Raw genomic sequence first — 57671 nt, 5'->3', positions numbered from 1 at the left:
ATTGACCCAACACTAGCACCAACAAAGTGGGAGGCTATCTTAAAAAATGCCAAAACGATCGTATTTTGGGGCACGAACCCGGTCGTTTCAAACAAGATCGCCATTGGCGTGCCGCTTCACAACTCATATAAATACTACGATGAGATCAGAAAAAAAGGCGAGAGCGGCGAGATGAAAATTTATAGCGTCGATGTTTATCACAACGAAAGCGCAAGATATTTTGGCGCAAAATACCTTGAAGTCGTGCCTTGCACCGATACGGCGATGATGATAGGTATGTGCAACTACCTTTTTGAAAAGGTGCTTTACAGCAAAGAATTTATAGAAAAATACACCGTTGGCTTTGATAAATTTAAAGAGTATATGCTTGGCACAAAAGACGGGGTCAATAAAAACCTAGCTTGGGCAAGCAAAATTTGTGGCGTGAGCGAGCAAGAGCTAGCGAAATTTAGCGAGGATCTAGCTAAAAACGACTCAGTCATAGTTAGTGGCTACGCGATTCAGCGGCAAGATCACGGCGAGATGGCGTACTGGGCGCTTGTGACGCTAAATGCGATGCTTGGACACATCGGCAAAGAGGGTTGCGGCTTTGTCACAAATGACGGCATGCACAAAAACGCCGACGAAAGCTTCATAGCGCCTAAACTAGCGGCTTTTGAGACGAAGGTGCCACAAAAATTCATTGATAGCGGCCTTGTGCCAAAGACTAAGGGCTATGAGCTGCCAAACTCAAGGCTCATAGACGCGCTTTTAAGCCCTGGTAAAGAGATAACTAGAAATGGCAAAAGCTACAAGCTACCAAAGATCAGAGTGATGTTTAACGCCAACGGCTCGACATTTACAAGACATCCAGAGACCAACAGGGCGATAAAAGCTATGCAAAAAGTTAGCGCGATCATCACTTGCGAGCCATTTTGGACGAGCACGGCCAAATTTAGCGACATCGTCCTGCCAGCTGCGCTTGAGTGTGAGCGAACAGACATCGAGATGGCAAACTCAACAAACGAGTATCTCTTTGCTATTAAGCCGCTTGTTGCGCCATTTGGCGAGAGCAAAAGCGACTTTGAGATCGCAAGACTCATTGCAAAAGAGTGGGGCAGGGAAGAGGCATTTAGCGAGGGTAAAAGCGAGCTAGAGTGGGTCAAGGAAATTTACGAAGATGCCGTTAAAAAGGCTGCTGGGCTTGGGTATGAGAGCATGCCAAGCTTTGATGAGTTTTGGCAGAAGGGTTATTTTAGATTTGACAAGGTAGATGAGAAAAAACGCTACTTTACAAACTACAAGAAATTCCGTGACGACCCAGAGGCAAATCCGCTAAAAACGCCATCTGGCAAGATAGAAATTTACTCTGAAACGGTCGCTGGTTTTGGCTACGACGACTGCCCACCGCATGCGACTTGGCTTGAGCCGTTTGAGTGGCTGGGTGTAAAAAATAAAAAATACCCTATCGCCATCAGCGGCGCACACTCTAAATTTAGACTTCACTCGCAGCTAAATAACTCCGTGCTTCGCCATTTTAACGAGATCGCAGAGCGCGAGCCAGTGCTCATAAACCCAAAAACAGCCGAAGCTAGAGGGATAAAAATGGGCGACGTGGTGAAAATTTACAACGACAGGGGCGAAATTTTGTGCGGTGCCTTTGTGACCGAGGACGTGCCACAAAACGTCGTCATCGTGAGCGAGGGCGCTTGGTACGACCCAGATGTGCCAGGCGAGAAGAGCCTTTGCTTGCACGGAAATTTAAACGTGCTCACAAAAGACGTGCCATCAAGCAAGATGAGCCAGAGCAACACCGCCCACACGAGCCTTGTCGAGGTCGAGAAATTTAAGGGCACGCCAAAGCGTGTCAGGGCGTTTGACGCACCAAAGATCGGCGCAAGAAAGGCCTAAAAGTAACACTTTGAAAATTTAAAGTGCCAAAAGCTATCCTTTTTTAAATAATTAGAGTTAAAATCTAAGAAAAAAGAAAGGATAGCTCATGAAAATCACTGAAATAGACACCCCAGCGCTACTCATAGATAGGGAGATAGTGCTAAAAAACTTAGAAAAAATGCAAAAATATGCTGATAAATTTAACGTAAGCTTAAGACCACATACCAAAACGCACAAGATGCCATACTTTGCGAAAATGCAAGTGGCTCACGGTGCAAAGGGCGTAACAGTGGCAAAGGTGGGCGAGGCTGAAGTGATGGCAAAAGAGGGGTTAAGCGACATTTTCATCGCAAATGAGATCGTCACAAGGCAGAAATTTGCTCGTATCATAGCCCTACAAAAAGCTGGCACTAAAGTGAGCTTTGGCGTCGATAGCGTGGGCGTTTTAAAGCTCATTGACGAGGTGTTTGGCAAGACTGGCGAGATAGCTAGGCTACTTGTGGAGATAGAGGTCGGCGAAAACCGCTCAGGCGTCATAGAAGATGGTGATTTTAGAGCTTTGATGAGTACTTTTAAAGAGTGCAAAAACGTGGAATTTTGCGGTGTTTTCTCGCATGATGGTCACTCGTACAAGGCAAAAGATAAGCGCGAGTGCGAGCAAATTTTTAGGGTGGCAACCGATAGGACGCTAAAATTTGCTGATATCGCGCGTGAGTTTGGATATGAAAATTTTACCGTTAGTATCGGCTCTACGCCCTCACTGATAAACGACTTTGAGATACCAAAAGGCGTTACCGAGCTTCGCCCTGGCACATATATATTTATGGATGCGTCGCAGGCAAATGCTTATGGCAGCTTTGATATGAACGCTGCTAGCGTGCTTAGCGTCGTGATCTCAAAGCCGACTGCGACCCGCACGATCCTTGATGCTGGGGCAAAGTCGCTAACCAAAGAGAGGCGCAGCGAGGGCTTTTGTACGACGCCTGGCATGGGACTCATCGCAGAGCATGAAGTGTGGATAGATAGCCTATTTGACGAGCATGCGATCATTTTAAACGAGAAATTTGCAAAAAGCGTGCGTGTGGGCGATCTTGTGCGCATCTATCCAAATCACATCTGCCCGGTGGTAAATTTATACGACTACGCCTATCTTGTAAGCGGCGATGAGATCTGCGAAAAAGTGCCAGTTTTAGCAAGAGGCAGGGTGGAGTAGGGATATGGCAGATAAAATCTGCACTAAATAAATTTAAACCACTGCATGGATCATAGTAAATTTATGTTTTTTGGTAAATTTTAAAATCTCATTCACTTGCAAGAATTGGCTACTAAAATTTGGCTTCGCTTACAGCTTAGCTCAAATTTTAGAGCTGAAATTACTCGTTCATGAAATTTTAAAATTCGAGTGACACCTTATCTGATTTGACAAAACAAATTTGCAAATTTAAAATCTTACTCACTCGCCTTAGCAGACTACTAAAATTAGGTCTCGTAGCCACTCGCCACTAAATTTAGAGCCGTGATATGCCAGCTCTAATTTTAAAATTTGCTATAAATTCTCTCACATAAACGCATGCAGTGTGCCAGCACCATTGTATGTCACTTCTAACGTGCAAGGAGTTTTTACTCGGGCTTCGTCTCGTAACTGCTGCGAGCAGACAGGGGATTAAAAAAAGTGGGATAAGGGGACGGACTTCGTGTCTGCCATGCAGTTGCGAGCTCGCGAAGCAAAGTTCAAGTCCCCTTGTCCCCTTTTGATAAATTTACATCTCAAAGCAAATTTTAAAATCTCACTCACTTACAAGAATTGACTACTAAAATTTGTCTTCACTTGCAGCTTAGCTCAAATTTTAGAGCCGAAATTACTCGTTCATGAAATTTTAAAATTTAATAGACAGTCACTTAGCGCGGTTAATTTAATATCACCGAACTCTCTTGCAGTTTTTCTAGCTTTAAAATTTGTTCTTTTGGTTTTGCTTTTAGGCGTTCAAGCATCGCTATTTTTTGGGTGTAAATTTCATTAAATTCAGCCTTTATGTCAAGCAAAGTTTTATTTAAAAAAGAGTTATTTGAGCACATAAGATCGTCAAATTCGTATAAACTAAAGGCATTTAGCATGCGATCAAAAACCTCTTTTGCGCTCGGGATGTAAAGTGGTGTGCCCATTTGCAGGTGCGAATTTAGCGAGTTTTCTATCTTTTGCTTTAGAAAATAAACCGCAAGCTTAAGCGCATTTTCGTAGTTTGATGCGACCTTTACGTCAAGCTTTTCAAAAAAGAGCGATATCTTTTGCGTCGCCTTAAATTTGGCATTTTCATACTCTCTTAAGAAGTTCTCATAAGTTCTGCCGGCGTAGGTGTTTATAGATTTTGTCTCATAGTTTGAGGCAAACTCATCAAATGGATTAAAACTCTCGTAGCGAGATTTGTAAATAAAAAGCTCATCTTCTAAGCTTTTATAAAGCTCATCAAAAGCCGATATGATCTCGTTTTCAAGCTCTTTTAGATCTCTTTTGTAGCGTTTAAAAAATTTAGAAAAGACGATATCTTCATAGATGAGCTTTGAAAAGACTTCGTCTGTGTCAAGGCTTATCATCTCAAAATTTTCGCACTTATAAATTTCTTTGTTTAAAAGCGTCTTTGATGGGTTAAATTTTGTCCTAGAAAATGGCTTAAGTAGCTTAAAAACTTCATCGCTTGCAAGCTTTATAGCCTCGCTCATATCGCTATATCGCAGGGCGATTTTAGGCTTAAACTCCTCTTTTATCGCTTCTAGTTTTTCTTCAAGTGTGCCGTTAAATTTATCTAAAATTTCACCAGCTGCGTTATAAACTTTGAGGCGATTTTCTTGCTCAGCTATTAAAAAATTTACTATCTTTTTCGCCCTTGCTTTTATAAAATTTTCTTTAAAGTTCGCGTTTAAAAACGCCTCTTTTACCGCACTTAGCGCTTTAGCAAAATTTGAGCTTTCTAGCTCGCTCTTGTTTTCATTTGCGATGCCAAGAAGCGCCTGCTTTGATGAGATGGCGATGATATCTTCAAAAAGCTCACCATAAGTTTGCCTAGCATGCTTTAGCAAGCTTTCAAGCTCGTCCTTGCTTAGCTTATCCTTTTGGTTGATGAAACAAAGCGCTTTTAGGTCGTTTGTCCTTAAAATTTCTTCTACACTTTCAAGTTCGCTAGCCTTTGCTGCGTTATTTGCAAGGCTTAGCCAGATCGCGCCGCAGACCTTTTTTAGCGTGTTTTTGGTCTCTTTTGTGTCGGCATCTCTTAGCGAGTTTAGCCCTGGCGTGTCGATGAAATTTACCTCTTTTAAAATTTCATTTGGTGCATAAAGTGTCATGCTTTTTATCTGCTCGCTCATGGCGTTTAGCTGGGCAAGCTCGCTGCTGGCTAGCAAGCTCTCGCTGCCGTTTGCAAATTTCACGCTAAGAAGTGGCATCTTTGCAAATTTTAGCCGCACAGCTTTTGCCGTGACAGGTGTTAGACCTGATGGCAAGATGTTTTGTCCAAGCAAAGCGTTTAAAAATGTTGATTTGCCACTTGAAAACTGCCCTATAACAGCGATAAGAGGCGGCTCATTTAGAGTGTCGATTAGTAAATTTAGGCTCTCTTTTATCTCATCGCTTGCGTGCAGGCTTGGATCATTTAGCTCATTTACTAGCCTTGCTAGCTCGCCTTTAAAGTCGCTTGTAAAAACCTTAAAATATCTCGCCTTATAGGCATTTATAAACTCGTTAAACATTTTCTAGCTCCCCTAAAAGCGAGCAAATTTCATCTTGCAGGGCATTTTGCTCTTTTAGTTTTAAAAGTGAGTTTTGATTTTGCGAGCTAAGCTTTTCTAGCTCACGATCTAGCTCTTTTAGCCTCTTATCAAGCGTGGCTTTTTGAGCGGTTTCATAGGTTTTTATGAGATTTAAAAGGCGATTTTTTTCATGATCAGTTAAAATTTCACAAAATTGAGAGATATTTTTATCTTTAAGTAAGCCCTCTTTTAAGCCTAAAAGTGCTTCACTTGCATCATTTGAAATTTTAGCTCTAAATGCAGCTAAAAGCTCCTTAAATTCAAGCTTTACGCCCATTTGCTCTAAAAAGTCATTGATGTTAAAAACCTCGTCTTCACTCATCACATAATCATCAAAATTTAAAGCGATGTTTTGCTCGCAAGCCTTTGTTTGCACCAAAGTTTCGTTTCTAGCCTCTCTCATAAGTGCCATCACACCATCACGAAGCGTCGTTTTTGCTATTTGCTCTAGTCGCTCTAAATTTAAGCTTTGCTTTTTACTTTTGCAGTAAGCTATCTCACTTTTTACCTTGTCATTTAGATTTTGCAAAAGCTTCTCAAGCCCCATTTTATAGATATTTTTGGTGTTGCTACTTTCAAGCTTTGCAAGCTCATTTTGAGTTAGGCTCTCAAGTTTAGAGAAATTTTCACTAAGTGCGTTTTTAACGTTTGCCTGCTCATTTTGAAGCTTTTTAAGCTCCACTTCATAAGCTTTGAGCGACAAAATTTCAGCCTTAGTGGCTTCAAGCTTGCTATTTAGGATATTTTTTAGCTCCTTTTGATACGAGCTTAAGATAAGGGCTGATTTTTTAGAATTTTTGCCAAAAAGCACCTCGTAAAGATAGTCTTTAAACTCCTCTACGCCGCTATTTGCAGCACCTTCTAAGTAGCTTTTTGCACTAAGTGCAAAATAATCAATCTCCACACCATTTATCTGCTCGCCGATCGCTTTTTTAGTGTAGTTTAGCGTCTCGTTTAGCTCTTTGGCACTTAGCTCATCAGCGTGAGTTAGCACCACGGCAAGCCTTACGATATGCGAGTTTTCAAGGCATTTTTTCAAAAAGAGCGCGTCTTTTTGCGTGGCACTTTGTGAGGCGTTCATGAGGTGAGCTAAGAGGTCGCACTTTTTCATAAAATTTGTAGTGATCTGCTCTCTTAAAACCACCGCATCATCAATGCCTGGTGTGTCTATGATGCAGACGTTGTCCTTTAAAAGCTCCAAGTCGTCATAAAGTTCGACACTTTTTACAAGATTTGCTGTTTTTGAGCTTGAAGATGTGTAGTTTTTTATCTCGTCTATGCCGATATCTACGCTTTTGCTTGGTAAATTTTTGCTTGGTACGCCAAGTGCTAAAAGCTCATCAATGCTGTAAAAATTTACCCTCGCAAAGCTATCTTTGGAGTATTTTAAAATGGTTAAATTTATCGTTTCTGGCACGTTTGAAGCGCCAAGGACGGATTTGTTTAAAAGGGCGTTTAAAAGGGTTGATTTGCCAGAGTTTATGACGCCACTTGCAGCTATGTTAAAAAGCGTTTCGTTTGATCTTTTTTTGGCTGCCACAAGCGCCTCTAAAAATGTTTTTTCATTATCAAGTAAGCTTGCTTTTTCGTTTATCTCGTTTAAAAAGTCTAGGTTTTTATGGAAGTGATCTTTTGGCTTGGCATGAGAAATTTTAGCCTCATTAGTCCCTTTGTTTTTGCTTATAATCTTTTCTAAAAAGCCAAATTTCTCTTCATCTATGATCTTTTCGTCGCGCAATATTTCTAGATATTTTACTATCTCATCGCTTGAAATTTTAGCCTCGTTTAGCGCTTTAAGAGTCGCAAGCTGCGCACTTTGTATGCTAAAAATATCAAGGCCGATGTGAAGCTTTTTTAAGATATGTCTAAACTCATCAAGTGCCATAAACTGATCTAAATTTTTCTCGTCGCATACTAAAAGAAGAGCTAGCAGATCTGGGTAAAATGGCACGCTAGCAGCAGCATTTGTATAAATTTTATTTGCACGCCAAGCCTGTTTTAAAAACTCATCCATAAAGACTCTTTTTATTGATATTTTAGGATTTTATTAAATTTTTACTTATGAAGGTATCAAAAAATGAGGATGGCGCTCAAGCAAAAAGATATAAAAAAACTTCGCACAGATACAAAAAATAGTATCAAAAAAGCACCGAGTTTTGATTACAAGTAAAATACAGCTATAGCTTGCAAAATAGCGAATTTGCTCTTATTTGAATGAACTAGAGCATGCTTTTAAAATGTAATACTTTTAAACTTAAAGATATTTGTTTTAGTAGCAAAATTTATCTTGCGTAAAACATCGCAACCAAACCGCGGTTTATATCTTTCGTATCGCCATCATCTATCTTTGTGACCTTTGAGATGCTCACACTTTTATCGCTATTTATCGTGAAAGTAAGCTCAATAACTCTCTCATTTACCTTCTTAGCATTTTCACCAAAATAGATCACTTCTGGCTCTTTTTGCGAGTAGTAGGCGGCATATTTGCTTTGGGCTACGACGTTGTCAAAGACCCATTTTTGTTTGATATCTAAATTTTGAGCAAGCTCGTTTTTAAACTCAAGGTCGCAGCTAACAGAGGCTAGGTAGCCAGCGCTTTCTTTTGCTGGATCAAATTTACAGTGCTTGTTTGCGGTGGATAAAATAGTCTCTTTATCTATGCTTTTACCACTTTTTAATATGCTATTTGCGCTATCAAGTGCTAGCTCAAGGCTGTTATCAACTCTTTTTTGCTGAGCAGCCTTGGCATTATTTAGAGCTTTTATGTAGCCGCTATTTTTTCTTTCAAACTCATCTTCAAGTACATTTTTCCCTACCACGCAGCTTACTTTAACCACTTTTTTATCGTCGCTGCTAATGTCTTGCCACTGGGTGCTTGTACAGCCCTTAAAGCTATCTATCGCTGAGCCTATTGTTATTGATTTGTTATCTTTTAAAATATAGTTTTTAACAATGCCTATATTGCTTTCCTTGCAGCCCACTAATAATAAAAGTGCGCTAAATCCTAGAAATAGAGCCTTTTTCATCATTTTACCTTTTTGTAAATTTTACAAAATAGTACCAAACTAAAGTTTAAATTATTATGATTTTATTAAAAGAAATTACATAAATATAATTTATTAAAATAGTTTTAGCGGTCAATTCTTACTAATAGTGAAAGTTTTAAAATTTGCAAACACAGCTTGATTGAATTTGAAAATTTGTTTTATCATAATTCAAAACAAATTTTGCAAAAACAGCTTAGATTTAGAAATTTAGATCAATTATTTTTTGTAAATTTTTGATGTTTTCTTTGATGTTACCATCTTTGTAGATCGCTGAGATGACGGCGATGAGATCAGGTTTTACGTGAGAGAGCGAGCCGATATTTATCTCATTTATGCCACCTATCACGCAAACTGGCAGGTTTAAAATTTGCTTTGCTTCTCTAACCACTTCAAGGCCACATTTTGGGGCATTTGGCTTTGTAAGGCTTGCGAAAACTGAGCCAAAAGCAATGTAGCTAGCCCCATTTTTAGCGGCATTTATGGCTAAGCTTATATCGCCATAGCAACTAACGCCAACATATGCGTCTTTGCCCAAAATCTCAAACGCCTCTTTTATACCCTCGTCCTCTTTGCCTAGATGAACGGCCTTTGCACCTATCTTTTTAGCAAATTTGACATCGTCATTTACGATAAATTTCGCTCTAAATTTCTCACATAAATTTAAAATTTCGCTTGCGAGCCTTTCATTTTTGACCACTTTTTTTGACCTAAACTGAAAAAATTTAACCCCGCACTCCAAAATTTCTCTCGTGTACTCCAAAGCCAAATTTTCAGGCATTAGCAAGTCATCGCTAATAGCGTAAATTTCAGCCATTAAGCCCTGCTTTATGATCTATAAGTCTTGCACCAAATTTACTTTTATGAGCATTTTTTATCCCATTTGCCACAAATTTTTTAGCCATTTTTATGGCGCTTATTAGATCGCTTTGCTGCGCTAAAATGGCCGCTAGCGAGCTTGAGAAGCTACATCCTGCGCCGTGCATCACCTTTGGTTCAAAAAGCTCCTCGCTAAATTTCATGACGCCCCCATTTTTTAGATAGAGTGTATCCTCGCAAATTTCATCGACCTTCGTTCGCTTTAGCACCATATCGCAAGGCAAATTTGTAAAATTAATACCCAAAATCCTAGCCTCATCTACATTTGGCGTGGCGACGCTTGCGAGCTTTAAAAGCTCTTTTAGCGCTTCGATCGCTGCGTCTTCAAGCAGTTTTGCCCCTGACTTTGCCACACAAACAGGATCAATCACAACTGGCACATTTTTAGCTCTTAACCCCTTTAAAAACGCGCTTACAACGGCTATTATCTCCTCGTTAAAGAGCATGCCAACCTTCACAGCGTCTATATCAAGCTCGGCTAGCACCATCTCAAACTGCGCTTTCACCATACTTGCTGGCATCGCAAGCACGCTGCTAACGCCATTTGTATTTTGCGCGGTCACGGCCGTGATGACGCTTGCGCTAAAGCAGCCAAATGCCTCGCAACTTTTTATATCCGCCTGAACGCCTGCACCGCCGATGCTGTCGCTTCCCGCAACTATCAAAACATTTTTTTTATTCACCCACACACCCACTTATCTCTTTTACGTCAAAAGGGTCTTTGACCTGCCATGAAAGTGCGTATTTCTCGATACTTTTCTTGATCGCACTCACCAAATAATCAATATCTTCAAAGGTATGCGTATAGTGCAGGCTAACCCTCACCCAGCCTGGCTTATGCGTGAAATTTGGATCCTCTTTTAGCCCCAAAAGGTCGTGTCCGTATGAGCCTGCGCACGAACAGCCAGCACGTGTTTGTATGCCATACTCTTTGCTTAAAATTTTTGAAAGCTCGTATGGAGCTACGTTTTTTACATTAAATGAAAAAATGGCAAGGCGCTTTAAATTTGCCGGGCAGTAGCTAACTAGCTCTGGGATTTCCCTTAGTCTTTGACAAAAGTATTCACTAAGCTCGCTCTCGTTTTCGTAAATGGTAGCAAGTCCTACCTCTTCTCTTAGCTTGTAAGCCAAATTTGCCCGTATAAGCCCCAAAATAGGCGGTGTGCCAGCCTCTTCAAGTGCCTCTTGATCCTTTAAAAATATATGGTAGTTTTTGCTCACATAGCTTACCGTGCCACCGCCTGCAAAGCTTGGCACATCGTCATTTGCTAGCACTTTTTTGATTGCCAGTAGCCCACAACTGCCAACTCCGCCAAGAAGCTTGTGCGGCGAGATAAAGAGCGCGTCAAAGTAGTCGCAGTCTAAATTTGCATAAGCACTAAGGCTCGCCACGTCAAATGCCACGATGCCGCCAAATTTCTTCACCATCGTATAAATTTGCTTGTAGTCGCTTATGACGCCTGTGACGTTTGAGGCTGCGCTAAAGCTAGCGATGATCTCGCGCCCTGCGTTTATCTTTAAAATTTGCTCCAAGTGAGATAGGTCGATGCTGCCGTCTTTTGCAAGCCTGATGCGCTCAACCTCGCAAAGTGTCTCTTTAAAGCTGATCTCGTTTGAGTGGTGCTCGTATGGTCCAAGAATGACTAGCGGCGAGTCGTTGTTTGGCTTTAGATCAAACCTTCTTTTAGCAGCTGGAGGCACATAAAGCCCCAAAAGCTCTTGAAATTTCTTGATCGCACCAGTGGCGCCGTATCCTGTGGCTATGAGATAAAAGCTATCATCAAGCCCTAAAAATCGCTTTAGCTCGCTTCTAGCGCTATCATACAAAAGCTGCGTTTTATAGGCGTTTGAGGATGTTAGCGAGTGGGTGTTGGCGTAGGTTTTTAAGATATCAGCGACCTCGTCCTCGATGGGTTTATACGCAAGTCCTGAGGCGGTGTAGTCGAAGTAATGTATCCCTTTTTTTAAAATAATATCTCTTCTAATGTGCTCTAAATTTACCAACTTTAGCCTTTTAGTTTTTGTGTGATTATAATTAAAATTTTCTAAAAATATGCTACAATCCGCCACACAAAGGATACGAAATTTTAGCCATAAAATCGACATTTGAGCGGATGAAGCACCTTGGTATTGCTGAAGTTATAAAATTTCATCTTGTTTTTGATGACTTTTTATTAAAGGGCTCATACTACGATGTTTTTGAGGCGATCAGGGCTGAAATTTTAGATGATTATAAAAATTTGATGGCTAGGTTTTACTTTGACGAGGATAGCGACGAGGCCATCAAAATGGCTCTCATTAAGCTTGCTAGAAGCGACAGAAAGAAATTTAGCGTAAATAAAATTTTGCCCCAAAGCATGACAAATAGGGTCTATGCAAAGCTTTTTAGCAAGGATTTTTTAGTGCTTGAAAAGAGCCAAGAAAAGCCGCGAGTAAAAAACAAGCGTCAAATTTTAAAAAAGAGTGAGCGAGCTTATAAGATAGAGGATAAAATTCATTTTAATAGCCATTTTTCAAGGTTTTGGTTTAGATTTATCGAGCCAAATTTAAGCCTTTTAAAAGAGGGCAGGAGTGAGGAAATTTTAGAGCTTATAAGAAGAGAATTTGACGAGTATGCGAGCCTTGGATTTGAGCTTTTAAGCGGCGAGCTAATGGCTAAAAAGCTCGGGCTTGATGGCATTTTGTTAAGCTCATTTTGGAGCAAAAATATAGAGTTAGACATGCTTTTTAGCATAAATGGCAAGATAATAGTCGGCGAAGCAAAATACAAAGAGCGAAAAATTTGCAAAAATGTCTTAAATTTAGTGCTTCACAAGTGCGAAAGGCTAGGCATAAAGCCCGATATCGTGGCGCTTTTTTCAAAAAGTGGCTTTAGCAACGAGCTTTTGGGCTTAAAAGATGAGCGGCTTAGGCTTTACGAGATAAAAGATTATGAGGAGTTGCTGTGAGTGATATCGATATACAAAATGGCCTAAAAAGCCTGATAGAGCAGACCTATCTGATAGAGCGTGAGTATAAAAATTTGACCGCTTCTTATATGAGCTTGCAAGGTTTTATAAAAGATATCGTGGAAATTTTGCCAAATGCCATTTGGGTACTTGATGAAAATGATGAAATTTTCTTGCAAAACTCCGAGGCACAAAAGCTTGGCAAAGCGCTAAATTTCGTCCCAAAAGATGAGGGCGAGCTAAACTTTGGCTCACAAATTTATCTAGTCAAAAAGGTGATCAAAGATGACAAAAAGATCATCTCAGCTACCGACATAACGCAGGAAAAACGCACCGAGCGCCTAGCCTCGATGGGTCAAGTAGCAGCGCACCTGGCTCACGAGATAAGAAACCCCATAGGCTCTATCTCGCTTTTAAATTCCACCCTTTTAAAAAGGGCTGAGCCAAAAATTTTGCCTATCGTCGAGCAGATACAAAAGGGAATTTGGCGAGTTGAGCGCATCATCAAAGCCACACTTCTTTTTACAAAAGGGCTTAGCATCACGCCAAAGGAATTTAACTTTTTAGATATCAAAAGCGAGTGCGAGGAGGCGCTTAAATTTTATGAGTATTCAAAAGATATAACTTTTGAGCTAAATTTCCCTGACGCCTTTTATTGTGGCGACTTTGACCTCATCGCGATGGTCTTTCAAAACATTTTATTTAACGCCATAGACGCCATCGAAGAGGACGAAAACGACGAAGGTATGGTGAGACTAAGCTACGAAAAGACGCCAAATGAACATAAATTTATAGTCTATGACAGCGGTGTCTCTATAAAAAATGAAAACATAGTCTTTGAGCCGTTTAAGACGAGCAAACTAAAGGGCAATGGCCTGGGACTGCACCTTTGTCTGCAGATAATAGAAGCGCACAAGGGCAGCATAGAGATAACCCTTGAGCCAAAGACATTTTGTATAAATTTACCTATAAAGGAGAAGTGATGAGTGAAATTTTAGATGAGCTAAATGCGTGGCAAAATGGCCTAAAAGCGCTTAAATTTAGTGAAATTTTTAAAAATGGCAGCGAAAAAGTGGCATTTATAAGCGTTGATATGATAAATGGCTTTTGTTGTGAAGGCGCACTAGCTAGCAAGCGTGTGGGTGAGCTCTCAAAGGGCATAGCAGAGACTTTTAAGCTAGCAAGGGATAAATTTGGCCTTAAAAACTACATCCTCATCCAGGATGCCCATGAGCCAAATTCAGCTGAGTTTGCGAGCTTCCCAGCTCATGCTTTAAAAGGGCAAAATGAGGCAGAGGCAGTTGATGAGCTAAGAAATTTAGACTTTTTTAGTGAGATGAAAATTTTTTATAAAAACTCACTTAGCATCGCTTATTCGCAGGAGTTTAATAAATTTATAAGTAAATTTGACAGCTTTGTCATCATGGGCGACTGCACCGATATGTGCGTCTATCAGCTTGTCTCTCACCTAAGACTTAGCGCAAATGAGCAAAATTTAAAAAGAGAAATCATCGTGCCTGCAAATTTGGTGCAAACCTACGACGCACCAGGGCATAGTGGAGATTTTTATCAAAATGTATTTTTACACCACATGCAAATGGCACTAAACGCACGCGTGGTAAAAGAGCTAGAAATTTAGCCATATATTTATATTAAAAACAATTATCAAGTTATAAAATTTAGCGCTTATCTATCGTATTTATATAATTAATAATGCAGATTTGCGCTAATTTTCAGATCTGTTCTCTTTAAATTTCTTTTCTTATAAAATATTTTTAGATTACATTTTTACAATATATTTGACATTAACTATCAATATAGTTATAATCACGCTCAAATTTTAAAAACAAGAGGTATTATGGAACTTTTAAAACACAACATTGACTATATAATCATCGGTATTTTGGGCGTTATGAGCTTTTTTGTGCTTTGGTATACGATCGAGCGTATCATTTTTTACTCACGCGTCGATATAAATAGCTACAAAAATATCGAAGAGCTCGATGAGGCGCTAACAAAAAATTTAACCACACTTTATATCATCTACTCAAATGCCCCATATATCGGGCTTCTTGGCACGGTTGCTGGCATAATGATCACATTTTATGACATGGGTATGGCTGGCGGCATTGATACAAAAAGTATCATGATTGGCCTATCTTTAGCGCTAAAAGCGACCGCGTTTGGCCTACTTGTGGCGATCCCAACACTTATGATCTACAACGGCTTTGTTAGAAAAGTCGATGTCATGATAAACAGATACAAGGCCAAAAATGCGTCTAAATAAAAAAGATGGGCTAAATATCGTCCCATTTATCGATATCATGCTCGTTTTGCTAGCCATCGTGCTAAGCATCTCGACCTTCATCGCTCAGGGCAAGATCGCAGTCGATCTACCAAGTGCTAACAGCACAGAGCAGATAAAAGAGGACGAGAAAAAAGTGAGTGTCGTTATCGATAAAGATAATAAATTTTTTATAGATGACGCGGAAATTTCGGAAGATGAGCTGAAAGATAAGCTAAATGCCATTGATACTAAGACTTTAGTGCAGCTAAAAAGCGACAAAAACGCTAAATTTGACAGCTTTGTCAAAGTAATTGATATCTTAAAAGAAAAAGGTCACGAAAACTTTGCAATCCAAACAATCTCTGAGTAAAATTTCAAACTATAGCGGCCTAGCGGTATCGGCAATAGTGCACGTGGCAGTGGCTTATTTCTTGCTTTCACATAATTTTAGTGAGATAAAGATAGGCGAGCAAAAACCTATAAAAATAGCTCTAAATTCTTTTACTCCAGTGCCGCAAACTTCGGCTCCGCAGATAAGCGAACAAGTGATGATACCAGAGCCAACACCCCCAGCTCCTCCGCCACCGCCAGAGCCACCAAAACCAGAGCCCAAGCCTGAACTAAAGGTCGAGCCAAAGCCACTGCCAAAACCAGAACCAAAAAAGATAGAAAAGCCTAAACCTGAGCCAAAAAAGGTGGAGAAAAAGCCACTGCCAAAGCCCGAACCTCGCCCTGAGCCTAAAATCGAGCCAAAGGTGGAGCCAAAACCTGAGCCAACGCCTGCTATCACTGCGCCAGCTCCTGTCGCGACCCCAGCACCTGCTGTAAATACAAATTTACCAGCAAATAATAAGTCTATCGCCTCAGCTCCAGCTCAAAAAGTAGCCCAAGAGTTAAATTTATCAAACGCGCAAAGCGATGAGGACTTTAGCAAGGTCATAGCAGCTGTGAAAAAGCATAAAAGCTACCCAAACAACGCTAGGAGGATGAAGCATCAAGGCGTTGTTGAAGTTAGATTTTTGCTTAAAACAGATGGCAACATAGACGAGCTAAAGGTTACTAAGAGTTCAGGCTTTGAGTCGCTTGACAACGGTGCTTTAGAAAATGTCAAAAAAGCAAGCTCTGAATTTCCAAAACCAAAAGAAGCACGCTATCTTCGCTTTCCTATAGCATTTACATTAAGATAGTTTTGGTTTTTTGACTTATTTTTTGCAAGATATATTAATGTATAAAATAAAGATTTTTATATACTAATAAAAACTTAGTTTAAGTTATATTTAAAATAAATAAGGACAAATGATAAATTTTTATTCAATTATTATTCTTGTGATTGCCTTTTTAGAAGCTGCTTTAAAAGATGATAGCAAATTTAATAAAATTTAATTTTTTACCTTACTTACTGCTAAACAAAATATTATTATAAAAATTTTTTAACTATGAAATTTTAGCTTGGCTGTTATAAAATTTGTAAATTTATATTTATTTTATATTAAATTTTCTCAAAAATGGCTTTTAAACTTAAAGTGTAGGACAAATCTGAGTTAATTTGACCCTTTTTATATAATAAAAAAGTGATATTATTAGTAATATAACAATTTAGACAAGCAAATTCCTAAAAATTAGCTTAAATATGAAATATAGTTTTGTTTCAAAAAGCGCCATATCAAGTCAAAAACTTAAAACTTAAAAAAAATAAGTAGTCATTAATATTTAAAATCTCAAATACCTATATAATTTCACTTGGTAACAAATTTTTACTAAGGAGAAGCTGTTATGGCAACCAGAAAAGAACATGATTTTATTGGCGAGTTGGAAATTTCTGACGAATTTTACTATGGTATCCAAACATTTAGGGCTACTGAAAACTTCCACATGAGTGGCAGAACATTAAAAGAGTATCCATACTTTGTAAAGGCATTTGCACAGATCAAAAAAGCTGCTGCGCTTGCAAATAAAGAGGTTGGCGTTTTAGATCCAAAGATAGCTGATGCTTTGGCAAAAGCTGCTGATAGAGTAATAGCTGGTGAATTTTTAGATCAATTTGTCGTTGATATGGTTCAAGGTGGAGCAGGAACAAGTACAAATATGAACTCAAACGAGGTTATTACAAACATCGCACTTGAGAGCCTTGGTCATAAAAAAGGCGAGTATCAATACATCCATCCAAATGATCACACAAACCTTGGACAAAGCACAAATGACACTTATCCAAGCTCTATTAAAGTAGCAACTTATGCAAAACTTACTGACTTACTTGCTGCTATGAATTTACTAAAAGATGAGCTTGAGAAAAAAGCAAAAGAATTTAAAGATATCATCAAAATGGGTAGAACAGAACTTGAAGATGCCGTCCCTACAACACTTGGCAACACTTTTAACGCATTTGCAAGCTACATCAAAAGTGACATCGAAAAGATCACAGCTGCTAGAGAGTCAATGACGCATCTAAACATGGGTGCAACTGCGATAGGCACAGGCATCAACTGCCACCCAGAGTATAAAAATGTAGTTGTTAAAAAACTAAAAGAGATCACTGGAGTTGATTTTAAAAAGGCTGATGACTTTATCGCAGCTACACAAGATACTGCAGACTTCGTCCATGTAAGTGGTGCGCTTAAAACTGCAGCTGTTAGACTTTCAAAAATCGCAAATGACTTAAGACTAATGAACTCAGGCCCAAGATGCGGTCTTGGTGAGATAAATTTACCTCAAATGCAACCAGGCAGCTCAATCATGCCAGGTAAGGTAAATCCAGTTATCGCTGAGGTTGTAGGTGAAGCGTGCTATGAGGTTATCGGCAACGACGTAACTATTATGCTTTGCTCTGAAAGAGGCGAATTCGAGCTAAATGCATTTGAGCCAGGCATCGCTTATGCGCTATTTAACTCTATATTTATCCTTGAAAATGCTATGAAAACACTAGCTGAAAAAGCTATCAAAAAACTTACTGCAAACCCTGAGGCTTGCTTAAAATCAGTTCTTGGCTCAGTTGGTATCGTAACAGCATTTAACCCATATATCGGTTACGAAAAATCAGCAAGCATCGCTAAAGAAGCTCTTCAAACAGGTAAAGCAGTTGGCGATATCTGCCTAGAGAGAGGCTATCTAAGCAAAGAAGAGATCGATAAGATTTTAGAGCCTAAAAATATGCTAAATCCGAGCATGGTTAAGTAAAAATTTAAGCAAAGTATTATTAAAAGCGTGCCAGAATTCTGACACGCTTAAGTGGTGATTTTAGTAATAAAATTTAATAAAGGAGTTCTCGATGGATATAATGCTGATCTTACAGATTATAGTCCTATTTGGCGGCATCTATCTTGGTGTCAAACTAGGTGGTATGGGCGTTGGCTATGCAGGTGGTCTAGGCGTTGTGATACTTGCTTTACTTGGTATGAAAGTCGATATGAAAGACATCCCTATGGATGTCATCTTGATCATCGCTTCAGTTATCTCAGCGATCACAGCTTTGCAAGTTGCGGGCGGACTTGATTATTTAGTTCAAGTAGCAACAAAAATTTTACGCAAGAATCCAAAACAGATCAACTTTCTTGCTCCGATAGTTACTTACTTTTTAACTATCCTTGCAGGTACTGGACACACTGCGTTTTCTATGATCCCTGTTATCGTTGAGGTTGCAAAAACTCAAAACATCAAACCTTCAGCTCCGCTTGCGCTTTCAGTTGTCTCTTCTCAAGTAGCGATCACTGCAAGCCCTATCTCAGCTGCGTTTGTTGCTATGAGTGGTCTATGCGAGAAGCTAGGTGTTAGCTATCCAGTGTTGCTATTTATTTGTATATCAACTACATTTGTTGCGATGATTATCACTGCGTTTATTATCAATAAATTTTACGATCTTGACCTTTCAAAAGATCCTATCTATCAAGATAGACTTGCAAAAGGTTTGGTTGCAGAGGTTAAGGATGTCGAGTATCACGAGCCAAAACCATACGCAAAAAGATCAGTTGCGATCTTTGCAGTTGGCGTTTTGATTGTTGTTTGTTATGCGCTTTGCATTTCAAAGAGCTTAAATTTAGTAGAAAAACCTATCCTTTCAAGAGATGCAGCTATCATTAGCTTTATGCTAACTATCGGCTTTACAATAGCAGTAGCTTGCAAAGTTGAGACAGGCAAACTTCTATCAACTAGTACTTTCCAAAGTGGTATGAATGCGTGCATCTGCGTTGTTGGTATCGCATGGCTTGGTACAACATTTGTTAATGGACACCTTGACGCTATCAAAGAGGTTGCAAAAGACTTCGTTACTCAGTATCCATTTATACTAGCTGTTGCGCTTTATTTCTTAAGCTGCTTGCTATACTCACAAGCTGCTACAACAAAGGTTATGATGCCTGCTGTTGCTGCTGCTCTTGGTATGACTAGCCCTGAAAATTCAGGTCAAATTTGGATCCTTGTAGCTTCATTTGCTGCAGTTTCTGGTCTATTTGTATTGCCAACATATCCTACAACACTAGGTGCGATAGCGATGGACGATACAGGAACTACAAGAGTTGGTAAATTTGTATTTAACCACTCATTCTTTATCCCAGGAACTATAATGGTTGCATTATCAGTTATCCTTGGATTTATAGTAGCTCCAGTTCTTATATAAAACTTAAGCCGAGATCTCTCTCGGCTTTTTTAATACACTTTAAATTTTCAATTTTTATATCAAATTCTTAAATAGTATCTCTTTTTAAATTTTAAATTTTTTATTTTTACAAATCACACAAAAATCGCACTAAAATTTAATCCTTCTTAATTTATCATTTTTAAAATTTGCTCTATTTTGATATTTAATCTCATATATCATAAAAAATTAAAATTAAAAAAAATTATTAAATAAAATTTAATTTTAGTTTTAACTTTAAATAATAAAATAACAAAAGTAAAATTTCTTTTAAAGGGAGAAAGATGAGCTTAAATAGAAGAGAATTTTTAAAATTCAGTGCAGGAGTTAGCGCGGCTGCATCATCTCTATCAGGTGGTGCTTTGCAAGGTGCTGCAAATGGAGGCGAAAAACACGTTCATAGCTTTTGTGAGATGTGCTCTTCAAGGTGTCCTATCGAAGCAAAAGTCGTTGATGGCAAAGTTCGCTTTTTAAGTGGCAATCCAAAAGCTGGTGGCACAGCAACCTCTCTTTGTGCAAGGGGTGGCTCAGGCTTAAGTCAGCTCTATGATGAAAATAGGATCAAAAAGCCATTAATCAGAGCTGGCGAGAGAGGCGAAAATAAATGGCGCGAGGTTAGCTGGGACGAGGCGCTTGACTATGTTGCTTCAAAGATGCTTGATATCAAGCAAAAGTATGGCCCTGAAAGCTTTATATTTACCTGTAAAAGCTCGCAAACGCACAAGCTAATGGTAAATTTTGCCTCAGCTTATGGCTCGCCAAACTGCTTTTCGCACTTTTCATGCTGTCCGATCACCTACCAAATGGTCTGCGAGCAGATGTATGGCATCGCTAAGCTAAAAAGAGACTTTGCAAATGCAAAATATGTTGTAAATTTTGGTCACAACCTCTTTGAGGGTATCGTCATAGCTGATGCCAAAAAGCTTGCTAAATTTGCAGCTAGCAAGGATACAAAGCTACTTGTGCTTGAGCCAAGATTTAGCGTTGTAGCTGCAAAAGCTGATGAGTGGCTACCAGTTAAACCAGGCACCGACCTTGCTTTTGTGCTAGCTATCATAAATACATGGATACAAAATGGTACTTACGATAAAGAATTTATAGAAAAATTTACAACTGGCTTTGATGAGATCGTTAAAAGCGTAGAGGGCAAAACGCCTGAATGGCAAGAGACAATCACTGGCATAAAAGCAAGTGATGTTAGACGCATCGCTGATGAAATTTATAAAGCTGCTCCAAGAGTTATTTTTGATTTTGGGCATAAGACAACTACCACAAGAGCTGAATACATGAGGACAAAAGCCATCATGGTTGCAAATGCGATGATGGGCAACTGGGAGGTTAAGGGCGGTCTTTTTGGTGGCAAAAACGCAAAAACCTTTAACAAGCTAGTTGGCGAGGATAAATTCCCAGTTCTTAAAAACCCAGATGAGAAATTTAAAGTGCCAAAAGTTACCAGACTAGACTTCGCTGGCGAGGCTGGAGCGCATAAATTTGTAAGCAGAAAACATGGCGTTTTGATGGATATAGATAACGCTATCTTAAACGAAAAGCCTTACGCCATAAAAGGTTGGTTTAACATCCGCTTTAACCACCTCATAAACGTGGCTGAGACGATGAAGAGCATAGAGGCGATGAAGAAGCTTGAGCTCATCGTAGTGAGCGATGTCTATCTAAACGATATGGCGACCTTTGCTGATGTCATCTTGCCTGAGAGCAGCTACCTTGAGCGCGATGAGGGCATAGAGGACAAGTCAGGTCTAAAACCAGCTTATATGATAAGAAATAAAGTCGTTGATCCAGTTGGCGACACGAAGGACGGGGCGTTTATCTTTAGGGAGCTAGCACGCCGCATGAAGATAGATGAGCTTTACACTTGGAATGATATACGTGAGTTTAGGATGCAACAAGCTGGAGGAGATGTAAATTTACTTGCCGCGCTAGAAAAAGATGGCTTTATCACGTGGGATGAGCCGGGAATTTTGTTTAGAGAAAAAGGTATGATCGATAAATTTGTCGCTAAATATCCAGTCGCTGCTAAATTTGTAGGAGAAAATGGGCTAATGGACGATATGGCTAAGCTTAAAACAAAAAGCGGCAAGATAGAGCTATTTTTACCTGACGTTGAGGCGCAGTTTGCAGGATATGGCGCGCTAAATGACAAAGATATGGACACATTTGACGGACACGAGCTTTGCTTAACCTGTGGTAAAACGCCTGTCCATACTAACGGCCACACCCAAGCAGTGCCATTTTTAAATGACCTCATGAGCGATAGCCCTATCTGGATCAATCCAAACACCGCTAAAAAGCAAAATTTACGTGACGGTGACATGGTTTTGGTCAAAAATAAATTTGGCGAGCAAAAGGGCAAGCTTATGGTGACTGAGGGCATTAGAGAAGATACGCTCTTTATCTATCACGGCTTTGGACACATCACGCCAGGCCTTAAGAGCATAGATCACGTGGGACTTAACACAAGCGTGCTTCTTGATCCAGCTGAGGGTCCGGTGGCTGCGACTATGGTTACAAATGTTGGCGTTAGCATAAGTAAAGCGTAAGGATATAAAATGAAAAAATATATGATGATACATGATGAAAATTTATGCATCGGCTGTCAAGGCTGCTCGGTAGCTTGCAGAAGTGCAAACAACGTGCCAAGAGGACTTTACCGTTTGCAGGTGCATGCAAAGATGAGTGGGACATTTCCAAATTTAAAGACTGACTTTTTACGTCAAAGCTGCGTTATGTGCGAAGACGCACCTTGTGTTGAGGTTTGCCCAACTGGAGCTAGCTTTAAAACGGCTGATGGCGTGACGCTGCTTGATCACAGAATTTGCGTTAGCTGCAAGTACTGCATCCTAGCCTGTCCATACGATGCTCGCTACGTCTTGCCAGATGGCGAGATAGGCAAATGCACATTTTGCTATGAGAGTAGGCTAGAAGAGGGCAAAGAGCCAGCATGTGTTAGCGTCTGCCCTACAAATGCCCTAACTTTTGGCGACGTAAATGATGAAAATTCTAAAATTTCAAAGAAACTAAAAGAGAGCAAATACTACTTGCCAAAAGCGGAGTTAAACACAAAACCTTCACTTGCGATGATCGCAAATACAAAAGGAGCACACCATGAATAACATGTCAGGAAGCCTAGCTCAATACACAGAAATTTACTGGGGCTGGCCGATAGCTTTTTATCTATTTTTAGCAGGACTTAGTGCAGGTGCTAGCATCGTTGCTGTGCTCATCTCAAACAAATTTGGCAAGGATAACTACTACTTTAAAGCAGCCGCTCTTATCGCTCCAGTGGCGATCATCCTTGGTCTTGCTCTTTTGGTGCTTGATCTTGGCAAACCACTTAGCTTTTACTGGATACTCTTGCTTTACAACTTTGACTCAGTTATGTCAATAGGCGTTGCGCTGCTTCTAGTTTATACGCCTCTTAGCGTTATATACGCGCTTGGTGCGTTTAAAAATGAGATCGTGTCACTTAAAATTTCTCTTTTTGACGCGCTTGCAAATTTAGCTAGCAAGCTTTCAGGTTTGATTGGAGTTTTGCTTTTCATCTTAGGCATTGGCGTTGGTGCATATACAGGCTTCTTGCTAAGTGCAGCTCATAAGGTCGCACTTTGGAACACACCAGTTTTGCCACTATTATTCTTAGTCTCTGGCTTAAGCTGTGCTGGTGCATTTACACTGCTTATTGGAGTGCTAAAAGATGAAACAAGAGAGCAAAATCAAACTGCACACTTTTTATTAAAATTTGACTTTTTTGCGATCGTAGCCGAGTTTTTGCTGATAGTCGCTCTTTTCATGGTTGTAAAAGGTGCAAGTGCAAGCAGCGCAGATGCCGTAGCAAACGCACTTAGTGCAAATTCTCTTGGCTTGATGTTTTATATCGGCGTCATAGGTCTTGGTATGGCTGTGCCTATCATTTTAGACTTAAGCGTCTTAAAGGTGCATGATTTCAAACGCGAATTTGCCGTGCTAAACGCTATTTTAGTCATTTGTGGCGTCTTTTTGCTAAGATATTACATAGTCTATGCAGGACAAATTTTTATTTAATACTTAAAAAAGAATTTTAATTTGAAATTTACCTATTAAGTATTACAATAGATAAAAATCTTATTAAAGTTTGTTTTTTAGGAGAGCATTTTGAAGATTTTGCTTTTAGAAGATGATCTAGGGTTTCAAGAGAGCGTCTGTGAGTTTTTGCAGACGCTTGGTTATGAAGTTACAGCGGTGAGCGACGGTCAAGAGGCTTGCGACTTGATAGAGAAAAATTTCTATCACCTTTTTATACTCGACATAAAAGTGCCTGGAGTAAATGGTCACGAAGTCATCAAGTATATAAGAAGTCTAAATCCAAACGCTCCTATCATGATAACGACATCTTTAGTTGATATAGATGATATGGCGATTGGCTATGAGCTTGGCTGTAACGAGTATCTAAAAAAGCCATTTGAGCTAGCTGAGCTTAAATTTAGAGTTGCTGAGCTTATGAGAAAATACTATGGCACTGATGATAAAAACATAGTTAAGATAAATGACCAGTTTAGCTTCAACCTAAACAAGCGTGTGCTACTTAAAGATGGCAAGATGGTCGATCTTAGCGCAAAAGAGGTCGCTTTGGTCGAGTGTTTGGTCTCACATCTAAATTCTTACGTCAGCATGGAGGAGCTTAGAGATCTTGTCTGGAACGACAAAGAGATCGAGGGCGCTGATATAAGGATGCACGTTTTAAAGATAAGAAACAAGACAAACAATAACTTTATCATCTCAAAGAGGCGCATAGGCTACAAGATAGATGCACAAGAGCTTTAAGATCCAGATCATAGCGACATTTGTCATAATGTCGCTCTTTTGCTTTCAAAGCTTTGTGATCTTAAATTTAAGTCAGAAAAATAGCAGCTCAAAGGCTCTCTTTGGTGCTATGAAGCATGAAACTATCATCAAAAATTCATTTCTAAAAAACGAAAATATAGCTAGCTCATTAAAGTATAAATTTGCGATTTACGACGTAAATTTTAAACCAATCATCTCAACCCTTAGCAAAGAGCCAAGCAGCTTTAAATTTGTAACGCTAGAAGAGGGCGGATATCTCTTTTACAAGAGCTTTTTTATAAAAGATAAGACCCCCTACTACATCGTCGTAGAAAAGGAGCTTGATAATAAAAAGAACATCTTTTTAACGGCTATCATGCTGCTTGTCATCCTTGTGGCAGTGCTTTTTATCGTCTATTTTTTATATCTAAGCAGTGTTAAGCCTTACAAAGAGTTTCAAAAGTATATGAATAACTTCTTTAACGACGCTATGCACGAGCTAAAGACCCCACTTGGCGTAGCTGGCATGAACCTTGAGATGCTTGGACTTGAAAACAAGTATATAACCCGCATCAAAAACGCCCTAAAACAGATGCAGATAACCTATGAAGATGTCGAGTACTTCATAAAGCGAGGCTACATCAAATTCCCACTTGAGAGGCTAAATTTAGGCGAATACGTTAAAGAGCGAGTGAAATTTCTCTCAAGCGTGGCTGATGTCAAGCACATCATAGTAAAGACAAATTTAGCAAGCGAGGCATTTACTATGCTAAGCAAGGTCGAAGCTCAGCGCATCATCGATAACACCATCACAAATGCCATAAAATACAGCCCAAAAGAGAGCGAGATAATAGTAAATTTAGAGCTTGAAGCAGATCGCATAAATCTTAGCGTGCAGGACTTTGGCAAGGGGATAAAGGACGTCAAAAGGGTCTGGAAAAGATACGTCAGAGAGGATGAAATCCAAGGTGGCTTTGGTCTTGGACTAAATATCGTCAGCGAAATTTGCCAAAAGCATGACATTTTATACGGCGTCGATAGCGTTTATAATGAAGGCAGCACCTTTTACTATAAATTTAAACGAGCTTAGATTAAGCATAAAAGCGTAAAATGAAGCCTTAAATTTAGAAGGAAAAACTTTGGATAGAATCGTTGAAATCGAAAAAGTAAGCTTTGAAAATGACTTTGAAGTCTCGCTAAGACCGACAAAATTTGAAGACTACATAGGCCAAGAAAAGATCAAGCAAAATTTAGACGTCTTTATAAAAGCAGCCAAAAAGCGAAACGAATGCCTAGATCACGTGCTATTTTACGGACCTCCAGGACTTGGTAAAACCACACTCGCTCACATCATCGCAAACGAAATGGGCGTAAGTATCAAAATGACCGCAGCGCCGATGATAGAAAAGAGTGGCGATCTAGCAGCGATCCTTACAAATTTACAAGAGGGCGACGTGCTTTTTATCGACGAGATACACCGCCTAAGCCCAGCTATCGAGGAGGTGCTTTATCCTGCGATGGAGGATTTTAGGCTAGACATCATCATAGGCTCAGGGCCGGCTGCCCAGACTATCAAGATAGACCTGCCAAAATTTACGCTAATAGGCGCAACGACACGTGCTGGCATGATCTCAGCGCCTTTAAGAGACCGCTTTGGGATGGACTTTAGGCTGCAGTTTTACACAAGCAGCGAGCTAAGCCGTATCGTGCAGATCGCCTCTGCCAAACTTGGCAAAGAGTGCGACAAAAACGCCTCGCTTGAGATCGCTAAACGCTCACGTGCCACGCCTAGGATCGCTCTTAGACTGCTAAAGCGAATTCGCGACTTTGCCGAGGTAAATGACGAGCAAATCATCAGCCACGAGCGTGCGAAAGAGGGGCTTAACGCACTTGGGGTAAATTCGCTCGGATTTGACGAGATGGATATTAGGTATTTAGAAATTTTGATGCAAGCAAGGCGCCGTCCTATGGGGCTTAGTACGATCGCAGCGGCACTTAGTGAGGACGAGGGCACGGTTGAGGACGTCATCGAGCCATATCTGCTTGCAAATGGCTTCATCGAGCGCACTGCAAAGGGCAGGATCGCAAGTGCGAAGTGCTTTGAGACCTTTAATGTCAAGATCGACATCGAAAAAGGGCTTTTTGAGTAGCGAAATTTAAATTTGGAGCAAAAATGAGCGAGCCACATCTTTGTCCTAAGTGCAAGCAAAGGACGATTTACTTTGACGGGATCTGTTATGAGTGTAGGCAAAAAGAGAAGCTGGAGTTTTACGAGGGACTAAGCGAAGACGAGATGAAAAAGAGGCAGAAAGATATCCTCGCTCGCATTGACGAGCTATATAAATATGATGAAATTTACAGCGACCTCACATATATTTTTTATCTGCATGGCATTTGTGACGAGCAGATCATCGAAGAATTGACAAAAAACGGCGAGTACTATCCACCTGAAATTTACAAAAAGGCTTCAGAGGGGCTTAGAGATGAGCTCATAAATAGTCTAAATGGCGCTGAAAATATCGTAAAAATCAATCATATCCTTTGCGCGCTTGCCTGGCAGGGCGATGAGGTGGTGAGGGAGCTATTTTTTAAGCTTTATAATGCGCCAAAGCCTTGGAAGGCAAAGCTTCACGTAGATACCGATGGATACGCTCAGGTTGCAGGCTGGAGCTTTGATGAGAGCGGCAAGAGAAGAAGCCTAGTCTTTGATAGGTGTTTTACCTGCCAGCCATGCCAAAGCGCGGATGCAAGCGTTAAATTTAAAGCACTAAGCGATGAAAAATGTAAATTTTGTAGCGGTGAGATGCTGGAATTTACAATCAAAAAAGAGAGCCTAAAGCGACTTGGGCTAGAGCTTAAAAACGACGCTGTGCTTAAATTTTGCCCGACATGCATTGGCTTTGTGCAGTATTTTTGCCAAAACGACGGCAAAAGCGTGCAAACGGAGGTAGTGGGCGAGGGTGAGAGCGAAGACTATGTAAGAGATGCTGTGGCAACGCTTGATGGGCAAAATTTCGAGCTAGCAAGCGAGGTTTGCGCTCACTACTCATATATGATAGATAGTGAAATTTTGCTTGGCGGATATCCGCAGTGGCAGCAAGACAGCGAGTATCTAGCATGCCCAAAATGCTGTCAAACGATGAAATATTTAGCGCAAATTCCTTTTGGTGCTTTGATAGACGGCGAGGGGACGATCTATATGCAAATTTGTGATGAGTGCGAGGTTGTCGGAGCAAATTTTCAGTGCACGTAAAAGGCTAAATTTATAGAAGCTTTGAAGTAAAAAATTTACGTAAGGCATAAATTTATCTAAATTTACTAAGTGCTAGCCCACGCTAAAATGCCAAAAGCATAGTCTTTGCAAGCTTGATATCAGAAATTTGGCAAGCAAATTAAGAGCTTTTATAAATTTGCTATAATTACCCCATTTTAAGGGAGCGAGATGAATAACAGGCTGTTTTTTGGAATTTTTGCGTTTTTTGCTTTGGCTTTGGTGGTCTATCTCTTTAAACCATTTTTGCTTGATATCTTTATCGCAGCACTGCTTGCGGTGGCCGTTTCTAACGTACAAATCGCATTTTTGGCACTTACTAAAGATCGCAAGACGCTCTCGTCAAGTCTTACGACATTTGCGCTTTTATGCTTATTTATCGCGCCTCTACTTTATGCTGTCATTGAGATCGCAAAGTACGCAGCTGGCTTTGATATAAACAACGTTACAAAGACCATTGAATTTATTAAAAACTACGATTTTAGCCTGCCAGAGTCGATAAATTTCTTAGAGCCAAAGATCAAGGAATTTATAGGCGGGCTTGATATCAAGATGCTATTTTCGCAAGTCGCTGCTAATCTTGCAAATTTAGGCAAGCTAAGCCTTAAATTTGGCGTTGATATGATCATCATCCTAGTCTTTTTCTTCTTTTGCAACCTCTACGGCAACGAGCTTATAAGCTACCTAAAAGAGGCGCTTCCACTTAAAAAAGAGGACACTGAGTCGATACTAAGCGAGGTTGGCAACGTGATGGGCGTTGTTTTTTACTCAACCATCGCAAATATGATCATCCAGGGCTTTTTATTTGCCATTGTCACCAGTTTTTACGGCTATGACGGCGTGCTAACTGGCATCTTTTTTAGCTTCGCTTCACTCATCCCAGTCGTTGGTGGCTTTTTGGCGTGGGCGCCTATTAGCATTTATGAGTTTGCAAATGGCAACACAGCAGCCGCTATCACGATCGCACTTTATACCATCATCGTGATCTCATTTGGCGCTGATACCTTGCTAAAACCGCTTGTCATTAAATTTATAAACTCAAAACTAGTCAAGATACCAACAAAGATAAACGAGCTACTCATCTTTTTTGCGATGATCGCTGGCATCACGACGTTTGGCTTCTGGGGCGTGATACTTGGACCTGCGATCGTGACATTTTTTATCTCAACGATCAAGCTTTACACGCTTTTGCGAGAGAGAAATTTCGTATAAAATAGGGGCAAAATATGATATATGAAGATAAATTTATAAGAGTTGAGCGCGAAGAGAACGAGCTTCCGTGGGTGAAAATTTTTACAGCTAAGCCCTACCGCGAGCTAAGTGAGTGTGATGAGGTGAGTAGAGCTAGGCTTTTTGAAGCGATGCAGGTTGCTGAAAAGGCGATGCTTGAGTTTTATAAACCAACTAAGATAAACATCGCAAGCTTTGGAAACTACGTGCCACACGTGCATATCCATGTTATCGCAAGATTTGAAAAGGACGCATTTTTCCCAGATAGCGTTTGGGCTAGCCCCAAAAGAAAAAGCGAGCTTGAGCTGCCTAAATTTGATGAGTTTGCTAAATTTTTAGAAAAAAAACTAAGGTCTAGTTTTGAGTAAATACAAAAAATATTTTAATATCTATATCGTCCTGGTCGTTTTTGCGCTGCTTGGTAGCCTATTTTACTTTCTTTATAGCTCATATATGACTGAAAAAAAGCAAAATAATATGCGCGTCTTTTTTGACTACCACGTAAAGCAGCTAAACAAAAGCATCGATGATGAGAAATTTTCATCAATGGCGATCTCGATCTTGCTTGCTCAAAATGAGTCTATACAGATGTGCTTGCTAGGTCAAAACCGCGACGAATGCGTAAAAAATATCGAAAATTTGACCAAAACTCTTGGCGCAGCGTCGATGTATAACAACATCAAACTTCATCTTTACGACAAAGATCTAAAAAGCTACGTAAGAAGCTGGGATCTAAACAGATATGGCGACATGATCGCTAGTGGCAGGTTTTTAGTCCAAGAGTCAAGACGTCAAAATAAGCCCATGGTTGGCATCGAGGCGTGGTATGCTGGAGTGCATATAAGGGCTGTTTCAAATGTGATGCATGAGGGCAAAAACATCGGTAGCATCGAGGTTTTGCTAAACTACGACTCACTTGGAAATTTTTATAAAACGCAAGGTATCGACCTCTTTGTGCTCCTATCAAAAGATAAGATGCCAGCACATAAAAGCGCGCCGAGTGATCAAATTTTAAGTGATTATTACATCGAAAATTTAAGCAGCGCAAATTTAAACATAGTTGGAATTTTGCGTGATATCGACCTTAAAAAGTATGAATTTTACGTATATAAGACGCACTATTTTTGCGTTGTGCCGTTACTTGATGCTAGCAACACGCAGATAGGCTACTACGTCCTTCATGTAAATACTGACGAAAAAGAACGAAACATCTCGCAAAACTATCTCGAATCAGAAGAGCTTTTTTAAATTTACCTCTTTAAAAAGCTCTCTATAAGATCTTTTAGCTCACTTTCGCCAAGTCTATATCTAGAGATCAAGATTATGCTATTTTGTACCGCAAAAGCAAAATTTTCTATAGCAATTGGCATCTTGTTTAACAATATAAAAAAGATACCAAGCATTAAAGCTGTGCTTTTATTGACATCTAAAAATGGGCGAAGTACGACACATGAACAGATGAGGTGAGCTAGCTTGTCGCTAAAATTTGGATAGCAACTGTCATCTTTGATCTTGTCTAAAATATCCTCTAGCTTTGCTATAAATTTGGCGTCACAACCAGCTTTACCACCTATCTCTTCGGCGATCTTGGCTTGTAAATTTATGGCGTCTTTTATATCAAAATATCTCATTTTTACTTTAGCCATTGCAAAATTCCTTTAATCTTTATGTTTGTGGAGATTAGTTTTTTGGTCTCATTTAGATAGTCCTCCACACTCTCATAAAGGTGATCTGGTGCTATCAAACGCTCGTTTTTTACTTCCCAATCCAAAAAACTCCACTCATCTTCATACCAGTCATAATCAGGTTCCGCAGAATAATAGTAGCTATGCCCAATAACAATCAAATAATCAAGAATAGAATAACTTTTTTCATAGTCATTTAGTGTGTAAATGGGTGGGTGTTTTTCTTTTGCAAAGTTATAGAAAAAATAGCTTCTATAGCTCCTCTTCTTTTTTGTGGGCTGTAGTTTGCCAGCACTTTTCATCTCGTCATGCAGGCTCTTTATATCCATCGCCCACCTTTTATCTGAAAAATTCTTTAAAATTTCTATCGCTACTATCTTAAAAGATGGCGTATCGTCCGCAAGAGTGGTCGCCTTTTTGATGATCTTTATTTTTTGATCATTGCTTAGAACGTTGTAGTCTAGCACATCTATAAGCTTCATTATCTCTTTTTCACGTGCTATAAATTGATCAAAAAAGCTATCCTTTGTCGCTTCGTCAAAGATATCCATTTGACTAAGGTTAAAATAGTGAATTGCCCTGTTTGGAAAGGGGCTTTTGTTAAAAATCTCCCACATCATATCTTTATCAAATTTATAAACCATATTAAGTAAGTTTTCAAACTGATAAAATGTTTTTACAAGATTAGAGGCTCTTTGATAAAAGGCTTTTGTTAGTGAAATTTCACGCGGTAAGTGACGATACAGCTTTATTAGTTCATCAAATTCGTTAGTTTCGTTTATCAAGTCTGTGAACTCATCAAAAAAAGCTAGCTCATTTGATGTCTTTTTGAAATTACTAAGCAAGATATTTTTGCGTTGATCTTTGCTAAATTCTTTTTTCATGGCTTGCTTGAAAAACCTTATAGCCAGCTCGCTATCTTGCAAAAGCCATAAAACATGCCTGCCAAGCTTAACTAAAATGCCGCTTCTATTTGTATCAAAAAGTGCTCTTTCATAAATTTCTCTAGCCAAGCTATCATCTTTTAGCTCAAATTTAGCAAGTTCGGCTAGTTTTAAATACTCTTTTGTGCTGGCTATATTGTCAAGCTGCTCGTAAATTTGATCTTTTGTTATTTTGCTCATCACCTCTCCTTTGTTTTTTTGCATTTTACAAAGAGGATATGACAGGATGTGTCGTGCGGTTAAAAAGTTATTTTGTATGTGATGCTCTGTGCAAAAGAGTAGCTCCTGTTATTGCTAGATTGGGTTTGTATTTTTAGGTTAGATGATATAAATTTAGGTATGTTTATCCCAATGTTTATTTTTGCTTGAAATTTTGCATTTTCTTGTAGAGATATATTTAAATTTTCAGTTCTTGTTATGTCTCCACTTATTTTACCAACAGCCAAGTATTGTTTGATATAGCTACCTAAAAAACCTGGTAGAGCATTTATATCTATATCCTCATCTTTGATCCACTCTTGTAACTCCTCTTTACTGAGTGGTATATTGTTTTTTAGATTTTTATGTTCTTCTTGTATATAATGTGCTTTTTCACTGGTTGTTGATATGTTATTTTTGAAATTAAGATTTTCTTCTCCAGCAACACCTGATTTACTCAGATTCGCTTCTTGTAAAAAATAAATTTCTTGTTCACTTAACTCAGTTTCAACTTTTTTGTAAGAAACACTAAAATATTTTGCACCCATTTTTAGGGAAAAATCTAGAATCATAGCTATTAACTCTTCCATGTAGAGTTCATTGTAGTTTTTTAAGTCATAATAACGATTTTTATATAAATTGGATTTGGCCAATATTATATTTGTGCCATATTCTATTTTTGCAGGACTAGTTCCTTTATCTGTTTTGACCCATATATCTTTTAATAATGTATTATCTACTACTATCACCTCACACTCTTGTGTTATTGGCTTTGTAGCTTCTGGGTTTTCTTCTATATCTATTTTTGTTTGAAAATCAACTGGTAGAATTTTATTTTTCATTACAAATTCCTCTTTAGCAACAATATAGTACCAACGGCTGCTGCTAACAAAATAACTCCTTTTATGAGTGCTTTTTTTTCTGTGTATTCCTTTTGTAATTTATCAAAATTTTGAATATCTAGCCCCATCTTCTCTATTGTTTTATATATCTCTTCTTTTGTGATGTCTTTATTATAAAAAACCATAGCCGTGCGAATTCTTCCTATATCATCTTTTTCTGGATGATCTATAAAGACTATAAAATTATCATTCACGGAGCAAAATTTTTGTTTTCCTATATTGCCTATATTTTTTGTGTTTGCTAAAATTTTATCTATACATCTTTGTTCTTCATCGCCATAAACAAATTCTCCATTTAGTGTTGTTATAGTCTCTTCTTTTTTGTTTTTACCTTGTATGGTTGCAATAATCATTTTAATCCCTTTCTAAAAAATTAAATACTTCATCTTTACTAACTTTTGTCATATCAAAAACAATAGCATCATATCCTTCTTTTCTTAGTCTATTTTCTATCTCAGGTTTTATATTTTTATCTATCTTATCGCCTCTTGTTCCTATTATCTTAGATGTAAATTCTCTTTCTTCGCTTTCTTTTTTTGCATTTTCTATTTGTGCTATTATTAATTTATCATTGTTTATAAAATCTAAAACATTAAACATATAAATATATATAATTTTTCTATCCTGCTCTTTATTTTTAAGCTCTTGTAGGTCGTTTTTTATCTCTTCCTTTCTTTTTGCAAATTTCTTGTGACCAGCCAAATTTATGATTGTATAGTCAATTTCCGAACTCACCTCATATTTCTCGTCTTTTGGTGTAGCTCTATATTCTTTTTGAAAACCTTTTCCAAGCAATGTGTTTAATAGTGTGTCTTTACCAGACCCTGGGTCTCCTGTAAGCAAAATAGTTCCTTTATTTTTTTTTAATAAAACAGCTATTGTGCCTCCAAAAATGGCTGCAAGAATCACCCAACCAAACCACGGAATAAGCGGTATCATTTTTCTCCTTTAACTTTTTTTGCAAGTTATTCTATTATTTATCTTTTATATTTTTAAGATATTTAAAAATTATTTGCTACTTTTTTAAAATTATACATAAATAACATGACAGTTTGTGTCACAAATAAAAAGTAAGAGCTAAAATTTAATTAAATTTTTAAAATACATTAGTAAATGGTAAAAATTAACCCTATATTAAATAAAATAAATTGAAATATTCTAGTTGGACCGGTGCTCATTTGTATTTTATATAAAGAACAAGTTTAGCCCTTATACGAAAACTCTTCGCTTGGGAAAATTTTGTTTTTTACTTCGTTAGTGTAGCTTTGCACGCCTTTTCGCACAAGAGCGGCTCCGTCAAGATAGCGCTTGACAAATTTAGGTTTAAAGTCCTCGAAAAATCCCAACATATCAGACCAGACAAGCACCTGCCCATCGACGTCCGCCCCAGAGCCTATACCCACAACTGGCACACGAACCTGCCTTGTTATCTCGCTTGCTACGTTGCTAAGCGTGCCCTCAAGTAGTATGCTAAACGCGCCAGCTTGCTCAAACGCTAAAGCCTCTTCAACTAGCCTTTTTGCCTCAAGTTCGCTTCTACCTTTTATCTTATATCCGCCCTCAAATTTAAAAAACTGCGGCTTTAGTCCGATGTGAGCCATCACGTTTATGCCCTCTTCGCAGAGGCGTTTTACTAAATTTACCTGGTGCATGCCAACTTCAAGCTTCACAGCATCTGCATTTGTCTGCTTAAAAAATTTCATCGCATTTTTGATCGCTTGTTTTTCGTTTGTGTAGCTGCCAAATGGCATATCAGCTAGGATAAAAGTCTTTTTAGCCCCGGCACAAACGGCCTTTGTGTGATAAAGCATGGTGTTCATATTGGCACTTAGCGTGCTCTCTTGCATGTTAAAGCTCATGTTTAAGCTATCGCCAACAAGGATAACATCAGCGTAATCATCAAAAATCTTCGCAAATAGCGCATCGTAGGCGGTTATCATCACGATAGGCTCGACGCCTTTTTTGTTTTTTATATCATTTATAGTGAGTTTTTTCTTTGCGATTGTTTCATCTTTCATGGCTAAGTCCGGTAAAATTTGTGATAATGCTAACAATTTTATCAAAATTTTGCTACAATTACGCCAATTTCTTAAGGACATGAAAATGGGTATATTAAAAAGGCTTGAAGTCGATTATTCTTATGATATAGTTGAGGAGTTTCTCTCTCACTACACTTTGATGTGCGATTTACTAGAGCCTTTGATAATAAATTTAGGAAGAGCTGACAAGTATAAGGAGAGCATTTTAGAGCTTTCTAGGATCTTTCACAATATCAAATCAGCAGCAGGTTTTATGCATCTTGACCCGATCTTAAAGCTGACGACTTTGGCTGAAGAGGTCACTCAAGAGGCTAGAAGCTTAAAAGGTCCAGCAAATGATAAATTTATAGATTGGTTGCTGCTTATTAGCGATCAGTTTCATAAATACAAAGGCGACGTCGAGAAAGACCTAGAGTATTTTAGCGTCCTTGAGCCAAAGATCATTGACGTACCTGCAAAGCTTGACTAAACAATCCAACTAAACCATTTCATTTTTTATGGGAGCGACTTGGCTTCGACAGGAGCAGAGTGTGTACGGTGGCACGTCGCTTTGAGCAAAGCGTAAAAAGCTCAAATTAAATTTAAACGCAAACAACGTTAATTTCGCTCCTGCTTACGCTAAAGCTGCGTAAGTTCAGTTGAGCCTCGCTTTGTCTCATTCTAGCTAGGATGTAAGCGAGTAATTTAGCTAGAGTAGGCCAGCAAAGTGACTGCTTGCTAGCTGAAATTTTAGTCTTAGTCTAAATTTTGGTTTTGGAAAGTGAGCCTTTTTAGATGAAATTTTCACTTTTGCTAAGCGTGTAGAGGCTGTACGGATTTTGTTTTTGGACAGGGGTTCGATCCCCCTCGCTTCCACCATCTACTTTAAATTTCTCTCAAATTTACTTACTTTTTAAAATAATATAAACTAAAATAACATAACTCATATAAACAAAGGAGAGGGATATGTTTTGGGAATTTGATGATGTTGGTAAATTTAAAGAAGGTCTTGCTGCTGTTCAAAAAGACGGCAAATTGGGATATATAAACACCAAAGGCGAACAGATCATAGAGTGTAAATTTGATGATGCTTGTTGTTTTAAAGAAGGTCTTGCTTCGGTTCAAAAAGACGGCAAATGGGGATATATAAACACCAAAGGCGAACAGATCATAGAGTGTAAATTTGATGATACTTTGGGTTTTGACGAAGGTCTTGCTTCGGTTCAAAAAGACGGCAAATGGGGATATATAAACACCAAAGGCGAACAGATCATAGAGTGTAAATTTGATGATACTTTGGGTTTTGACGAAGGTCTTGCTTCGGTTCAAAAAGACGGCAAATGGGGATATATAAACACCAAAGGTGAGCAAGCCATAGAGTGTAAATTTGATCATGCTTGGGGTTTTAGTGAAGGCTTTGCTTTGGTTGAAAAAGATGGCAAATGGAGTTGTATAAACACCAAAGGTGAGCAGATCGTAGAGTGTAAATTTGATTATGCTTGGGGTTTTAACGAAGGTTTTGCTTGGGTTGCAAAAGATGGCAAATGGGGATATATAAACACCAAAGGTGAGCAAGCCATAGAGTGTAAATTTGATCATGCTTATGATTTTAGTGAAGGTTTTGCTAGAGTTAAAAAAGACGGCAAATGGGGATATATAAACACCAAAGGTGAGCAGATCGTAGAGTGTAAATTTGATGATGCTTGTGATTTTAGTGAAGGTTTTGCTAGAGTTAAAAAAGATGGTAAATGGGGTTATATAAATACCAAAGGTGAGCAAGCCATAGAGTGTAAATTTGATCATGCTTATGATTTTAGTGAAGGTTTTGCTTGGGTTGAAAAAGATGGTAAATGGGGTTATATAAATACCAAAGGATGTTTTGTCATTTTTGACAAAAGCAAAAATGAGATAGAGGTGTTTGATAAGGTTATAGACAGGTCAAATAACACTTTCTACTTATCACGACTAGATAATAAATTTGGACTTTTGGATGAAAACTTTAGTGTCGTTATCAAAAATAGCATTTATGGTAAATTTGAGGTGCTTCAAAGGATAAATGAAACTACTTTTTTGATAAAAATAGCAGAGCGAGAACTCTTTGTGGATAGCGAGGGGAATTTTAGATAAGCTAGCTATAAAAAGCTCTGCCAGCCAGTTAAATTTAACTTGGCTGGTTTATTTATCTAAGCTTTGTCTCGAAAAATGCGTTAAAAAGTGAGTTTATGCCTTGCTTTGTAAATTTCTCCATTATCTTTTCGAGCTGTGGTTTTTCTTGCCAGATGGGCTCATCTACGAGGCTTATTTTTGCTAGCTCATTTTGAGCGTCTATGTAGCTGCCAAGGCTGTCTATTAGCCCCATTTTTAGGGCATTGTGCGCCAAAAAGACCCTTGCGTTTGCCCACTCGTCTTTTTTATTGATGTCTAAATTTCTAGCCTCCGCCACGTCACTTACAAAGAGCATGTAAGCGTCATTTACGAGCCCTTGCAAGCTCTCGCGCTCCTGCTTGCTCCAGCTCCTCATAAAGGTGCCAGCCTCTTTAAACTCGCCAGCCTTCACCACCTGCTCGCTCACGCCTAAATTTTTGGCTAAATTTTCGATGTTTGCCCCTTGCATGATGACGCCGATCGAGCCGATGAAAGCGCCAGGGTTTGCGATGATGGCGTCGGCATTTACGCCAGCGTAGTAGCTGCCACTTGCCATGTTGCCAGCAGCGTATGTGAGCACTTTTTTGCTCTCTTTTAGTCGCTTGACCGCCATGGCTAGCTCTACGCTTGGACTTAGCGCACCGCCTGGACTGTCGATGTAGAGCAGCACGCCTTTGATATTGCTATCACTCCTTGCTTTTTCGAGCGCATCTAAAATTTCGCTAGTGTCCATTATCGTGCCAGTTATGTCTATGCGGGCTAAATTTGGCTCTTTCATCTTGCCATCTGGCGCGAAAATAAAAAATAAGATGAGTAAAAATATGAGCGCCTTAAAGTAGTTATTGATAAATTTAAAAATTCCCAAAAATCCTCTAAAAATAAGCCTTAAAATTTGCAAATTTTGCCTCCGATATATAGTTTTTTAGCCTCGTTTGTATGAAGTATGAGCTGAAGTATTAGCTCGCTATCATCGCACTCTAGGTCGCTATAGATTGCGATATCAGCCGCGCTTCCAGCCCTTATCTCGCCGTTATTTGTCCTAAGCGCCTTTGCACCCCCGTGCGTTGCAGCGACAAAAAGCCTAGTGGCAAGCTCGTTTAGATCAAGGCTAGCGTGGGTAAATAGGGCAGCCCTTAGCTCATGCCAGAAATTTAGGCTGATATTTGAGCTAAGGCCGTCTGTGCCGATGTTTAGACTGACGTTGTTTTTTAAAATTTCTTTTAAATTTAGCGCCTTTTTGCCAAGTAGCCTATTTGAAATGGCGCAGTGCGTCACGCTGTGATGAGGCTCAAATTTAGCAAAATCGCTCACATAAACGCAGTGCGTAAAGAGTGTATTTATCTCACGAAACATCGCAAAATAGCTCTCTTTGTCATACATCGGCTTTGGATCTTGGCTAAATCTTAAAAGATGCTTTTTAAAGCCACCGCTGCCGTGCTCTAGCCATTGCTTTTCAGCCTTGCTCTCTAAAAAGTGCGTGCTTACAAGAAGACCATCCTTTTTAGCTATCTCAAGGGCGGCTTTGGCGAGCTTTGGATGCACAGAGTAGGGCGAGTGCAGCGAGATAGCTGGGGTGAAATTTTGGCTTTTATAGCTCTTTGTTTTTTCAAATTTAGCTAAGAAATTTTGTAAATTTTGGTGGGTCATCTGCTCATTTGAGCCTAAAATTTCACTAAAAAGCACGACTTTTAGCGGACTAGTGGCTAAAATTTCAAGATCACTACCAAAGCTAGATATCTCGCCAATGGTACAAACTCCGCTTTTTAGCAGCGAATTTATGGCTTCATTCATCGTTTTTTTAGCGTCCATTTTAGCTAGCTCGCCACCTTTATCGACGATAGAGCCAAGCCATTTTATAAAGTCGCCATATTTTAGAGTGCTAACGTTTGAGCTAAACTCCAAATGAACGTGCGTATTTACGAACGCTGGGGCGATCACGCTATCACCAAAGTCGCAAATTTTCGCATTTTTAAATTTTTTTTGCGCCTCTTTTTCGCTTGTAATTTCTAAAATTTTATCATCATTAATAACGATACAAGAATTTCTTAAAATTTTTGGATTTTCTCCGCCAGTGATGATCTTTTTTGCTTTTAAAATTTCCATTTCTAGCCTTAAATTTTTGTTATTGTAGCGAAAATTTAGGAACGAAAATGTATAATTTGGGCTATTTAATCAAAAAGGAGTGACATGGATAAGAAGCTAAAAATAATGGTTATCCAAGGCCCAAATATCAACATGCTTGGCGCTAGAGAGCCAGGAATTTACGGCGTTATGAGGATGGAGGATATCCACTCTCAAATGAAGATCGTTGCCGATCAAAATGACGTAGAGATCGAGTTTTTTCAAAGCAACCTTGAGGGCGAGCTAGTCGATAAGATCCAAGAGTGCTTGGGCGATGCAGACGGCATCATCATAAATCCAGCTGCCTATACTCACACCTCTATCGCTATCCGTGACGCGCTAAGTGCGGTTGCGCTACCAGTTATCGAGGTGCATATCAGCAACGTTTATAGAAGAGAAGAGTTCCGTCATAAAAGCCTTATCGCGCCAGTTGCAGCAGGCCAGATCGTGGGTTTTGGACCAGTTGGCTATCATTTGGCGATGATAGGCATGCTTCAAATTTTTGAGCAAATCAAAGCAGTAAGAGCAAATCAAAACGCACAATGAATTTCATCTTAAAGGACGAAAACGCCGTATTTTACGAGTGCGGTTACAGCTGCGATAATGAGTTTTTGCTATGCCTTGATGGCGTGAAATACTTTTTCACAGACGCGAGGTATTATTTCGAGGCAAAAAGCTGCGTAAATACTGGCGTGGTCGTTCTTTTGGCGCAGAGAAATTTAATAAGCGAGGTGCGGGCATTTTTAAGAAAGATGAAGCCAAGCAGCCTCGCTTTTAACCCTGATGAGCTAAGCTTAAGCGAATTTAATGCGCTTAGCAAGGGTTTTAAGATAAATTTCAAGCCAAAGGCAAATTTCTCTAGGCTAAAGAGAATTTGCAAGAGCGAAGATGAGATAAAAATTTTAAAAAGAGCTAGCGAATTTGGAGCAAAATGCTTTGATGAATTTGCTAAATTTGTGCGTGAAAATGGCGAAGGGATGAGCGAAAAAGAGCTTCATTTCAACGCCTCGCTCATCTTTAGGCAAAAAAACGAGCTAGGTCTTAGCTTTGATCCGATCGTAGCGATAAACGAAAATGCCGCAAAGGCGCACGCGCTGCCTGGGGATAAAATTTTAAAAAGGGGTGATTTGTTGCTACTTGACGCTGGGGTTAAATTTAAACGCTACTGCTCTGATCGCACTAGAACTGCTTGCTTTGATGAAAATTTTAACTTCTCAAAGGAGCAAAAATTTAAAAACGCCAAGATGCAAGAAATTTACGAGATCGTAAAAGAGGCTCAGGCTGCTGCGATAAAGGTCGCAAGAGCTGGCGTTAGGGCGTGTGAGATAGACCTTGCAGCAAGAAGTGTCATAGCAAAGGCTGGATATGAAAAGGCCTTTTTTCACTCGACAGGACATGGCGTGGGAGTCGATATACACGAGCTTCCAGTCATCTCAGCAAGGAGCGAAACGCTCATAAAAGAGGGCATGGTCTTTAGCGTGGAGCCTGGAATTTATCTAGAAAATGAATTTGGTGTCAGGATCGAAGACGTGGTGGTCGCAAGAGAAGGTGGGTGCGAAATTTTATGAGGCTAGCTGGAGCAAGAAAGATCGTAAAAAGCCGTTTTTGCCCTAGTTTTTTTGAAAAAAGAGATGAGTTTAAGTATGAGGCGCTAGTTGGCATGGGTGGCAACATCGGCGATAGCGCAAAGAGGTTTGATAAATTTATAAGAGCGATTACAAGTGATAGTAGGTTTCATGTAGTTGAAGTCTCGCCGATCCTGATAAATGCGGCGTTTGGCTACGAAGAGCAGGATGATTTTAGTAACGCTGTTATAAATTTACAAACATCTGTGAGCCCTAGAAATTTGCTAAAAATTTTGGGGCACTATGAGAGTAAATTTAAGCGTGTGAGGACGTTTAAAAATGCGCCACGAACGCTTGATCTGGATATTTTGTATTTTAGTAAAAAAGTCTATAAGACGCCGCGCCTTATCGTCCCGCACCCAGGGGCTGGTAAGAGGCTTAGCGTGATCGTGCCACTAGGGCTTATGAGAGGTTAAAGGATATAAATGGCTACAAAATTTCATACTTTTACAGGCGAGAGCACCATCGAGGCTTTGAAAAAGGCTCAAGAGGCGTGCGGTGAGAAGGCCATACTCGTCACCACAAAGCAAATTCAAGCCAAAACGATAAACAAAAAGCCGCTTTATGAAATTTTAGTAAGCGTCGAAGAGGACGAGGTAAAGCAGCCGCCAAAACCAAATGTAAAAGCAATAAACTATGAAAATGCCTACTCTAAATTTAGCAAAAACTACGAGCCGCCAAAGCCAAAATTTGAGATAAAAGAGGAGCCTGCTAAATTTGAGGCAAAGACGACGTCGCCTGAGCCTTACGATCCAAATGAGAGTGTGCTTTTAAATATCTCAGATGTCGCAAAAGAGATAAGCGCGATCGCAAATGTCGATATGAACGAGATAAAAGAGCCAAATACAAATGGCATGAATAAAAAAATAGACGACGTAGCAAAGCAAGTAAGCGTGCTAAGCGAGAAAATAGGTCTGATAACTGACATGATCTGGGACGAAAAAGCCCCAAATCGCAACAATCTCTCGATCCCGCCAGAGTTTGCTAGCATCTACAAGCTCGCAAAACAAAGCGGCATGAAAGAGGAGCATCTAGAGGCGATCATGCAAACGACGCTTGAAAATTTGCCTGTTTCTATGAAAAGCAACCCAACTGCGGTAAAAAGGTATTTCTACTCGCTTTTGCGAAATATGCTGCCATGCAGAAAAGAGCTCGGCGATAAAAAACAGCGCATAATGATGCTAGTTGGCCCAACTGGAGTTGGTAAGACAACGACTCTTGCAAAGCTCGCGGCTCGTTTTGCATACGGCAACGAAAAGCGCTATAAAACTGGCATCATCACGCTTGATACTTACCGTATCGGAGCGGTCGAGCAGCTATTTCAGTACGCTAAGATGATGAAGCTACCGATCCTTGATGTCATAGAGGTCGAGGACTTTCAAAACGCCATAAAGCAGCTTAGCTACTGCGACGTGATACTAATCGACACCACTGGAAATTCGCAGTATGACAAAGAAAAGCTTGAAAGACTTGATAAATTTCTAAAGCATAGCGGCGCAAAGATCGATGTAAATTTAGTCCTCTCAGCTGGCTCAAAGGTTGAGGATCTAATAGAAATTTACAATGGATTTTCATTTTTAGAGATCGACACTTTAATAATCACCAAATTTGACGAGACCAAAATTTTTGGCAACGTCTTTTCGCTGATATATGAGACAAACACGCCAGTTAGCTACTTTAGCGTGGGTCAAGAGGTGCCTGATGATCTTGTGGAGGCAAAGAGCGAATTTTTAGTAGAGTGCGTGTTTGACGGCTTTACAAAGCAAAAGGCTAGCGATGAATAACCAAGCGCAAAAACTACAAAATTTAGTCCAGTCTCAAAATAAGGCTAAAAATACGCATTTTATAGCGATTACAAGCGGTAAAGGCGGCGTTGGCAAGAGCACGATAAGTGCAAATTTGGCAAATGTCTTGTCGCAAAATGGCTACAAAGTAGGACTTTTTGACGCTGATATCGGCCTTGCAAACCTTGATGTGATCTTAAACGTCAAAATGGGCAAAAACCTGCTTCACGTGCTAAAAGGCGAGTGCAGCCTAAAAGATATCTTGATACCTATAAATAAAAATCTCATCCTCATCCCTGGCGAGAGTGGCGATGAAATTTTGAAATTTAACAATCAATTTTTATTTGAGAGATTTTTAGATGAGGCGAGCGAGCTTGATGGGCTTGACTTTTTGATCATCGACACTGGTGCTGGCATAGGCGGCAGTACGCAGCTCTTTTTAGAAGCAGCTGATGAGGTTATCGTGGTGACTGTGCCTGACCCTGCGGCGATAACCGATGCGTATGCGGTCATAAAGATCGTTTCAAGGTTTAAAAATAACGAGCTTTTACTTTTAAATATGGTAAAAAACGAGGCTGAGGCCACTAGAATTTATGAAAATGTAAAGCGAGTGGCAAATGCAAATATCGGACCAAACTTAAATTTAGAGCTAATTGGCTACGTGGCTTCTGATAAGAGCGTGGCAAGGAGCATAAAGCAAAGGACGCTCTTTACAGATGACGAAGCTTACGGCTCTGCTAGCGTGCAGATCAAACAGATAGCTTCGAATTTGCTTTATAGGTTGGAACGAAAAGTGCTTAAAGATGAGCAAAGCAGGAGCTTTGGGGGCTTCTTTAAGCGTTTGATAGAACAATTTTAATGGAGATTGAGCTTTGCGTGCAGAAAATTTTATAGCATTTTTTACGGTTTGTGGATTTTTCATAGGCATAGTTTTTACCTTGCTAAAGGTAAGTGAGCCTATCGAAATGCTCGTTTATACGCTAGTTATTACTTTATTTTTTTACCTTATAATTCACATCGTGATAATGAACTACGTCGATGTAAAAAGGACTTTGAAGAAATTTTTTGACAAGCAAAGACATGAGGAGATCGCGGACTATCTCATCTCTGAGCTAAACGTTAGGGAAAAACGGATGGAAAATATCATGCTAAAAGTAACCACCGAAAATTTAGACTCTGGTAAGCAAAATGTACGAACTAAAGCAAAAGCAGCTTAACGCTTATAAAAGTACCATTAAAAAGGAGCAAGACGAGATCGTCTTAAAATACATGCCAGCTCTGCGTGCAATGGCGTTTAGACTAAAGGAGCGCTTGCCTTCAAGCATTGACGTAAACGACCTTATAAGCGTTGGTGTTGAGGAGATGATAAAGCTTAGCAGGAAGTATGATAAAGAGCAAAACGACTCATTTTGGGGATATGGCAAAAAGAGAATTTATGGCTCGATGCTTGACTACCTAAGAGCGCTTGACGTCGTTAGTAGAAGCGACAGAAAGCTAGTAAAGAGCATAAATACCGAGATAGATAACTACTTTAACACGCACGAAGAAGAGCCAAGCGACGAGTATCTGGCTGAAAAACTAAATGAAGATATCGAAAAGATAAGAGAGGCAAGGGGAGTTAGCGGTATCATCACTATCTTGCCAATAGACGAGCAAATGGAGCTAATCGGTCAAAGCGATGTTGAAAAAAGCGTAGAAAAAGAGGATCTTATCTTAAAGATCGAAAGTGCGTTAAAAGACTTTGACGAGCGTGATCAGATGATAGTTCAGCTTTACTACTACGAAGAGCTAAATTTAAAAGAGATCAGCGAGATAATGAACATCAGCGAGAGTAGAATTTCACAAATTCATAAACGTTTGCTTGATCGCATCAGACGCAGCTTGGGGGTTTAATGGCTGATATTTTAAGTCAAGAAGAGATAGATGCGCTACTTGAAGTCGTCGATGAAGACGGCGATACGAGCAATATCGAGATAGAAGAGAGCCCACAAGGCGAACAAAAACAGATCATTATCTATGACTTCAAGCGCCCAAACCGCGTTAGTAAAGAGCAGCTCCGTGCGATAAAAGGCATCCACGACAAGCTTGCTAGAAACCTAGCTAGTCAAATTTCAAGCGTCATGAGAAGTATCGTCGAGCTTAGACTTCACAGCGTAGATCAGATGACATACGGCGAGTTTTTGATGAGTTTGCCAAGCCCAACTAGCTTTAACGTCTTTTCTATCAAGCCGCTTGATGGAAACTGCATCTTAGAGATAAATCCAAGCATAGCTTTTCCTATGATAGATCGCTTACTTGGCGGAACTGGTGAAAATTTCGAGGCAAACAGAGAGCTAACTGACATCGAGGTAAATTTACTTGATGCGGTGCTTAGGATGATCATGCAGCGCCTAAAAGAGAGCTGGTCGATGATAACTGATATGTATCCAAACGTCGAGGCTAAAGAGAGCAGTCCAAACGTCGTTCAGATCGTATCTCAAAACGAGATCGTCATCATGGTCGTCATGGAGATCATCGTTGGTGGCTCAAGCGGCATGATAAATTTATGCTATCCAGTCATCTACCTAGAGCCGATCCTTTCGCGCCTTGCAAACAGAGACATCATGCTTGGCGAAACTAGCGCTAAAAAGAGTAGAAACAAAGAGCTAAAAACGCTAATAGGCCGTGCTGAGGTGCTTTATGAGGCGATCCTTGGTAAGTCAATCGTTAGCGTAAATGAGTTTTTAAATTTAAAAGAGGGCGATATCTTAAGGCTTGATAGAGGCGCTGATGATAAGGCGATCGTTTGCATCGATAAAAAAGAGGTATTTTTGGCTGAAGTTGGGCTTCATAGATTTAGAAAGTCTATCAAGATCGAGCAGCTAATCCGCTCTGATAAAGACGAGATCAAACACATCCTAGAAAAATACGAAGAAGAGCGAAAAGCAAAACTAATGGCATACGACGAGGCCAACGAACACAACAACGAAGAAGAGAGCGAAGATAATGACGAATGAATTTTTTAACATCTTTTCAAATGAGTTAAAAGCGACCATTGAAGGGCTAACTGGTAGAGCACCAGAGATCGGCGAGAGAAACGAATTTGACGCGCCAGCGCAAAATGGTATAAAACCGCCAGTTGTCATGGCTAGTGTGACATTAAGCGGCGACATCAATGCAAAAGCTGAGATCGCTTGCACGCCGGTGCTCATAAGCGCAGTTAGCGAGTGGATGATGGGCGAAGAAGAAATTTCAAAGAATGAAAATCTCGGTAGCGACGAGCTTGACGCTGCAAAAGAGATATTTTCAAACCTTTTTAGCGCATTTAGCACCTCTCTTGGAGCGCAAAAGGGCATGCCAAAGATCAGCTTTGAGGTGATAAATGTAAATTTCTTAGATGAAAACTCATCGCTTGATTTTAGCGTTTTTGAAAAGCTTTTTTTGTTTAACATAAAGATCGAGGATCTAAATGAGCATGTGGCTTTTGTCTGCGATCACACGCTTATGAGATTTTTTGAGCCTGCTAAAAGTGAGCCAGCAGATGCAGCAAAAGCCGCAGCCGCTCCTCATGCACTAAAGGGCGAATTTAGCGCAGAAGAGATGAGAAATATCGGCCTTATTATGGACGTAAGACTTCCAATGCGTGTTCGTATCGGCTCAAAAAGGATGCTCTTAAAAGATGTGCTCACTATGGATATAGGCTCAGTCATCGAGCTAAATCAACTCGCAAACGACCCGCTTGAAATTTTGATAGGAGATAAGGTGATAGCACTTGGCGAAGTTGTCATAATAGACGGCAACTTTGGCATCCAGATCACTCAGATAGGCTCAAAACGCGAGAGGCTTCAGCAGTTAAAATAATGAATGAATTAGTAAATGATCTCTTAAAATTTCCAAGCGTTTTAAAGTATAAAAACAAAAATGTAACCTTCTTTGGCTCGGCTAGATTTGATGAAGAAAATTTCTACTGCAAAAAGGCATACGAGCTAGCTTACAAGCTAAATGAGCTAGGTTTTGCTATATTAACTGGCGGTGGAGATGGCATAATGAGAGCAGCAAACAAGGGTGCATTTGATAGCGCAAAGTCCCCTAGCGTCGCACTAAACGTGAGGCTTCCATTTGAGCAAAATACAAATCCATACGTCACCGCAAAATATCTCTTTTCAAATTTAAGCCCAAGAAAATTTGCCCTAACTGATAGTTCCATTGCATTTGTCGTCTTTCCTGGTGGCTTTGGCACGCTTGATGAGCTATTTGAAATTTTGGTGTTAGTTCATGTTGGCAGCAAAAAAGTGAAAATTTTTCTTTATGGATGCGAGTTTTGGCAAGGGCTTGATGAGTTTATACGAAAGACGCTGATCCCTCAAAAAACGATAAATGAAGAAGATCTAAGCTTATATAAAATCACCGATGATATAGAGCTTATCGTAAGCGAAATTTTGGCTATTTAAAAATAAGATATAAAATATCGCCTTTAAATTTAAAAAAGGTAAAAATATGAAAATAATGGTTGCAATGAGCGGCGGCGTAGATAGCACGATGACGGCTAAATTTCTGCAAGAGGCTGGACATGAGGTGCAAGGCTGCTACATGATGCTTCATCAAAAGCCAGGATACCACGAAGAAAACATCAGAAAAGTCAAAAAAGTGGGCGAATATCTTGGCATCAAGGTGCATATACTCGATCTGCAGGATAAATTTAACGAATATGTCTATGACCCATTTGTCAGGCTTTATAAAGAGGGCAAAACGCCCAATCCTTGCGCTTTGTGTAATAAATTTATAAAGCTTGGTGCGCTACTTGACTTTGCAAAGGCAAATGGCTGCGAGAAGCTTGCTACTGGGCATTACGTGCAGGTGGTTGATGGTTTTATAACCTGCGCCAAAGATCCTAGCAAGGATCAGAGCTACTTTTTAGCTCAGGTGCCAAAAGAGGTGCTAAAAGATGTCATTTTTCCACTTGGAGATAAATTTAAAAAAGATATAAAAGAGCTAGCAAGAGGCGTAAAAGTGCTTGAAGAGTTTGCTACGCAGGCAGAAAGCAGTGAAATTTGCTTTGTGGAAAATACCTACATCGAGGTTTTAAACAAGCACTACGATACAAATTTGCCAGGCAACGTGGTTGATAAAGACGGCAATATCATCGGCCGCCATCAAGGCTACATGCACTACACTATCGGCAAACGCCGTGGCTTTGAGGTTTTTGGCGCTCATGAGCCACACTTTGTCATCAAGATAAACGCTGATAAAAACGAGATCGTTGTCGGCACGAAAGATGACCTTGCTCAAAAGGTGGTCGAGCTTGAAAACGTAAATTTATTTATAGATGAAGTTAAATTTGAGTGCGAAACGAAAATAAGATATAGAAGCCCTAAACTTGAGGCTTTTGTAGAGGTTGATAAAACTAGCAAAACCGCAAAGCTAACGCTAAATCAAAACGCACTTGGCGTAGCGCAAGGTCAGCTTTGCGTGATGTATGAAGGTGAGCGCGTCATCGCAAGTGGCTTTATAAAGAGTTAAGCGCCTCTTTTATCACCTTGACGTGGCTAAATTCTGGCTCTTTGACAGCAGTTAGAAGCGCCACGTTTTTATACTCTTTTTCTAGCTTTTTAAGCTCTTTTAGCCCCTCTTGCTCCTCTTTGCCATTTAGCTCTTGCTTAAATCTTTTGCAAAACTCATCAAACCTAGCCTCTTTATCTTCATGAAACCATGACCTTAACTCGTTTGACGGAGTGACTGATTTTAGCCAGATAAAGCTAGAAAATATCTCTTTTTTCACGCCTCTAGGATAAAGTCTATCGATAAAGACACCTTTAAATTTCTCGTCGTTGCTTTTAATAAAGTCGTAAATTCTACATATCTTAAACATGTTTGTTATCTTAGTCTTCATAAATTTACAAATGTAAAATGGTTTAAAAATTTAGTGTAAATTTTGGCTTTTGGAGTAGAAAATTTGACTAAAAATAGTGGGTAAATAAATTTAAATTTAAAGCTCATTTTGATAAAATCCCAACATAAAAATCACTAAAAAAGGTTACTATTATGAGAGGCTATAAAATTTTCTCAGGCACCGCAAATATCGAGCTTTCGAAGAAAATTTCGCAATATTTGTCGCTTCCACTAAGTGAAGCTAGCATTAAAAGATTTAGCGATGGTGAGATCAGTGTGCAAATCGGCGAAAGCGTGCGTGGAAAAGATGTCTTTGTCATCCAGCCAACATGTGCCCCAGCAAATATAAATTTAATGGAGCTTCTTATCTTAACTGACGCTTTAAAACGCAGCAGTGCAAGCTCTATAACAGCGATCGTGCCATACTTTGGCTACGCTAGACAAGATAGAAAAGCAGCTCCTAGAGTGCCTATCACTGCAAAATTAGTGGCAAATATGATGCAAACAGCAGGCATCGACAGAGTCGTTACGATGGACCTTCACGCAGGACAAATTCAAGGATTTTTTGACATCCCAGTAGATAACCTTTATGGAAGCATCGTTTTTAACGACTACGTAAAAGCTAAAAATTTACCAAATCCAGTCGTCGCAAGCCCAGATGTAGGCGGTGTGGCTCGTGCTAGAGCCTTGGCAAAAAATCTAAATTTATTAGATATGGTCATCGTTGATAAACGCCGCGAGAAAGCAAACGAGAGCGAAGTGATGAACGTGATCGGCGATGTTAAGGGCAAAGATGTGATCTTGGTCGATGATATGATCGACACCGCTGGCACCATCGTAAAAGCAGCTGAGATTTTCAAAGAGCGTGGCGCAACTAGCGTAATGGCGTTTTGCACGCACCCAGTGCTTAGCGGACCAGCCTATGATAGGCTAAAACTTGGCTTTTTAGACGAGCTAGTGGTGACTGATACGATCCCATTAAAAGAAGAACTCCCTTGTATAAAAGTGCTAAGCACAGCTTCACTCTTTGGCGAAGTGATACGCCGTGTTTATCACAACGAAAGCGTAAATAGCTTGTTTTAGTAACCATTGCAGGCTGGATCTCTGGCCTGCTAAATTTATCCATTTTGGCTAATTGATATTTATCTTTTGGGTTAAATTTCTAGCCCAAAAGACTTAAAATCCTGCTTGTGGCGAGCCTAATCATGAAGCCAAATAAACAAAAATCACAATGAAATCTCGCCGCTAAATTTCTACATGCTAGCCACTAAAATTTAAATAAGTCGTAATTAAGGTGTAGTGCCGATCAGATCCGTGTGGGTGCTGCGACAAATGCCGTCAGGATCGCACAAAAATGGATCACGATGCAGGAGTAGTTTGCATTAAAATTAATTGCGATTTTGCACCTAAATTTTAAGGAAAAAACTATAAAATACCCCCTTTTTAAATTTCATAAAAAGGGTTTTTATTGCGTAAAATATTCGAGAGAATTTTGCTTGCAAGCAACAGTTTCACGCTTTTTCCAGTAGTCTTTGGACTTTTAGGTGCGATCGTGCTTTTCATCATCGCAAGTTATGATGTCGGCAAGGTGCTTTTAGAGGTTTATAAATATTTCTTTGCTGCAGATTTTCACGTTGAAAATTTCCACTCAGAAGTCGTTGGCGAGATAGTTGGAGCGATCGATCTTTACTTGATGGCGCTTGTTCTTTATATATTTAGCTTCGGAATTTACGAGCTTTTCATCTCAGAGATCACACAGCTAAAGCAGTCAAAGCAAAGCAAGGTGCTTGAAGTGCATTCGCTTGATGAGCTAAAAGACAAGCTTGGCAAAGTGATCGTCATGGTTTTAATCGTAAATTTCTTCCAAAGAGTGCTTCCGCAAACTTCACAACTCCGCTTGAGATGGCCTATCTTGCGGCTTCTATCCTCGCACTTTGTCTTGGACTTTACTTCCTTCACAAGGGAGATCACTAAAATTTTAAGCGTTCTTACGCTTAAAATTTCTCCTACATCTTTTCTTTAGCTATTTTTGGATAATATCCATTTAAAAATTTAAAGGAAATTTGATGATTTTTATAGACGCTTGCCTTAAAAAACCTACGCCATACACGCCTGTTTGGATGATGCGCCAAGCTGGCAGATATCTACCAGAATATATGGCTGTAAGAGCTAAAGCTGGGGACTTTTTATCACTTTGCAAAGACTATAAAAAGGCTAGCGAGGTCACGCTTCAGCCAGTTTATATACTTGGCGTTGATGCGGCTATTTTGTTTAGCGATATCCTTGTCGTGCCACTTGAAATGGGTATGGATCTGCGCTTTGAAAAGGGCGAGGGACCAGTTTTTACAAAGCCTTTGCGTGATGAGGCCGCACTTGATGCACTTAGCATCGAAAGATCGGTTAAAAGCTTAGCATATGTCTATGACACGATCAAACTTACAAGAGAAAATTTAGCCAAAGATAAGGCGCTCATTGGCTTTTGCGGAGCACCTTGGACGATAGCTACATATATGATAGAGGGTGGTGGCAGCAAAAACTATGCGGTCTGCAAAAAGATGCTCTATCAAAATCCAGAATTTCTACATCAAATTTTAGAAAAAGTGACGCAAGCGCTCATTCTTTACGTCAAAGAGCAGATAAAAGCAGGCGTCAATGCGGTGCAAATTTTTGACAGCTGGGCGGCTGCACTTGAAGAGCAGGCTTATTTTGAGTTTGGATTTAGCTATATAAACAAGATAGTTGATAGCGTAAAGGCTGAGTTTCCAGAGATCCCAGTCATCGTTTTCCCAAAAGGTATAAGCGGATATATGGATAAAATTTCAGGTAAATTTGACGTTTTTGGCGTCGATTGGAGCACGCCGATAGAGCTAGCAAAAGAAAAACTTAGCCCAAGATACGTCCTTCAGGGCAACATGGAGCCAACAAGGCTATATAGCAAAAAAGCGATCGATGAGGGCGTGGATAAAATTTTAAGCACGATGAGAGGTGCGCCGCACATTTTCAACCTTGGTCACGGGATCTTGCCAGATGTGCCAGTTGAAAACGCAAAATATTTCATAAAAGAGGTTCAAAGAAAAAGTGCAAGATAGCACTGTCGTCTTTGGACCGATAAATTCGCGCCGTTTTGGCATGAGCCTTGGCATCGATCTAAGCCCAAAGCAAAAATCATGCAATTTTGACTGCGTTTATTGCGAGCTAAAGGGCGCAAAGCCGGTTGAAGAGATAGAAAAACCTCAAAGCGTTAATGAAATCATAAGCGCTTTAAAAGAAGCTTTAAAAGCTCATCAAAACATCGATGTCATCACGCTTACAGCAAATGGAGAGCCAACTCTTTATCCGCACTTAAAAGAGCTGGTGGCAAAAGTAAATGAGATAAAAGGCAAGGCAAAAACTCTAATCCTAAGCAACGGCTCAGGTGTGAGGGACCAAAAAATTTGTGAAGCCTTGCAAGGGCTTGATATAGTTAAATTTAGCCTTGATAGCGCCGTGCAAGGCACATTTAAAAAGATAGACCGCAACAAAAGTGGCATAGAAGTTGGAGAGCTTGTAAAAGCGATGGCTAAATTTCGCAAGGAATTTAAGGGCGAGCTTGTGCTTGAAATTTTGGTCGTGGCCGGATTTAACGACAAAGAAGAGGAATTTATGGCGCTTAATGAGGCTATAAATGAGATAGCCCCACACCGAGTGGATGTGGGTACGATAGATCGCCCGCCAGCTTACAATGTAAAAGGCGTTGATGCTAGTAGGCTTGAAGAGCTTGCAAGCAAGATAAAAGGCGTGCCAGTCACCATAGCTAGGGCTCACAAGATAGAGCAAAAGTATGAATTTAGCAAGAGTGAAATTTTAGCCATGCTAGAGCGCCGTCCGCAAACTACGGCAAATGTAGAAGAAAATTTCTCAGAGCACTCAAAGCAAATTTTAAACAGCCTTTTGCAAGACGGCGTGGTTTATCAAACTGACGTTGCCGGCGTTAAATTTTATAAATTGAGATGATAGATGAAGCGAATTTTAACTATACAAGACATCTCATGCGTGGGCAAATGCTCACTCACCGTCGCACTTCCCATAATCAGCGCCCAAGGTATCGAGGCGTGCATCTTGCCAACGGCACTGCTCTCAACTCACACTGGCTTTAAAAATTTCACTTTTCGTGATCTAACTGATGAATTTGACGCTATAACGCAGGTTTGGCACAAAGAGGGCATCAGCTTTGATGGAATTTACACTGGATTTTTAGGTAGTTTTAGGCAGCTTGAGCTTATAGAGAAGGTCTTTGCTGAATTTGACAGCGGCTCTTTGCTAAGGCTTGTGGATCCTTGCATGGGCGATAATGGCAAGCTTTATCACGGGTTTGATGAGAAATTTGTGGCAAAGATGAGAGAGCTTTGCACAAAGGCTCACGTCATCACGCCAAACATAACTGAGGCAAGTTTTATGTGTGAAAAGTCATTTTTAAGCGAGGGATATGGCGAGGATTACATTTTGGAGTTGCTTGATGGCTTGGCTAGTTTTGGCGCGCGAAAGATCGTTTTAAAGGGCATTAGATACAAGCAAAATGAGTGTGGTATCATAGCTTATGATGCAAAGACGAAAGAAAAAGTGGAGTATTTTCACGAGTATTTGCCCTTTCACGCAAGTGGCACTGGAGATATCTTCGCTTCAGTGCTTTTTGGCTCACTTATAAATGGCGAAAGCATGCAAAATGCTATCAAAAAGGCAGCAAATTTTGTGCTCGAGAGCATCAAGATCACGCTAAAAGATAATAATCGCACGTGGTATGGTGTGCAGTTTGAAAAATTGCTTAGAAATTTTTAGCACTTTATGGCAGTGAGTGATTTAAATTTGTGTCATTATAACCCCATAAAGTGACATAGTTAAAACAAAATTTCAGATTTATTTAAATTAATTTTACTTTTATATAAAAAGTTGAATAATTACGCAAATATTGATCAAGGAGTGATTTATGAAGTCTTTAAGGATTAAAATTTCTGTTATTTTGACAGCTGTGATCGTGCTGCTACTAATCGGCGTTAGCCTCATTAGTTACAACATAGCTCGCAACCTATATACAGAAAAAGTTGTGAAAGATGAGCTACCACTAGCTGTCTCTAACGTTGCAGGTGAGATCGGCTATGCCATAGATAAGATCATTAACACCTCTTATCAGATGACTAAAAACGACTATCTTCTCAAGTGGATCGACGAGGGCGAGCCAAAGGACGGATTGGCGACGCTTTTTAGCTACAACACCGACCTTATGAAGGCGTTTAATCTCTCAACGGCAATGTTTGTCTCTGATAAAACTCTAAACTACTACACAAACGACAAAATTTTAAAACAGCTTAGCAAGGACAATCCACGTGATAGCTGGTACTTTGACGTTAAAAATGGCAAAGAGGTAAATTCTCTAAACATCCAAGTCTCAGAAGCTACTGGTTCGCTAACGCTTTATGTAAATAGCAAGGTTGAAAAAGACGGCAAATTTTATGGTGTCAGCGCGATAGGCATGAACCTTGATGACATCGTAAATTTAGTCACTTCAAAAAGCATGGGCGAGGGCAGTAAATTCCTAATGGTTGATTCAAGTGGCATCGTAAAGATAGAAAAGAGCGATAGGGTCGGCAAAGTAAATGTAAAAGATGTCCTTGGCAAAGAGAAATTTGATGTCTTGATGAATAAAAATGGCGGCGTCATCCGTCACTTTAACGGCACGAGAAATTTGATAATTGGCTCAAAATATATCCCAAGCCTTGATTGGTACCTATTTGGCGAGATGGATGAGGATGTGCTTTTAAAAGATTTGCATACGCTATTTTACTCAGCTATCGGCGTTATCTTAGCAGCGATCATTATCTCTGTGATAGTTTCACTTCTAATGTCGTCTTACCTCCTAAAAATCATCCTCAAACTAAAAACAGGCCTACTATCTTTCTTTGATCTACTAAATCACAAGACAAACAAAGCCCAGCCTATAGAGATAACATCTAAAGATGAATTTGGCCAAATGGCAGAGCTAATAAACAAAAACACAAAGGCCATTGAAGATGGTATGAAAGATCAAAGTATCTTCATCCAAAAAGCCAACACCTTTGTAAATGAGATAAAAGATGGCAACTATGAAGCAAGCCTAGAAGCTGATACTAATAACCCAGCTCTAAATCAACTAAAAAGCACATTTAAAGATCTACAACTTGCTCTTAAAAATGCAATCTCAAGTAATGGCAAAGATGTACTTGATCTACTAAACACTTATAAAAACCAAGACTTTACAAAAAGACTTGATGATGATGGTAAGATAGCAAGTGGTATAAACTCTCTAGGCATAGAGATATCTAAAATGCTAAATGACAATCTAAACCAAGCACAAGTACTAGAAGAAAAAGCTAAACTTCTAGCAAGCTCAGTATCTAAAGTAGCAAGCTCAGCAAATACTCAAGCAAATAGCTTACAAGAATCTGCTGCTGCAGTTGAGCAAATGTCAAGCTCAATGAATGCCATCTCTCAAAAGACAGCTGATGTTATAAGACAAAGTGATGAGATTAAAAACATCATAACTATCATTAGAGATATAGCAGATCAAACTAACCTTCTAGCTCTTAATGCTGCTATTGAAGCTGCACGTGCAGGAGAACACGGTAGAGGATTTGCAGTTGTTGCTGATGAAGTTAGAAAACTAGCTGAACGTACTCAAAAATCACTTGGTGAAATAGAAGCAAATACAAATGTCCTAGCTCAATCAATAAATGAGATGAGTGAATCAATCAAAGAGCAAAGTGAAGGCATCAATATGATAAATCAATCAGTTGCTCAAATAGATAATCTAACAAAAGAGAATGTGGTAATTGCAAACCAAGCAAACGAAGTAACATCTGAAGTAGATGAGATGGCTAAAGCTATAGTTGAAGAGGTTAGGAAGAAGAAATTCTAGCTTTTTTATCCAAAGGGGGACAAGGGGACTCGAGTTACGAGGCCGTCCCCTTATCCCCCTTTTTAAATCCTCCAATCCCCTCGCACGTTAGAGGTGCATGCAATGGTGCTGAAGCACAGCATGCAAATTAAAACTCTAGCAAGTTTAAATTTGGCGATGTGTGATATACATGCTTATAAATTTTAAAATTTGCCTAATTTTTTTAGTGTGTCGCATGTGTTATATTATTAATTATTAATTACTTCTATGCACTATATGGCTTTTTACTTGGATTTTAGGATAGTCAAAATTTATAAAATTCCCTAGCCCCAAGTGAGACAAATGGGGCTAGAATAGGGATTATTTTTTAGCTACAAGAGCGTTTTTTAGTACATCATCGATCGTATCTACGGCGATGATCTTCATGTCGTCTTTTACTTCAGCTGGGATATCAACAAGGTCGCGGTCGTAGTTTTTACGAGGTATCAGAGCTGTTTTGATGCCAGCTTTGTGAGCGGCGATGAGCTTCTCTTTTAGCCCGCCGATAGGTAGCACCCTGCCACTTAGCGTGATCTCGCCAGTCATCGCCACATCGTGTCTTATTTTTGTATCAGTAAGTATCGACGCGATCGCCGTTGTCATCGTGATACCAGCGCTTGGTCCGTCTTTTGGCACAGCGCCCTCTGGCACGTGCAAGTGAAGATCGTAGCGTCTATAAACGTCGCTGGCTTCTAGCTTGTGTTTGTCGTCGTCAAATTTTGGCACGATAGTCATTGGCACTTTTAGCTTTTTATTATCGATCAGCACTTTTACCACGCTAAATGCTATCTGAGCGCTCTCTTTCATCACGTCGCCTAGTTGGCCGGTGATCTGCATATTGCCTTTGCCTTGGATCCTTATAGCCTCGATCCTTAGCACGTCGCCACCGACACTAGTCCACGCTAGGCCATTTACCAAGCCGATCTGATCTTTTTTATCCGCTGGCTCTATCTCATAGACCTTTTTCTCTAAAAACTCTTTTAAATTTTTAGCCGTGACACTGATCTTGCCTTCATTCTTTTTAGTTAGGATATTTTTGGCGACTTTTCTTAGTATGTCAGCGATCCTGCGGCGTAAATTTCGCACGCCACTCTCTCTTGTGTAGTCGCTAATTATTAGCTCAAGTGCCTCTTTGCTGATGTTTACATCGCTTGGTTTTAGGCCGTGCTTTTTAAGCTCTTGAGGCAAGAGATATTTTTTAGCGATCTCAAATTTCTCTTGTGGGGTATATGAGCTAAGCTCGATAAACTCCATCCTGTCGCGAAGTGCAGCTGGTATCATGCTCACGTCATTTGCTGTGGCGATGAAGATGATCTTGCTAAGATCGATGTTGAAATTTAGGTAGTAGTCTCTAAATTTATTATTTTGCTCTGGGTCTAAAATCTCAAGTAAAACAGCGGTCGGATCGCCTCTATAGCTTCTGCCAACCTTGTCGATCTCGTCTAAAACAACCACCGGGTTCATCTGCTTGGCTTCTATGAGTCCTTGCACGATGCGGCCTGGCATAGCGCCTATATAGGTGCGGCGGTGGCCTCTTAGCTCGTTTACGTCCTCAAGTCCGCCAAGTGCGATCCTAACTAACTCACGCTTTAGCGCCTTTGCGATCGAGTTGGCGAGGCTTGTTTTACCTACCCCTGGAGGGCCTGCAAAGCATAAAATGGCGCCGTTATTTACCTTTTCGCCAACTCCTCTAAGCTCCAAAAGCTCACGCAAAGCAAAATACTCCTCTATGCGCTCTTTTGGCTTTTCAAGACTGTAGTGGTCGGCATTTAGGTGCTTGCTCACTTCGGCGATAGATGACTTTTTCTTAGCTACATTTTCAAATGGAATTTCAAGCACCCAGTCAAGGTAGCTTTGCAAGGTGTTTGCGTCGGCTGAGTCTGGGTGCATGCGAGAGAGCTTGTCTATTTGTTTTTTGATCTCTTTATAGGCGTCCTCAGCCATAAATTTCTTCTTCGCATCAAGCTTTTTGCGGTACTCTTCAAGCTCCTCTTCACGGCTCGTATCCGCCCCAAGCTCAGCTTGAATTTGCTTTAGTTGCTCTTTTAAAAAGTACTCTTTATTTGTCTTGTCGATCTTTGAATGCACTTTATTTTTGATCTCTTTTTGAAGCTTGTTTGCCTCGATCTCTTCGATGACGTAGTCGATGAGTTTTAGTAGGCGCTGCTCTAAATTTTCTTCGACAAAAAAGCTATAAGCGATCTGTTTTTTTAGGCGAAGCGCACTTGAAACTAGGTCGCAAACTCTGATCGCCTCAGCGCTCTCTTCGATCGTTTTTAAAAGATCAGGTGGGAAAAAGTGGCTAAACTGCGAAAGCTCTCTTACTTTTTCTCGCAAAACTACGATAAGAGCGTCAGTTTTGACCTGTGATGGGCGCTTGACGTGGAGCATATCGACGATGCCACGGAGTGGATTTATACCTGATTGTTTTAAAATTTTACCTTTGTCTATGCCCTGAAATAGCACTTTTACGCGGCCATCAGGTAGCGGCACACGGCGCATTATCGTGCCGATTACGCCTGCGTCATAGATGCCGTCAAAGTCTCTAGCGCCGTCTTGCTGGGGCTTTGTAGGCACGACAAGGATCGGCGTTTCTCCTTGTATGGCTAGCTCAAGGGCTTTTAAATTTTCTTCGTCGCTCAAAAAAAGCGGCGTTAT

Annotated in this window: 54 protein-coding genes, 1 other RNA gene and 3 pseudogenes (2 of these 58 only partly in view); 42 read left to right on the top strand and 16 right to left on the bottom strand. The window is 39.8% G+C overall.

What is annotated here, in order from left to right; genetic code table 11:
• Together MTT09_RS08175 and MTT09_RS08170 are read left to right on the top strand one after the other, a co-directional pair.
• Positions 1-1890: the 3' portion of a molybdopterin-dependent oxidoreductase gene (locus MTT09_RS08175; RefSeq protein ID WP_429803471.1), read on the top strand. 564 nt of this gene lie to the left of the window's left edge; only the last 1890 of its 2454 coding nucleotides appear in the window; its start codon lies off the left edge, out of view; it ends in the stop codon at positions 1888-1890.
• A gap of 88 nt (positions 1891-1978) precedes the next feature.
• Complete coding sequence (locus MTT09_RS08170; protein ID WP_429803470.1) at positions 1979-3085, top strand: D-TA family PLP-dependent enzyme; 1107 nt, start codon at positions 1979-1981, stop codon at positions 3083-3085.
• Between the two features lie 695 nt (positions 3086-3780).
• Here MTT09_RS08170 and MTT09_RS08165 read toward each other — a convergent pair.
• The 6 genes from MTT09_RS08165 to MTT09_RS08140 all read right to left on the bottom strand — a co-directional run bounded on the left by MTT09_RS08165 (position 3781) and on the right by MTT09_RS08140 (position 11600).
• Positions 3781-5613, bottom strand: coding sequence for a dynamin family protein (locus tag MTT09_RS08165; RefSeq protein ID WP_429803469.1), 1833 nt, complete (start codon positions 5611-5613; stop codon positions 3781-3783).
• A complete protein-coding gene (locus MTT09_RS08160; RefSeq protein ID WP_429803468.1) occupies positions 5606-7687 on the bottom strand; it encodes a dynamin family protein in 2082 nt (693 codons plus the stop codon). The genes MTT09_RS08165 and MTT09_RS08160 overlap by 8 nt, the downstream gene beginning before the upstream one ends.
• 268 nt (positions 7688-7955) lie before the next feature.
• Positions 7956-8699 carry a hypothetical protein gene (locus MTT09_RS08155; protein WP_429803467.1) on the bottom strand — a complete coding sequence of 248 codons (744 nt, stop codon included), beginning with the start codon at positions 8697-8699 and terminating at the stop codon, positions 7956-7958.
• Between the two features lie 220 nt (positions 8700-8919).
• Positions 8920-9534 carry a thiamine phosphate synthase gene (thiE, locus tag MTT09_RS08150; protein ID WP_429803466.1) on the bottom strand — a complete coding sequence of 205 codons (615 nt, stop codon included), beginning with the start codon at positions 9532-9534 and terminating at the stop codon, positions 8920-8922.
• Positions 9527-10279: a bifunctional hydroxymethylpyrimidine kinase/phosphomethylpyrimidine kinase gene (gene thiD, locus MTT09_RS08145; RefSeq protein ID WP_429803465.1), complete on the bottom strand. Its 753-nt coding sequence runs from the start codon at positions 10277-10279 to the stop codon at positions 9527-9529. Before thiD ends, thiE begins: the two co-directional genes overlap by 8 nt.
• The gene (locus MTT09_RS08140) at positions 10272-11600 is read right to left on the bottom strand and encodes an aminotransferase class V-fold PLP-dependent enzyme (protein ID WP_429803464.1); all 1329 of its coding nucleotides are present in this window, start codon (positions 11598-11600) and stop codon (positions 10272-10274) included. The genes thiD and MTT09_RS08140 overlap by 8 nt, the downstream gene beginning before the upstream one ends.
• Before the next feature lie 110 nt (positions 11601-11710).
• On the opposite strand from MTT09_RS08140, the gene MTT09_RS08135 reads away from it, so the two are divergent.
• From MTT09_RS08135 to MTT09_RS08050, 18 genes are all read left to right on the top strand, one after another.
• The gene (locus MTT09_RS08135; protein ID WP_021088030.1) at positions 11711-12544 is read left to right on the top strand and encodes a DUF234 domain-containing protein; all 834 of its coding nucleotides are present in this window, start codon (positions 11711-11713) and stop codon (positions 12542-12544) included.
• A complete protein-coding gene (locus MTT09_RS08130; RefSeq protein WP_429803463.1) occupies positions 12541-13527 on the top strand; it encodes a sensor histidine kinase in 987 nt (328 codons plus the stop codon). The genes MTT09_RS08135 and MTT09_RS08130 overlap by 4 nt, the downstream gene beginning before the upstream one ends.
• Positions 13527-14183, top strand: a complete 657-nt coding sequence (locus MTT09_RS08125) for a cysteine hydrolase family protein (protein WP_429803462.1) — start codon at positions 13527-13529, stop codon at positions 14181-14183. The genes MTT09_RS08130 and MTT09_RS08125 overlap by 1 nt, the downstream gene beginning before the upstream one ends.
• A 219-nt stretch (positions 14184-14402) precedes the next feature.
• Positions 14403-14831, top strand: a complete 429-nt coding sequence (gene exbB, locus MTT09_RS08120) for a TonB-system energizer ExbB (RefSeq protein ID WP_103573494.1) — start codon at positions 14403-14405, stop codon at positions 14829-14831.
• Positions 14818-15201: a TonB system transport protein ExbD gene (gene exbD, locus MTT09_RS08115; RefSeq protein ID WP_429803461.1), complete on the top strand. Its 384-nt coding sequence runs from the start codon at positions 14818-14820 to the stop codon at positions 15199-15201. Before exbB ends, exbD begins: the two co-directional genes overlap by 14 nt.
• Positions 15202-15262: 61 nt before the next feature.
• Positions 15263-16018, top strand: coding sequence for an energy transducer TonB (locus MTT09_RS08110; RefSeq protein ID WP_429803460.1), 756 nt, complete (start codon positions 15263-15265; stop codon positions 16016-16018).
• 586 nt (positions 16019-16604) lie between these two features.
• On the top strand, positions 16605-18005 hold the full coding sequence (locus MTT09_RS08105) for an aspartate ammonia-lyase (protein ID WP_149713727.1): 1401 nt from the start codon (positions 16605-16607) through the stop codon (positions 18003-18005).
• Between the two features lie 91 nt (positions 18006-18096).
• Positions 18097-19440, top strand: a complete 1344-nt coding sequence (locus MTT09_RS08100) for an anaerobic C4-dicarboxylate transporter (protein ID WP_021090082.1) — start codon at positions 18097-18099, stop codon at positions 19438-19440.
• Between the two features lie 302 nt (positions 19441-19742).
• Entirely contained in the window at positions 19743-22016 is a 2274-nt protein-coding gene (gene phsA, locus MTT09_RS08095; protein WP_429803459.1) for a thiosulfate reductase PhsA, read from the top strand.
• Positions 22017-22025: 9 nt separating this feature from the next.
• Positions 22026-22589 carry a 4Fe-4S dicluster domain-containing protein gene (locus MTT09_RS08090; protein ID WP_012140133.1) on the top strand — a complete coding sequence of 188 codons (564 nt, stop codon included), beginning with the start codon at positions 22026-22028 and terminating at the stop codon, positions 22587-22589.
• A complete protein-coding gene (gene nrfD, locus MTT09_RS08085) occupies positions 22582-23517 on the top strand; it encodes an NrfD/PsrC family molybdoenzyme membrane anchor subunit (protein WP_429803458.1) in 936 nt (311 codons plus the stop codon). Before MTT09_RS08090 ends, nrfD begins: the two co-directional genes overlap by 8 nt.
• 90 nt (positions 23518-23607) lie before the next feature.
• Positions 23608-24276, top strand: a complete 669-nt coding sequence (locus MTT09_RS08080; protein WP_004317516.1) for a response regulator transcription factor — start codon at positions 23608-23610, stop codon at positions 24274-24276.
• A complete protein-coding gene (locus MTT09_RS08075; protein ID WP_429803457.1) occupies positions 24260-25366 on the top strand; it encodes a sensor histidine kinase in 1107 nt (368 codons plus the stop codon). The genes MTT09_RS08080 and MTT09_RS08075 overlap by 17 nt, the downstream gene beginning before the upstream one ends.
• 49 nt (positions 25367-25415) lie before the next feature.
• Entirely contained in the window at positions 25416-26426 is a 1011-nt protein-coding gene (gene ruvB / locus MTT09_RS08070) for a Holliday junction branch migration DNA helicase RuvB (protein WP_021090089.1), read from the top strand.
• A gap of 23 nt (positions 26427-26449) precedes the next feature.
• Positions 26450-27529 (top strand): cytochrome C, encoded by a 1080-nt coding sequence (locus MTT09_RS08065; RefSeq protein ID WP_429803456.1) that lies wholly within the window; start codon positions 26450-26452, stop codon positions 27527-27529.
• A 189-nt stretch (positions 27530-27718) separates the two neighbouring features.
• Entirely contained in the window at positions 27719-28759 is a 1041-nt protein-coding gene (locus MTT09_RS08060) for an AI-2E family transporter (RefSeq protein ID WP_429803455.1), read from the top strand.
• A gap of 14 nt (positions 28760-28773) precedes the next feature.
• Positions 28774-29145, top strand: a complete 372-nt coding sequence (locus MTT09_RS08055) for an HIT family protein (protein ID WP_429803454.1) — start codon at positions 28774-28776, stop codon at positions 29143-29145.
• Positions 29138-30025, top strand: a complete 888-nt coding sequence (locus MTT09_RS08050; protein ID WP_429803453.1) for a cache domain-containing protein — start codon at positions 29138-29140, stop codon at positions 30023-30025. Before MTT09_RS08055 ends, MTT09_RS08050 begins: the two co-directional genes overlap by 8 nt.
• A 2-nt stretch (positions 30026-30027) precedes the next feature.
• Here MTT09_RS08050 and MTT09_RS08045 read toward each other — a convergent pair whose 3' ends face one another.
• The 6 genes from MTT09_RS08045 to panB all read right to left on the bottom strand — a co-directional run bounded on the left by MTT09_RS08045 (position 30028) and on the right by panB (position 34524).
• Positions 30028-30423, bottom strand: a complete 396-nt coding sequence (locus tag MTT09_RS08045) for a Fic family protein (protein WP_194170302.1) — start codon at positions 30421-30423, stop codon at positions 30028-30030.
• On the bottom strand, positions 30411-31586 hold the full coding sequence (locus MTT09_RS08040) for a hypothetical protein (RefSeq protein WP_194170301.1): 1176 nt from the start codon (positions 31584-31586) through the stop codon (positions 30411-30413). The genes MTT09_RS08045 and MTT09_RS08040 overlap by 13 nt, the downstream gene beginning before the upstream one ends.
• A 59-nt stretch (positions 31587-31645) precedes the next feature.
• Positions 31646-32446 (bottom strand): hypothetical protein, encoded by an 801-nt coding sequence (locus MTT09_RS08035; protein ID WP_194170300.1) that lies wholly within the window; start codon positions 32444-32446, stop codon positions 31646-31648.
• Entirely contained in the window at positions 32446-32859 is a 414-nt protein-coding gene (locus MTT09_RS08030) for a hypothetical protein (protein ID WP_194170299.1), read from the bottom strand. Before MTT09_RS08030 ends, MTT09_RS08035 begins: the two co-directional genes overlap by 1 nt.
• Before the next feature lies 1 nt (position 32860).
• Positions 32861-33445, bottom strand: a complete 585-nt coding sequence (locus tag MTT09_RS08025; protein ID WP_194170298.1) for a GTPase — start codon at positions 33443-33445, stop codon at positions 32861-32863.
• Between the two features lie 263 nt (positions 33446-33708).
• Positions 33709-34524, bottom strand: a complete 816-nt coding sequence (gene panB / locus MTT09_RS08020) for a 3-methyl-2-oxobutanoate hydroxymethyltransferase (protein ID WP_429803452.1) — start codon at positions 34522-34524, stop codon at positions 33709-33711.
• An 85-nt stretch (positions 34525-34609) separates the two neighbouring features.
• On the opposite strand from panB, the gene MTT09_RS08015 reads away from it, so the two are divergent.
• The 3 genes from MTT09_RS08015 (at position 34610) to MTT09_RS08005 (ending at position 36651) form a co-directional block, all read left to right on the top strand.
• Positions 34610-35014 (top strand): hypothetical protein, encoded by a 405-nt coding sequence (locus MTT09_RS08015; RefSeq protein ID WP_004317574.1) that lies wholly within the window; start codon positions 34610-34612, stop codon positions 35012-35014.
• Between the two features lie 30 nt (positions 35015-35044).
• Positions 35045-35403: a transfer-messenger RNA gene (gene ssrA, locus MTT09_RS08010) on the top strand.
• Positions 35404-35490: 87 nt separating this feature from the next.
• Positions 35491-36651 (top strand): WG repeat-containing protein, encoded by a 1161-nt coding sequence (locus tag MTT09_RS08005; protein ID WP_429803451.1) that lies wholly within the window; start codon positions 35491-35493, stop codon positions 36649-36651.
• A 52-nt stretch (positions 36652-36703) separates the two neighbouring features.
• Here MTT09_RS08005 and sppA read toward each other — a convergent pair whose 3' ends face one another.
• On the bottom strand, positions 36704-37567 hold the full coding sequence (sppA, locus tag MTT09_RS08000; protein ID WP_429803450.1) for a signal peptide peptidase SppA: 864 nt from the start codon (positions 37565-37567) through the stop codon (positions 36704-36706).
• On the bottom strand, positions 37555-38772 hold the full coding sequence (gene mqnF, locus MTT09_RS07995) for an aminofutalosine deaminase family hydrolase (RefSeq protein ID WP_429803449.1): 1218 nt from the start codon (positions 38770-38772) through the stop codon (positions 37555-37557). The genes sppA and mqnF overlap by 13 nt, the downstream gene beginning before the upstream one ends.
• Before the next feature lie 84 nt (positions 38773-38856).
• Between mqnF and aroQ the strand changes: the two genes are divergently transcribed.
• From aroQ to mnmA, 11 genes are read left to right on the top strand one after another with little or no spacing between them, the layout of a single operon-like run.
• A complete protein-coding gene (gene aroQ, locus MTT09_RS07990) occupies positions 38857-39336 on the top strand; it encodes a type II 3-dehydroquinate dehydratase (RefSeq protein WP_429803448.1) in 480 nt (159 codons plus the stop codon).
• Positions 39333-40358 carry a M24 family metallopeptidase gene (locus tag MTT09_RS07985; RefSeq protein WP_429803447.1) on the top strand — a complete coding sequence of 342 codons (1026 nt, stop codon included), beginning with the start codon at positions 39333-39335 and terminating at the stop codon, positions 40356-40358. The genes aroQ and MTT09_RS07985 overlap by 4 nt, the downstream gene beginning before the upstream one ends.
• Entirely contained in the window at positions 40355-40831 is a 477-nt protein-coding gene (gene folK, locus MTT09_RS07980; protein ID WP_429803446.1) for a 2-amino-4-hydroxy-6-hydroxymethyldihydropteridine diphosphokinase, read from the top strand. The genes MTT09_RS07985 and folK overlap by 4 nt, the downstream gene beginning before the upstream one ends.
• Before the next feature lie 9 nt (positions 40832-40840).
• Positions 40841-42199 carry a flagellar biosynthesis protein FlhF gene (flhF, locus tag MTT09_RS07975; RefSeq protein WP_429803445.1) on the top strand — a complete coding sequence of 453 codons (1359 nt, stop codon included), beginning with the start codon at positions 40841-40843 and terminating at the stop codon, positions 42197-42199.
• A complete protein-coding gene (locus MTT09_RS07970) occupies positions 42192-43058 on the top strand; it encodes a P-loop NTPase (protein ID WP_429803444.1) in 867 nt (288 codons plus the stop codon). Before flhF ends, MTT09_RS07970 begins: the two co-directional genes overlap by 8 nt.
• 13 nt (positions 43059-43071) lie before the next feature.
• Positions 43072-43416, top strand: a complete 345-nt coding sequence (locus tag MTT09_RS07965) for a hypothetical protein (protein ID WP_012140116.1) — start codon at positions 43072-43074, stop codon at positions 43414-43416.
• Positions 43388-44092, top strand: a complete 705-nt coding sequence (locus tag MTT09_RS07960) for an RNA polymerase sigma factor FliA (protein WP_004317527.1) — start codon at positions 43388-43390, stop codon at positions 44090-44092. Before MTT09_RS07965 ends, MTT09_RS07960 begins: the two co-directional genes overlap by 29 nt.
• A complete protein-coding gene (gene fliM, locus MTT09_RS07955; protein ID WP_012140115.1) occupies positions 44092-45195 on the top strand; it encodes a flagellar motor switch protein FliM in 1104 nt (367 codons plus the stop codon). The genes MTT09_RS07960 and fliM overlap by 1 nt, the downstream gene beginning before the upstream one ends.
• Entirely contained in the window at positions 45185-46039 is an 855-nt protein-coding gene (gene fliY / locus MTT09_RS07950; RefSeq protein ID WP_021090090.1) for a flagellar motor switch protein FliY, read from the top strand. Before fliM ends, fliY begins: the two co-directional genes overlap by 11 nt.
• A complete protein-coding gene (locus MTT09_RS07945; RefSeq protein WP_103608665.1) occupies positions 46039-46629 on the top strand; it encodes a TIGR00730 family Rossman fold protein in 591 nt (196 codons plus the stop codon). Before fliY ends, MTT09_RS07945 begins: the two co-directional genes overlap by 1 nt.
• Positions 46630-46645: 16 nt before the next feature.
• The gene (mnmA, locus tag MTT09_RS07940; protein WP_429803730.1) at positions 46646-47698 is read left to right on the top strand and encodes a tRNA 2-thiouridine(34) synthase MnmA; all 1053 of its coding nucleotides are present in this window, start codon (positions 46646-46648) and stop codon (positions 47696-47698) included.
• Here mnmA and MTT09_RS07935 read toward each other — a convergent pair.
• Positions 47685-48047, bottom strand: a complete 363-nt coding sequence (locus MTT09_RS07935) for a DUF488 domain-containing protein (protein WP_429803729.1) — start codon at positions 48045-48047, stop codon at positions 47685-47687. The genes mnmA and MTT09_RS07935 overlap by 14 nt on opposite strands.
• Positions 48048-48220: 173 nt before the next feature.
• On the opposite strand from MTT09_RS07935, the gene MTT09_RS07930 reads away from it, so the two are divergent.
• The 8 genes and pseudogenes from MTT09_RS07930 (at position 48221) to MTT09_RS07895 (ending at position 54995) form a co-directional block, all read left to right on the top strand.
• On the top strand, positions 48221-49150 hold the full coding sequence (locus MTT09_RS07930; protein ID WP_021084389.1) for a ribose-phosphate pyrophosphokinase: 930 nt from the start codon (positions 48221-48223) through the stop codon (positions 49148-49150).
• Between the two features lie 206 nt (positions 49151-49356).
• Positions 49357-49443, top strand: a pseudogene (locus MTT09_RS07925) (hypothetical protein); the annotation flags it as partial.
• A 92-nt stretch (positions 49444-49535) separates the two neighbouring features.
• Positions 49536-50041: pseudogene (locus MTT09_RS07920) on the top strand (YqhA family protein).
• Between the two features lie 92 nt (positions 50042-50133).
• Complete coding sequence (gene hemE, locus MTT09_RS07915) at positions 50134-51156, top strand: uroporphyrinogen decarboxylase (protein WP_429803443.1); 1023 nt, start codon at positions 50134-50136, stop codon at positions 51154-51156.
• A complete protein-coding gene (locus MTT09_RS07910; protein ID WP_429803442.1) occupies positions 51146-52060 on the top strand; it encodes a radical SAM protein in 915 nt (304 codons plus the stop codon). Before hemE ends, MTT09_RS07910 begins: the two co-directional genes overlap by 11 nt.
• Positions 52061-52063: 3 nt before the next feature.
• The gene (locus tag MTT09_RS07905; RefSeq protein ID WP_103596853.1) at positions 52064-52882 is read left to right on the top strand and encodes a pyridoxamine kinase; all 819 of its coding nucleotides are present in this window, start codon (positions 52064-52066) and stop codon (positions 52880-52882) included.
• A gap of 148 nt (positions 52883-53030) precedes the next feature.
• Positions 53031-53825 (top strand): annotated as a pseudogene (locus tag MTT09_RS07900) (cache domain-containing protein); the annotation flags it as partial.
• 15 nt (positions 53826-53840) lie between these two features.
• Positions 53841-54995 carry a methyl-accepting chemotaxis protein gene (locus MTT09_RS07895; protein WP_429803728.1) on the top strand — a complete coding sequence of 385 codons (1155 nt, stop codon included), beginning with the start codon at positions 53841-53843 and terminating at the stop codon, positions 54993-54995.
• Positions 54996-55334: 339 nt separating this feature from the next.
• Here MTT09_RS07895 and lon read toward each other — a convergent pair whose 3' ends face one another.
• Positions 55335-57671 carry the 3' portion of an endopeptidase La gene (gene lon, locus MTT09_RS07890; protein ID WP_429803441.1) on the bottom strand. 81 nt of this gene lie beyond the right edge of the window, so only the last 2337 of its 2418 coding nucleotides appear in the window; its start codon lies beyond the right edge, outside the window — the gene reads right to left on this strand; it ends in the stop codon at positions 55335-55337.

This window comes from Campylobacter concisus, from assembly GCF_050447505.1.
In the GTDB taxonomy this organism is placed as follows: domain Bacteria; phylum Campylobacterota; class Campylobacteria; order Campylobacterales; family Campylobacteraceae; genus Campylobacter_A; species Campylobacter_A concisus_BP.
Note: the sequence above shows the minus strand (reverse complement) of the source record. Positions and strands in the feature narration are given on the sequence as shown.

Excerpts from the sequence above, each read along its gene's own strand:
- MTT09_RS08170 (WP_429803470.1), top strand. The coding sequence starts at position 1,979 with ATGAAAATCACTGAAATAGACACCCCAGCGCTACTCATAGATAGGGAG.
- MTT09_RS08165 (WP_429803469.1), bottom strand. The coding sequence starts at position 5,613 with ATGTTTAACGAGTTTATAAATGCCTATAAGGCGAGATATTTTAAGGTT.
- MTT09_RS08160 (WP_429803468.1), bottom strand. The coding sequence starts at position 7,687 with ATGGATGAGTTTTTAAAACAGGCTTGGCGTGCAAATAAAATTTATACA.
- MTT09_RS08155 (WP_429803467.1), bottom strand. The coding sequence starts at position 8,699 with ATGAAAAAGGCTCTATTTCTAGGATTTAGCGCACTTTTATTATTAGTG.
- thiE (WP_429803466.1), bottom strand. The coding sequence starts at position 9,534 with ATGGCTGAAATTTACGCTATTAGCGATGACTTGCTAATGCCTGAAAAT.
- MTT09_RS08135 (WP_021088030.1), top strand. The coding sequence starts at position 11,711 with ATGAAGCACCTTGGTATTGCTGAAGTTATAAAATTTCATCTTGTTTTT.
- MTT09_RS08125 (WP_429803462.1), top strand. The coding sequence starts at position 13,527 with ATGAGTGAAATTTTAGATGAGCTAAATGCGTGGCAAAATGGCCTAAAA.
- exbB (WP_103573494.1), top strand. The coding sequence starts at position 14,403 with ATGGAACTTTTAAAACACAACATTGACTATATAATCATCGGTATTTTG.
- exbD (WP_429803461.1), top strand. The coding sequence starts at position 14,818 with ATGCGTCTAAATAAAAAAGATGGGCTAAATATCGTCCCATTTATCGAT.
- MTT09_RS08105 (WP_149713727.1), top strand. The coding sequence starts at position 16,605 with ATGGCAACCAGAAAAGAACATGATTTTATTGGCGAGTTGGAAATTTCT.
- MTT09_RS08100 (WP_021090082.1), top strand. The coding sequence starts at position 18,097 with ATGGATATAATGCTGATCTTACAGATTATAGTCCTATTTGGCGGCATC.
- phsA (WP_429803459.1), top strand. The coding sequence starts at position 19,743 with ATGAGCTTAAATAGAAGAGAATTTTTAAAATTCAGTGCAGGAGTTAGC.
- MTT09_RS08090 (WP_012140133.1), top strand. The coding sequence starts at position 22,026 with ATGAAAAAATATATGATGATACATGATGAAAATTTATGCATCGGCTGT.
- nrfD (WP_429803458.1), top strand. The coding sequence starts at position 22,582 with ATGAATAACATGTCAGGAAGCCTAGCTCAATACACAGAAATTTACTGG.
- MTT09_RS08075 (WP_429803457.1), top strand. The coding sequence starts at position 24,260 with ATGCACAAGAGCTTTAAGATCCAGATCATAGCGACATTTGTCATAATG.
- MTT09_RS08065 (WP_429803456.1), top strand. The coding sequence starts at position 26,450 with ATGAGCGAGCCACATCTTTGTCCTAAGTGCAAGCAAAGGACGATTTAC.
- MTT09_RS08060 (WP_429803455.1), top strand. The coding sequence starts at position 27,719 with ATGAATAACAGGCTGTTTTTTGGAATTTTTGCGTTTTTTGCTTTGGCT.
- MTT09_RS08055 (WP_429803454.1), top strand. The coding sequence starts at position 28,774 with ATGATATATGAAGATAAATTTATAAGAGTTGAGCGCGAAGAGAACGAG.
- MTT09_RS08045 (WP_194170302.1), bottom strand. The coding sequence starts at position 30,423 with ATGGCTAAAGTAAAAATGAGATATTTTGATATAAAAGACGCCATAAAT.
- MTT09_RS08040 (WP_194170301.1), bottom strand. The coding sequence starts at position 31,586 with ATGAGCAAAATAACAAAAGATCAAATTTACGAGCAGCTTGACAATATA.
- MTT09_RS08035 (WP_194170300.1), bottom strand. The coding sequence starts at position 32,446 with ATGAAAAATAAAATTCTACCAGTTGATTTTCAAACAAAAATAGATATA.
- MTT09_RS08030 (WP_194170299.1), bottom strand. The coding sequence starts at position 32,859 with ATGATTATTGCAACCATACAAGGTAAAAACAAAAAAGAAGAGACTATA.
- MTT09_RS08025 (WP_194170298.1), bottom strand. The coding sequence starts at position 33,445 with ATGATACCGCTTATTCCGTGGTTTGGTTGGGTGATTCTTGCAGCCATT.
- panB (WP_429803452.1), bottom strand. The coding sequence starts at position 34,524 with ATGAAAGATGAAACAATCGCAAAGAAAAAACTCACTATAAATGATATA.
- MTT09_RS08015 (WP_004317574.1), top strand. The coding sequence starts at position 34,610 with ATGGGTATATTAAAAAGGCTTGAAGTCGATTATTCTTATGATATAGTT.
- MTT09_RS08005 (WP_429803451.1), top strand. The coding sequence starts at position 35,491 with ATGTTTTGGGAATTTGATGATGTTGGTAAATTTAAAGAAGGTCTTGCT.
- mqnF (WP_429803449.1), bottom strand. The coding sequence starts at position 38,772 with ATGGAAATTTTAAAAGCAAAAAAGATCATCACTGGCGGAGAAAATCCA.
- aroQ (WP_429803448.1), top strand. The coding sequence starts at position 38,857 with ATGGATAAGAAGCTAAAAATAATGGTTATCCAAGGCCCAAATATCAAC.
- MTT09_RS07985 (WP_429803447.1), top strand. The coding sequence starts at position 39,333 with ATGAATTTCATCTTAAAGGACGAAAACGCCGTATTTTACGAGTGCGGT.
- folK (WP_429803446.1), top strand. The coding sequence starts at position 40,355 with ATGAGGCTAGCTGGAGCAAGAAAGATCGTAAAAAGCCGTTTTTGCCCT.
- flhF (WP_429803445.1), top strand. The coding sequence starts at position 40,841 with ATGGCTACAAAATTTCATACTTTTACAGGCGAGAGCACCATCGAGGCT.
- MTT09_RS07970 (WP_429803444.1), top strand. The coding sequence starts at position 42,192 with ATGAATAACCAAGCGCAAAAACTACAAAATTTAGTCCAGTCTCAAAAT.
- MTT09_RS07960 (WP_004317527.1), top strand. The coding sequence starts at position 43,388 with ATGTACGAACTAAAGCAAAAGCAGCTTAACGCTTATAAAAGTACCATT.
- fliM (WP_012140115.1), top strand. The coding sequence starts at position 44,092 with ATGGCTGATATTTTAAGTCAAGAAGAGATAGATGCGCTACTTGAAGTC.
- fliY (WP_021090090.1), top strand. The coding sequence starts at position 45,185 with ATGACGAATGAATTTTTTAACATCTTTTCAAATGAGTTAAAAGCGACC.
- MTT09_RS07945 (WP_103608665.1), top strand. The coding sequence starts at position 46,039 with ATGAATGAATTAGTAAATGATCTCTTAAAATTTCCAAGCGTTTTAAAG.
- MTT09_RS07935 (WP_429803729.1), bottom strand. The coding sequence starts at position 48,047 with ATGTTTAAGATATGTAGAATTTACGACTTTATTAAAAGCAACGACGAG.
- MTT09_RS07930 (WP_021084389.1), top strand. The coding sequence starts at position 48,221 with ATGAGAGGCTATAAAATTTTCTCAGGCACCGCAAATATCGAGCTTTCG.
- hemE (WP_429803443.1), top strand. The coding sequence starts at position 50,134 with ATGATTTTTATAGACGCTTGCCTTAAAAAACCTACGCCATACACGCCT.
- MTT09_RS07905 (WP_103596853.1), top strand. The coding sequence starts at position 52,064 with ATGAAGCGAATTTTAACTATACAAGACATCTCATGCGTGGGCAAATGC.
- MTT09_RS07895 (WP_429803728.1), top strand. The coding sequence starts at position 53,841 with ATGGATGAGGATGTGCTTTTAAAAGATTTGCATACGCTATTTTACTCA.